Below are 54460 nucleotides of genomic sequence, written 5' to 3'. Positions count from 1 at the left end.
GCGCGGCAAACAACGCGTTGAGCGCGGCCGGCATCCCCGCATACACGGCCATCTGCATGAACACCTCGACGATCTCGTCGCGCGTGCAGCCGACGTTCAGCGCGGCCTCGATATGCACCTTCAATTGCGGCTGCGCATTGCCGAGCGCGGCCAGCGCGGCGATCGTCGCGATTTCGCGCGCCTTCAGGTCGAGCTGCGGCCGGCTGTAGATGTCGCCGAAGCTGAATTCGACCAGCAGCCGCCCGAAGTCCGGCGCGATCGGCGCAAGCGCCGCGATCACGCGTTCGCCCGCTTCGCCGTCGATTTCCTTGAGTTTGTTCCAGCCGCGCGTGTAGCGATCCTCAACGAGTCGTTCCATCGTGTCCGTCCTGTTCCGATAAAGAGTGAGAAGGATTCGCCCGTCGTTCCGTTTCCCGTTCCTGCGCCTCGTAGTACGCGATCTTGTCGCCGATCGCATCGAGGCTCGCCTGCAGCTCCGCGATATGCGCGCGCACCGCGTCGCGATGCGCGACCAGCAAGTCGCGCCGCGCGCCGAACGTCGACTCGCCCTGCTCGCGCAGCACCGCGAACGCCTGCATCTGCGCGATCGGCATGCCGGTCGCCTTCAGGCGCATCACGAAGGCCAGCCAGTCAAGGTCGGCCGGCGCATAGAGCCGGTGCCCGGCCGCCGTGCGCGAAATCGCGCGCAGCAGGCCGGCCTGCTCGTAATACCGCAACGTATGCGTCGACACGCCCGTCAGTTCGGCGACTTGCCCGATCGTCAGCGGGCCGGCGGCGGTGGATTGGGATACGGTTTTCGACATGGCAGGAACAAGGTTAGGAGTTAGAGTTCACTCTAAGTCAAGCGTTGTCGAACAGCCAGCGTCGCGTTTCCCCGCGATACCCCGGCAACACCGTAAAGAATGGTCAAAATCGGCGCCCGGCACCGGTTTCGGCCTTTACAGCACCGCAAGCCTTCAGCAAGATTCGGTCAGCCTGTCTCAAAAAGGGCACGCATTTGTCCTATGCTTAACGGCGACGCCCGGCCACCTCGCGCCCCGTCGTCCGTTGCAACAGCCATTCATCCGTCAGAACCAGGGAGCCTTTGCCATGCTGAAAAAGCTGCTGATGCTGTTCGTCGCGCTATCGCTGTCGCTCGCCGCCGGCCTTGCCGCGGCCGTCGAAGTCAACACGGCTGACCAGGCCGCGCTCGAATCCGTGAAGGGTCTCGGGCCCGTGAAGTCGAAGGCGATCATCGACGAACGCACCAAGAACGGCCCGTTCAAGGACGCCGACGATCTCGCGAACCGCGTGAAGGGCCTCGGCACCAAGTCGGTCGGGCATCTGGAAGAAAACGGCCTGACGATCGGCGGCGCGTCGACGCCGCCGAAGGGCGTGAAGCTGTCGAAGCCGGCCGCGACGACGTCGGCGACCCCGTCGACCACGACGTCGGCAGGCACCGCATCGACGTCCACGGCCGCGACGGCCGGCACGACAACCGCGGCGCCCGCGCCGGCGGCGAGCGCACCGGAAGCGGCCGCCAAGCCGGCCAAGACCAAGCGCGCATCGAAGAAGGAAAAGGCGGCAGCGGCTGCCGCGGCATCCGCCGACGCGGGTGCGAGCGCACTGGCGGCCGCGTCGTCCACGAAGGCGACGAAGGGTTCGAAGAAGAAGAGCAAGAAGGACAAGGCAGCCTCCGCCGCCGCGGCGTCGGGCGCCTGATGTGCGCCGCGCGCGCGACGGCGTGCGCGCGGCATTCGTTCAACGGGCGCCGTCGTCACGGCGCCCTTTTCAGTGAAGGTGAAGAACCATGGGTCTCCTCGACATCGTTGGCGGTCTGATCGGCGGCCAGGCCGGCGGCAACTCGCAAAGCGCGCTGATCACCACCGCGCTCGAATTCATCAACAACCAGCCGGGCGGCCTGAACGGGCTGATCGAGAAGTTCAAGGCCGGCGGCGCCGGCGAGGTGATCGGCTCGTGGGTCGGCACCGGCGAAAACCAGCCGATCTCGCCGGACACGCTGCAGAACGTGCTCGGCTCGGACATCGTCGGCTCGCTCGCGAGCAAGGTCGGCATCGATCCGTCGCAGGCCTCGTCGATCCTCGCGCAGGTGCTGCCGCACGTCGTCAACGGCGCGACGCCGAACGGCGAAGTGCCGGCCGGCGGCCAGATCGACACGTCGAACGTGCTCGGCACGCTCACGCAGCTCGCCGGCATGTTCGGCGGCAACAAGCAGGCCTGAGCCCGCACCGCTTCGACTGACTGCCGGGCAGCGGTTTCGGCCGCCCCATATGCAAACACCCCGCCTGAGCGGGGTGTTTGTTTTTGCGCGCCCGGCGTGAACCGGGCGCGAACCAGGCATACGCCGATCGACGGCGCTCAGTGCACGACGCGGTCGAACACGAACGTGCCGTCGTTGACGTCGACCGGAATCACGTCCTTCGGACCGAAGCGGCCGGCGAGGATCAGCTTCGCGACCGGGTTCTCGATCTCCTGCTGGATCGCGCGCTTCAGCGGCCGCGCGCCGAACACCGGATCGTAGCCGACCTTCGCGATCTGTTCGAGCGCCGCGGGCGACACGTCGAGCGCCATGTCGAGCTTCGCGAGCCGGTCGTGCAGGCGCGCGAGCTGGATCTTCGCGATCGACTCGATGTTGCTGCGGTCGAGCGCATGGAACACGACGACGTCGTCGATCCGGTTCAGGAACTCGGGGCGGAAATGCTGCTTCACCTCGAGCCATACCGCGTCCTTGATCTCGTCCTGCGGCGCACCCGTCATCGCCTGGATCACCTGCGAGCCGAGGTTCGACGTCATCACGATCACCGTGTTCTTGAAGTCGACCGTACGCCCCTGCCCGTCGGTCATGCGACCGTCGTCGAGCACCTGCAGCAGCACGTTGAACACGTCCGGATGCGCCTTCTCGATCTCGTCGAGCAGGATCACGCTGTACGGCTTGCGGCGCACGGCTTCCGTCAGGTAGCCGCCCTCCTCATAGCCGACATAGCCCGGCGGCGCGCCGATCAGCCGCGCGACGCTGTGCTTCTCCATGAACTCGCTCATGTCGATGCGGATCAGGTGCTCTTCCGAATCGAACAGGAACGACGCCAGCGCCTTGCACAGCTCGGTCTTGCCGACCCCCGTCGGGCCGAGGAACAGGAACGAGCCGTACGGACGGTTCGGATCGGCGAGACCCGCGCGCGAACGACGGATCGCATCGGCCACCGCGCTGATCGCCTCGTCCTGGCCGACCACGCGCTCGTGCAGCTTTTCCTCGATGTGCAGCAGCTTCTCGCGTTCGCCCTGCATCATCCGCGACACGGGAATGCCCGTCGAACGCGACACGACTTCCGCGATTTCCTCGGCGCCGACCTGCGTGCGCAGCAGGCGCGGGCGCGTCGGGTTGTGCTGCTCCTGCTCTTCCGCCTGCGTGACCTGCTTCAGCTGTGCCTCGAGCTGCGGCAGCTTGCCGTACTGCAGCTCGGCGACCTTCTCCAGCTTGCCTTCACGCTGCAGGCGCGCGATGTCCGCCCGCACCTTCTCGATCTCTTCCTTGAGCTGCGCGCTGCCCTGCACCGCCGCCTTCTCGGCGGTCCAGATCTCTTCGAGATCCGAATACTCGCGGCCGAGGCGGTCGATCTCTTCCTCGATCAGTTGCAGGCGCTTCTGCGACGCTTCGTCCTGCTCCTTCTTCACGGCTTCGCGCTCGATCTTCAGCTGGATCAGACGACGGTCGAGCTTGTCCATCTCTTCGGGCTTCGAATCGATTTCCATCTTGATCTTCGAAGCGGCTTCGTCGATCAGGTCGATGGCCTTGTCGGGCAGGAAGCGGTCGGTGATGTAGCGATGCGACAGCTCGGCCGCGGCGACGATCGCCGGGTCGGTGATGTCGACACCGTGGTGCAGTTCGTACTTCTCCTGCAGCCCGCGCAGGATCGCGATCGTCGCCTCGACGCTCGGCTCGTCGACGAGCACCTTCTGGAAGCGGCGTTCGAGCGCGGCGTCCTTCTCGATGTACTTGCGGTATTCGTCGAGCGTGGTCGCACCGATGCAGTGCAGCTCGCCGCGCGACAGCGCCGGCTTCAGCATGTTGCCCGCATCCATCGCGCCTTCGGCCTTGCCCGCGCCGACCATCGTGTGGATCTCGTCGATGAAGACGATCGTCCGGCCTTCGTCCTTCGCGATGTCGTTGAGCACGGCCTTCAGGCGTTCCTCGAACTCGCCGCGATACTTCGCACCGGCGAGCAGCGCGGCCATGTCGAGCGACAGCACGCGCTTGCCCTTCAGCGTCTCGGGCACTTCGCCGTTGACGATCCGCTGCGCGAGCCCTTCGACGATCGCGGTCTTGCCGACGCCCGGCTCGCCGATCAACACCGGGTTGTTCTTGGTGCGGCGCTGCAGGATCTGGATCGAGCGGCGGATTTCGTCGTCGCGGCCGATCACCGGATCGAGCTTGCCCGCGCGGGCGCGCTCGGTCAGGTCGACCGTGTATTTCTTCAGCGCCTCGCGTTGGCTTTCCGCATCCTGGCTGTGCACCTGCGAGCCGCCGCGCACCGCGGCGATCGCGGCTTCGAGCGACTTGCGCGTGAGACCGTGCTGGCGTGCGAGCTTGCCGGCCTCGCCCTTGTCGTCGGACACGGCGAGCAGGAACATCTCGCTCGCGATGAACGTGTCGTTGAGCTTCTGCGCTTCCTTGTCGGCCTGATTCAGCAGCCCGGCCAACTCACGGCCGATCTGGATGTCGCCGCCCGTGCCCGTCACTTGCGGCAGGCGCGAAATGGCTTCGTTCAGCGCGCCTTGCAGCGCCTGCACGTGAACGCCCGCACGCGACATCAGCGAGCGGGCCGAGCCGTCCTGCTGCGCGACCAGCGCCGCGAGTACGTGAACGGGTTCGATGTATTGATTGTCGCGGCCTGCCGCAAGGCTTTGCGCGTCCGCGAGTGCTTCCTGGAACTTGGTGGTGAGCTTGTCGATTCTCATTTAGTCGAGACCTCCAATTTTCGATTAACACCAAGATGAGGATGGTTATGCGGCTTTCAAGCGAAATTCGGGTTGATTCAGCGCAAAAATTGCCGGATCGCCTGAGAACGGCCCGGCGGCGTGCTGGGGTGGGCGCGAAGTGGGCGCGCGGCGCCTGCGTGTCAGTTGGCCTTGGACGACGGCTCGGCGGCTGCCGGCGCGTCGTCCGGCACCGGCGCGGCACGCACGAGCGCGACCGGACGGATGCCGAGCAGCGCCGCGAGCGGAGAGGCGGGCTCGGCCAGTTCGCCGAGCGTATGACGATCGAGTTCCGCGAAGAACGCATCGCGCGCGGCCGCCAGCACGCCCTTCAGCCGGCACTGCGGCTCGATCACGCAGCCGCGCGACTCGCCGCCGTCGGGCGAAAAGCAGCCGACCAGCGCGAAGTCGTTTTCGGTCGCCCGCACGACCTGGCCGACCGTCAGTTGCAGCGAATCGGCAAACAGCCGCAACCCGCCGTTGCGGCCGCGAACGGTGTCGACCCAGCCCAGCTCGCCGAGCTGCTGGACGACTTTCATCAGATGGTTCTTCGAGATGCCGTAGGCGTCCGAGATCTCCTGGATCGTCGCCAGCCCCTCGCCGCGCACGGCCAGGTACAGCATCACGCGCAGCGAATAGTCGGTGTAGTCGGTGAGTCTCATGAGCGAATACGGAAAAGATCGATCGTGCCCCGATGACGTGAGCCGGGCGGATCGCGATGCGTGCAGGGCCGATGGAGGGTGCCGTGGCACAGCCCCAGGTTGCCGGGATCGCGTGCGCACAATAAGATGCGTGATATTTACACGTTTTCCAGGGGTTATAGGACGCTATTTTGCGTCAAAATCCGGCCGGCGTCCTGCGCGTCGCCCGCGCCGCCGCCCCGATCCACCGGCCCCTTTTCGTCATGACTGCCCTGCCCGCCTCGCCCGAACCCGCACCGGCCCGCCCCCGCGACGCCGAGCCGACCGAAGACAACATCCGCGATCTCGTCTACGCGTTCTACGACCGCGTGCGCGCCGATCCGCTGCTCGGGCCCGTGTTCGACGCGAAGCTGGCCGGCCGCTGGGACGATCATCTGCCGAAGATGGTGACGTTCTGGTCGAGCCTCGTGCTCGGCACCAAGGGCTATCGCGGCAACGTGCAGCAGGCGCACCAGCCGCTCGACGGGATCGAACCGGCCCATTTCAGCCGCTGGCTGTCGCTGTTCCTGAGGACCGTCGAGGCGCGCTACGCGCCGCCCGCGGCGATCCGTTTCATGGAGCCCGCGCTGCGGATCGCGCAGAGCCTGCAGTTGAGCCGGTTCGGTTGGGACTACCGGATTCCGCCCGAGCAGCAGGCGCTGCTCGACGCGATCGCACCGCGCCGCCGCGACGCGGGCGACGATCCGCATGCGTTGCCGTCGCGCGCCCGCGGCGAGCCGTTTCCGACCAAGATCATCGGGCGCAGCGTCGACCCGGACGCGTAACGCCCGTCACGCGCGACGACGGCACGCATGCGGCACATCGCCGCATCGTCCCGCGCGCCGCGCTCAGCGCGGCGTGTTGCCCGACTCGACGCCCCAGCGCGCGAGCGCGGCGTCGTCGGTACTGCGCGCATCGACCCAGCGCTCGCCGTCCGGCGTCGTTTCCTTCTTCCAGAACGGCGCTTCGGTCTTCAGATAGTCCATCACGAACTCGCACGACGCGAACGCATCGCCGCGGTGCGACGCGACCGTCGCGACCATCACGATCTGGTCGAGCGGCAGCAGCCTGCCGACGCGATGCACGATCGCGACGTCGATGCCCGGCCAGCGCCGGCCGGCCTCGGCCGCGATCTTCTCGAGCGCCTTCTCGGTCATTCCCGGATAGTGCTCGAGCTCCATCGCGGCGACCGCATCGCCTTCGTTCAGGTCGCGCACCGTGCCGACGAAGCACGCGACCGCCCCGATCTTCGGGTTGCGCGCACGCAATGCCGCCACTTCGGCATTCAAATCGAAATCGTCCGTCTGGACTCGTATCGTTGCCATCACCGGTCCCTGTCGACCGGAGTTGGCGCTTCAGCGCTTACTCCGGTCCCATGCAAAGCTCAACCGCCCGTCACCGGCGGGAAAAACGCGACCTCGCAGCCTTCGGTGAGCCGCGTGTCGGGGTCGGTCATCTCGTGGTTGCAGGCCATCCGCAATGCGCGCCCTTCGGCGAGCGTGTCGGCCCACGCGCCGCCGCGCACGCGCAGCCACGCGCGCACGTCGCCGACGGTCGTCACGCTGTCCGGCACGTTGGCTTCTTCGTCGGCCACGCCCAGTGCTTCACGCACGCTTGCAAAAAATTTCAGCTGAATCTTCATGGTTCGGGAAGCCGTCGCGTTACGACAGCAATTCGGAAAACGGAATGAAACGCACGGTCTCGCCAGCGCTGATCGCGTGCTGCGGCGGATTGTCGATCAGGCCGTCGCCCCAGACCGTCGACGTGAGCACGGCCGAGCTCTGGTTCGGGAACAGGTCGAGGCCGCCGGCCGCATTGACGCGCGCACGCAGGAATTCGTTGCGCCGGTCGCCCTTGCTCTGCGAAAAATCGGCACGCAGCGACAACGCGCGCGGCGCGACGTCGCGCACGCCGGACAGGCGCAGCAGGAACGGCCGCACGAACAGCAGGAACGTGACGAAGCTCGAGACGGGGTTGCCGGGCAGCCCGATGAAATGCGCGTCGGCGCGCTCGTCGCCGCGGCGCACCGCGCCGTACGCGAGCGGCTTGCCGGGCTTCATCGCGATCTGCCACAGCGCGAGCCGCCCTTCGGCCTCGACGGCCGGCTTCACGTGATCCTCGTCGCCGACCGACACGCCGCCGCTCGTCAGGATCACGTCGTGATCGCGGGCGGCCTCGCGCAGCGTATCGCGCGTCGCGGCCAGCGAGTCGGGCACGATCCCGTAGTCGGTCACGTGGCAGCCGAGCCGCTCGAGCAGCCCGCGCAGCGTGAAGCGGTTCGAGTTGTAGATCGCGCCGGGCTTCAGCGGCTCGCCCGGCATCGTCAGTTCGTCGCCGGTGAAGAACACCGCCACGCGAATCCGCCGCGCGACCGACAACTGCGCGCAACCGACCGATGCGGCGAGACCCAGCGCCTGCGGCGTGAGCCGCGTGCCGGCCGGCAGGATCACCGAACCCTGGCGGATGTCCGCGCCCTGCGCGGTGATCCATTCACCGGCCTTCGGCGTGTGCAGGATTTCGACCGCGTCGCCGTCGGCCGATGCCTGCTCCTGCATTACGACGGCGTCGGCGCCGGGCGGCACCGTCGCGCCGGTGAAGATCCGCGCGGCCGTGCCGGCCGCGAGCGGGGCGGCCGGGTGCCCGGCCGGAATGCGCTGCGACACCGGCAAGCGCCGATCGCCGTGCAGCAGGTCGGCGACACGCACCGCATACCCGTCCATCGCGCTCGTATGCATCGGCGGCACGTCGAGCGGCGAGCTCACGTCGGCCGCCAGCACGCGGCCGAGCGCGTCGAGCGCGTCGAGCGTGGCGACGGTTTCGGCGCCGGGCAGCGGCTTCGCGGCATCGAGCAGCGCGGCGAGCGCCTCGGCGGTCGACAGCATCGGCGCGCGCGGCGCCGCGGGATTCGGGTTCGACATCGATGGAATCGGGGATCGTTGGAGTCAATACGTCATTGTAGCGACGCCGCCACGCGCACGCGCGATATGGCGAGCATGCGAAGACTGTGATCGGCGCGAACGCGCGGGTCTGGCACTTGTTTCGCGCGGCGTGCAATGCCGGGAAGACCAAACGAAACGGCCGGAACCCCGATCCGTTCGACGAATCGGCATTCCGGCCGTCCTGCGCCGCCGGGCTTGCAACCCGCGGCCCGGTGCTGCGTCATGCGCCCGTATGAGCGACGATGAAGTCCTTCACCTGCTGCGCGTCGGCCCTCACGACCTCGAAGCGCTGCGGCAGCGCCTCGAGCCCGTCGAATGCGGCCGGCCGCTCGGCTTCGCGATCGAGCGCTTCGCGGATCGTCTCGCCGAACTTGATCGGCTGCGCCGTCTCGAGCACGACCATCGGCACGCCGGCCTCCAGATGCTCGCGCGCGACCTTCACGCCGTCGGCCGTGTGCGTATCGATCATCGTGCTGTAGCGCGAGAACACGTCGCGGATCGTCGCGATGCGGTCGGTGTGGCTGCTGCGGCCCGACACGAAACCGAATTCGGCGACGCGCGCGAAATCGCCGCTCGCCGCGAGATCGAAGCCGCCCTTCTCCTCGACGTCGCGGAACAGCTGCATCACGCGGGCCGGATCGCGGCCGAGCAGGTCGAACACGAAGCGCTCGAAGTTCGATGCCTTCGAGATGTCCATGCTCGGGCTGCTCGTGTGATAGGTGTGCTCGGCGCTGCGCACGCGATACGCGCCGGTGCGGAAGAACTCGTCGAGCACGTCGTTCTCGTTGGTCGCGACCACCAGCTTCGCGATCGGCAGCCCCATCATCCGCGCGATGTGGCCCGCGCAGACGTTGCCGAAGTTGCCCGACGGCACCGTGAACGACACGCGCTCGTCGTTGGACTGTGTCGCCGCGAAGTAGCCCTTGAAGTAGTACACGACCTGCGCGACGACGCGCGCCCAGTTGATCGAGTTGACCGTGCCGATCTTCTGCTGCGCCTTGAACGCGTGATCGTTCGACACGGCCTTCACGATGTCCTGGCAATCGTCGAACACGCCTTCGACCGCGAGGTTGAAGATGTTCGGATCCTGCAGGCTGAACATCTGCGCCGTCTGGAACGCGCTCATCTTCTTGTGCGGCGACAGCATGAACACGCGCACGCCGGCCTTGCCGCGCATCGCGTATTCGGCCGCGCTGCCCGTATCGCCCGACGTCGCGCCGAGAATGTTCAGCGCTTCGCCATGCTTCGCGAGCGTGTACTCGAACAGGTTGCCGAGCAACTGCATCGCCATGTCCTTGAACGCGAGCGTCGGGCCGTTCGACAGTTCGAGCAGCGACAGCGCCGTGCCGTTCTCGGTGCCGAGCGTCTTCAGCGGCGTGATGTCGGATGCGTTCTCGCCGTGGCGCGTGTTGCTGTACACGTCGGCCGTGTACGTGCGGCGCGTGATCGCGCGCAGGTCGTCGGCCGGCACGTCGTCGCAGAACTTCGACAGGATCTCGAACGCGAGATCCGCGTACGACAGCGTGCGCCAGCGCGCGAGCTCGTCGGCGGACACCTTCGGATACTCGGCCGGCAGGTACAGCCCGCCGTCCTTCGCGAGACCGCCGAGCAGGATGTCGGAGAACGTATGGCGCTCGCCGATGCCGGCGCCGCGCGTGGAGATGTAGTTCATGTCGTCCTCAGCTCAGTTCAGCGCTTCCATGCGCAGCTTCGTTACCTTCGAGACCACCGTCGCCAGGCTCTCGATCTGCGCGATCGCCGCATTGACGTTCTTCTCGACCGTCTCGTGCGTGATCAGGATGATGTCGGTTTCGCCGTTCGCGCCGTCGATCTGCTCCGATTCCTTCTGCAGCAGCGCGTCGATCGAGATGCCCGATTCGGCGAGGATCCGCGTGATGGCGGCGAGCACGCCGGTCTGGTCGGCCACGCGCAGGCGCAGGTAGTAGCCGCTCGTGACCTCCTCGATCGGCAAAATCGGCGTGTTCGACAGGCTGTCCGGCTGGAACGCGAGGTGCGGCACGCGATGCTCGGGATCGGCCGTATGCAGGCGCGTGACGTCGACGAGATCCGCGACCACGGCCGATGCGGTCGGCTCCGCGCCCGCGCCCTTGCCGTAGTACAGCGTCGTGCCGACCGCATCGCCGTGCACGACGACCGCGTTCATCGCGCCCTCGACGTTCGCGAGCAGGCGCTTTTCCGGGATCAGCGTCGGGTGCACGCGCAGCTCGATGCCGTTTGCGGCGCGGCGCGCGATGCCGAGCAGCTTGATCCGGTAACCGAGCTCTTCCGCGTAGCGGATGTCGGTCGCGTCGAGCTTGCTGATGCCTTCGACGTACGCGCGGTCGAACTGCACCGGCACGCCGAACGCGATCGCGCTCATGATCGTCGCCTTGTGCGCGGCGTCGACGCCTTCGATGTCGAAGGTCGGATCGGCTTCCGCGTAGCCGAGTTCCTGCGCGGCCTTCAGCGCGGTCGCGAAGTCGAGCCCGCGGTCGCGCATTTCCGACAGGATGTAGTTCGTCGTGCCGTTGATGATGCCGGCGATGTACTGGATGCGGTTCGCGGTCAGGCCTTCGCGCAGCGCCTTGATGATCGGGATGCCGCCGGCAACGGCTGCCTCGAACGCGACCATCACGCCTTGCTCGCGCGCGGCTTCGAAGATCTCGGTGCCGTGCACCGCGAGCAGCGCCTTGTTCGCCGTGACGACATGCTTGCCGTTCGCGATCGCGCGCAGCACGAGCTCGCGCGCGATGCCCGTGCCGCCGATCATCTCGGCGATGATCGCGATCGACGGATCGTCGACGACTGCGTTGAAATCGTCAGTGATCTGCACGGTGCCGGCGTGCGCGCCGAGCGCAGCCTGCGCCTTGGCCGGGTTGCGCACGGCAATGCGCGCGACCTCGATGCCGCGCCCCGCGCGTCGTTTGATTTCTTCCTGGTTGCGGTGCAACACCGTGAAGGTGCCGCTGCCGACGGTGCCGAAGCCCAACAGGCCAACTTTGATCGGTTCCATGCTGCGTGTGATCGATGAGTAAGAAGTAGTGAGTGCCGTGTGGCCCTGCCCGCTCAGACCGAATGGCGCTTGCGGTAGCCGTCGAGGAAGCGTGCGATCCGGTTGATCGAATCGGTCAGGTCGTCGAGGTTCGGCAGGAAGACCACGCGGAAGTGGTCCGGCGTCGCCCAGTTGAAACCCGTGCCCTGTACGAGCAGCACGCGTTCCTCGAGCAACAGGTCGAGAATGAACTGCTGGTCGTTCTGGATCGGGTAGAGCTTCGGGTCGAGGCGCGGAAACATGTACAGCGCGGCCTGCGGTTTCACGCAGGTCACGCCCGGGATCGACGTCAGCATGTCATACGCGAGTTCGCGCTGCTTGTACAGACGCCCGCTCGGCACGATCAGCTCGTTGATGCTCTGGTAGCCGCCGAGCGCCGTCTGGATCGCGAACTGGCCGGGCACGTTCGCGCACAGGCGCATCGACGACAGGATGCCGAGCCCTTCGAGGTAATCCTTCGCGCGCCGGCGGTTGTCGCCGCCGAGGCCCGACACGGCCATCCAGCCCGCGCGATAGCCGCACGAGCGATAGCTCTTCGACAGGCTGTTGAACGTGACGGTGATCACGTCCTCCGACAGCGCACCCATCGCGGTGTGCTCGAGGCCGTCGTAGACGATCTTGTCGTAGACCTCGTCGGCGAACACGATCAGCCCGTGCTGGCGCGCGATCTCGAGCAGCTCGAGCAGCAATTCGTCGGAATAAAGCGCGCCGGTCGGATTGTTCGGGTTGATCACGACGATCGCCTTCGTGTTCGGCGTGATCTTGCTGCGGATGTCGTCGAGATCGGGCATCCACGCGTTCTGCTCGTCGCACACGTAGTGCACGGGCGTGCCGCCCGACAGGCTCACGGCCGCCGTCCACAGCGGGTAGTCGGGCGCGGGCAGCAGCACTTCGTCGCCGTCGTTCAGCAGCGCCTGGGTCGCCATCACGATCAGCTCGGACGCGCCGTTGCCGATGTAGATGTCGTCGAGGCCGACGCCGACGACGCCCTTTTCCTGCGTGTAGTGCATCACGGCCTTGCGCGCCGAGAACACGCCCTTCGAATCCGAATAGCCGGACGACGCCGGCAGGTTGCGGATCATGTCCTGGATGATCTCGTCCGGCGCGTCGAACCCGAACGGCGCGAGGTTGCCGATGTTCAGCTTGATGATGCGGTGGCCTTCTTCCTCGAGGCGCTTCGCGTGCTCGAGCACCGGGCCACGGATGTCGTAGCAGACGTTGAGCAGCTTGTTCGACTTCTGAATCGGTTTCACGACGACACGGTTCCTGGGTTGGCCTTGCGGCCGGGGGACGGGATCAAAACTGGAAAGCGGCCGGTCTGTGCGCGCTGTCTAGACTGGGAAAAAGCGGCGGTCGGACGCGGCTTGTGGCGGCGCACGACGCAAGTGGCGCCCGCAGGCGACCAAAAAGTTATAATTTAGCGGATTTTGGCCGACTTTCGCAATGCACCATAGCCGCGCCGGGCCCGCGCCGTCGGGCGTCCGCGCGTGCCCGAGGGCGCGAAACCGGCCAGCCGGGCCCGTACGGCCCTGCGAACCCATTCCCCTACGGAACCGCGGAATACCGATTTGAAACTGCACCAGGACACGAGCGGCGCGCTCAACACCGTCACCGGCTACGGCCCCGATTATGTCGACGTCAATCTCGAACGCCATGAAACGAGCGTCATCGTGCTGCCCGGCGCGCCGGTCCAGGCCTGGCCGGTGTCGTCGTTCGACGCGCTCGCGCCCGAGCATTTCGCGATGCTGCTCGACCCGACGCCCGAACTCGTGATCTTCGGCAGTGGCGCGCGGCTGCGCTTTCCGCACCCGCGGCTCGTCGCGGCGCTCACCGCGAAGCGGATCGGCGTCGAGACGATGGATTTCCAGGCCGCCTGCCGCACCTACAACATCCTGATGGCCGAGGGCCGCAAAGTCGCCGCCGCGCTCTTAATTGAACGTTAATCCCCGATACGGTAAAACTCGGGCCGGCGCAGCGGGTCGATCCCCGGATCGCCCCGGCCAGGCCGCCCGCCCCCGGCGCACCCCGCCGGCGGCCCGTCACAACAACCAACAGGCTGAAAACCCATGAACGATACGCCGTCGAGGCTACCGCTCAATCGCATCACGCTCGTCCTCCTGCTCGCCGCGCTCACGATCGTCTGGTTCGCGCCGCTCGGGCTGCGCCACCTGATCCCGAGCGACGAAGGCCGCTATGCGGAAATGGCGCGCGAGATGTTCGTCACCGGCGACTGGATCACGCCGCGCTACAACGGCTACAAGTACTTCGAGAAGCCGCCGCTGCAGACCTGGCTGAACGCGCTGACGTTCGCGTGGTTCGGCATCGGCGAATGGCAGGCGCGCCTCTATACCGCGGTGGCGAGCTTCGCCGGCGTGCTGCTCGTCGGCTACACCGGCGCGCGCCTGTTCAACCCGCTGTCGGGCTTCCTCGCGGCCGTCGTGCTCGCCAGCTCGCCGTACTGGAACCTGATGGGCCACTTCAACGCGCTCGACATGGGGCTCGCGTTCTGGATGGCGCTGTCGCTCTGCTCGCTGCTGCTCGCGCAGCGGCCCGGGCTGCGCCCGGCCGCGGTGCGCGGCTGGATGTGGGCGTGCTGGGCCGCGATGGCGTTCGCCGTGCTGTCCAAGGGCCTCGTCGGCCTGATCCTGCCCGGCGCCGTACTGGTGCTGTATACGCTGATCGCGCGCGACTGGGCGCTGTGGAAGCGGCTGTACCTGGTCAGCGGCCTCGTGATCTTCTTCGCGATCGTCACGCCGTGGTTCGTGCTCGTCCAGCAGCGCAACCCCGAGTTCTTCAACTTCTTCTTCGTCGTCCAGCAGTTCCGCCGGTACCTGACCCCGGAACAGAACCGCCCGGGCCCGCTGTACTACTTCGTGCCCGTGCTGCTGGTCGGCTTCCTGCCGTGGCTGTCGGTCGCGTGGCAGAGCATCCGCCATGCGCTGCGCATGCCGCGCCAGCCGAACGGCTTCGCGCCGATGCTCGTGCTGCTGATCTGGAGCGCGTTCATCTTCCTGTTCTTCAGTGCGTCGCATTCGAAGCTGATCTCGTACGTGCTGCCGGTCGCGCCGGCGCTCGCGCTGATCATCGGCGCGTACCTGCCGCTGATGACGGCCGACCGCTTCCGCCGCCACCTGCTCGGCTACCTCGTGTTCTTCGTCGCCGCGGCGTTCGGGATCATCTTCCTCGCGTACCAGGGCGACGCCCGCACGCCGAACGCGCTGTACCGCGCGTTCCAGATGTGGCTGTACGCCGGTCTCGCGGTCGCGGCCGCGCTGACGCTCACGGCCGCGTGGCTGAACCGGCGCGCGGGCGTGGCCGCCGCGCTCGCCGCATTCGGCGCCGCATGGCTCGCGTTCGGCACGATCGGCGGCACCGGGCACGACGAGTTCGGCCGCTACAGCTCGGGCGCGCTGCTCGCGCCGGCCGTGCGCGCCGAACTGGCGAAGCTGCCGCCCGATACGCCGTTCTACTCGGTCGAAATGCTCGATCACACATTCCCGTTCTACATGGGCCACACGACGATCATGGTGCAGCGCCAGGACGAGCTCGCGTTCGGGATCTCGGTCGAGCCGAACAAGTGGATCCCGACCGTCGGCGAATGGATCACGCGCTGGAAGCAGGACACCCATGCGCTCGCGATCATGGGGCCCGGCCAGTACGACACGCTGGTCAAGGAAGGCGTGCCGATGCGCGTGATCGCGCGCGACAACCGCCGCGTGATCGTCGAGAAACCGCAATCGTAAGGACGTCCCCCGCATGAATCCCGTTTCGTTCGTCTGCATCATCACCGGCGTGATGCTCAACGCCTGTGCGCAACTTCTGCTGAAAGCCGGCGTCAACGCCGTTGGACACTTCGAATTCAGCCGTGCGAACATCATCCCGGTCGGGTTCAAGATCGCGACCCAGCTGCCGATCATCGGCGGCCTCGGCTGCTACGTGCTGAGCGTCGTCGTGTGGATCGTCGGGCTGTCGCGGGTCGACGTGTCGATCGCGTACCCGATGCTGTCGCTCGGCTACGTCGTCAACGCGTTCGCGGCGTGGTACCTGTTCGGCGAGGTGCTGTCGATCCAGAAGTTCGTCGGCATCGGCATCATCCTGATCGGCGTGCTCGTGCTCGCGCGCAGCTGAGCGCGGCCCGCGGCGTTAAGCGTCCGCCTACAAAAAATCACGGTACGAATCCGCCAACCGGTGTTTAATGCCGGTTTCGGACGGATCGCCCGACCCTTTTATTACACGCCATTACAGGCCCAACGCGTTCATGAGCCAGACTACCGCTCCGTTTCTGCCGTTCACCCGCCCCGAGATCGATGAGGAAACCATCCAGGGCGTCGTCGACGTGCTGCGCTCGGGCTGGATCACCACCGGCCCGCAGTGCCAGAAATTCGAAGCCGCGCTGTCCGAGTACTGCGGCGGCCGTCCGGTCCGCGCATTCAACTCGGGCACCTGCACGCTCGAGATCGGCCTGCGCATCGCGGGCGTCGGCCCCGGCGACGAGGTGATCACGACGCCGGCGTCGTGGGTCTCGACCAGCAACGTGATCATCGAAACGAGCGCGACGCCCGTGTTCGCGGACATCGATCCCGTCACGCGCAACATCGACCTCGACAAGCTCGAGCAGGCGATCACGCCGCGCACGAAGGCCATCATCCCCGTGTTCCTGTCCGGCCTGCCGGTCGACATGGACCGCCTGTACGCAATCGCCCGCGCGCATAACCTGCGCGTGATCGAGGATGCCGCGCAGGCGTTCGGCTCGACGTGGCACGGCAAGCGCATCGGCGCGATCGGCGACATCGTGTCGTTCAGCTTCCACGCGAACAAGAACCTGACGACGATCGAAGGCGGCGCGCTCGTGCTGAACAACGAGGACGAAGCCGTACTCGCGCAGAAGTACCGGCTGCAGGGCATCACCCGCACCGGCTTCGACGGGATGGACTGCGACGTGCTCGGCGGCAAGTACAACCTGACCGACGTCGCCGCGCGCGTCGGCCTCGGCCAGCTGCCGCACATCGAGCGCTTCACCGCGCAGCGCCGTGCGCTCGCCCGCGCGTATTTCGCCGCGTTCGACGGCGGCGCGGCCGTGAAGCTCGGCGTCGGCCTGCCGGTCGCCGAATTCGAGAACGGCAACTGGCACATGTTCCTGGTCACGCTGCCGCTCGAGCGGCTGACGATCACGCGCGCCGAATTCATGGCGCAGATGAAGGAACGCGGCATCGGCACCGGTATCCACTACCCGGCGATCCATCTTTTCACGCTGTACCGTGCGCGCGGTTTCAAGGAAGGCATGTTCCCCCACGCCGAACGGTACGGCGCGTCGACCGTCACGCTGCCGCTGTTTACGCAGATGACGGAAGGCGACGTGCGTCGCGTGGTCGACGCCGTCAATCAGATTTGCGAACAATACGGAAAATAAGCGTACATGAGTCACCTTGAAGCACGCGTCGGGCATCCCGGCGCCGGGCACCCGGGCGCCGCGCACCTGGACGCCGGCCGGCCCGAAGTATCGGTCATCATCCCCGTGTACAACGAGGAAGACGGCCTTGCCGCGCTGTTCGCGCGGCTGTATCCGGCGCTCGACGCACTCGACACGTCGTACGAAGTGATCCTGATCAACGACGGCAGCCGCGACCGCTCGGCCGCGATGCTCGCCGATCAGTTCCACGTACGGCCCGACACGACGCGCGTGGTGCTGCTCAACGGCAACTACGGCCAGCACATGGCGATCCTCGCCGGCTTCGCGCAGTCGCGCGGCGAGATCGTCATCACGCTCGACGCCGACCTGCAGAACCCGCCGGAGGAAATCGGCAAGCTGATCACGAAGATGCGCGAGGGCTACGACTACGTCGGCTCGATCCGCAAGCAGCGCCAGGACAGCCTGTGGCGGCGCAAGGCGTCGCAGATGATGAACCGGCTGCGCGAGCGCATCACGCGTATCAAGATGACCGACCAGGGCTGCATGCTGCGCGCGTACAGCCGCCGCATCATCGACACGATCAACGTGTGCGGCGAAGTCAACACGTTCATCCCCGCGCTCGCGTACACGTTCGCGCAGAACCCGACCGAAATCGAGGTCGCGCACGAGGAACGCTTCGCGGGCGAATCGAAGTATTCGCTGTACAGCCTGATCCGGCTGAACTTCGACCTCGTGACGGGCTTCTCGGTCGTGCCGCTGCAGTGGCTGTCGTTCATCGGCGTGATCCTGTCGCTCGGCTCCGCCGCGCTGTTCCTGCTGCTGCTCGTGCGCCGCTTCATCGTCGGCGCGGAAGTGCAAGGCGTGTTCACGCTGTTCGCAATCACGTTCTTCCTGCTCGGCGTGATCATCTTCGCGCTCGGCCTGCTCGGCGAATACGTCGGCCGCATCTACCAGCAGGTGCGCGCGCGGCCGCGCTACCTGATCCAGGCCGTGCTCGAGCAGCACGACGGCGTGCCGCCGGTGCCGGCCGCCGCGCACCGCCCGGGAGCCGTGCAATGAAGCCGCGCGCGGTCGTCTTCGCGTATCACAACGTCGGCGTGCGCTGCCTGCAGGTGCTGCTCGCGCGCGGCGTCGACGTCGCGCTGGTCGTCACGCACGAGGACAATCCGAACGAGAACATCTGGTTCGGCAGCGTCGCGTCCGTCGCGGCCGAGCACGGCATTCCGGTCGTCACGCCGGCCGATCCCGTCGATCCGGCACTGCGCCGCGCGGTGTCCGACGCGCAGCCCGATTTCATCTTCTCGTTCTACTACCGGCACATGCTGCCGGTGGACCTGCTCGCGATCGCGCCGCGCGGCGCGTACAACATGCATGGTTCGCTGCTGCCGAAATACCGGGGTCGGGTACCGACCAACTGGGCCGTGCTGAACGGCGAGACCGAGACCGGCGCGACGCTGCACGAGATGGCCGCCAAGCCCGACGCGGGCGCGATCATCGCGCAGACCGCGGTGCCGATCCTGCCGGACGACACGGCCGCGCAGGTGTTCGACAAGGTCGCGGTGGCCGCCGAGCAGACGCTGTGGCGCGTGCTGCCCGCGCTGCTCGCGGGCGAGGCGCCGCACCTGCCGAACGATCTCGCGACCGGCAGCTACTACGGCGGGCGCAAGCCCGAGGACGGCCGCGTCGACTGGTCGAAGCCGGCCGCGCAGGTCTACAACCTGGTGCGCGCGGTCGCGCCCCCGTATCCGGGCGCATTCACGGACATCGGCGGCGCGCGCTTCGTGATCGCGCGCGCCCGCCTCGCGGCGCCCGGCAGCGCGGCAGCGGCCGCCGCGGCAGATTTGCCGCCCGGCCTGCACGTAAGCGATAATGCGCTATTCGGCGTCTGCGGCGACAGCCGCGCCCTATCCATTCTCGAGCTGTGGCAGCAGCGCGACGGCAGCGAAACCGTCGTGACGCCCGCGGAATTCGCGCAGTTCATTCATTCTTCCCGTCATTCATGAAAGCAAAAAAAGTCCTGATCCTGGGTGTGAACGGCTTCATCGGCCATCACCTGTCGAAGCGCATTCTTGAAACCACCGATTGGGAAGTGTTCGGCATGGACATGCAGACCGACCGGCTGGGCGACCTCGTCAACCACGAGCGGATGCATTTCTTCGAAGGCGACATCACGATCAACAAGGAGTGGGTCGAGTATCACGTGAAGAAGTGCGACGTGATCCTGCCGCTCGTCGCGATCGCCACGCCGGCCACCTACGTCCAGCAGCCGCTGCGCGTGTTCGAACTCGACTTCGAGGCGAACCTGCCGATCGTGCGCTCGGCCGTCAAGTACGGCAAGCACCTCGTGTTCCCGTCGACCTCCGAGGTCTACGGCATGTGCTCGGACGAGCAGTTCGACCCGGACGCGTCGGCGCTCACCTACGGCCCGATCAACAAGCCGCGCTGGATCTACGCGTGCTCGAAGCAGCTGATGGACCGCGTGATCTGGGGCTACGGGATGGAAGGCCTGAACTTCACGCTGTTCCGTCCGTTCAACTGGATCGGCCCGGGCCTCGACTCGATCTACACGCCGAAGGAAGGCAGCTCGCGCGTGGTCACGCAGTTCCTCGGCCACATCGTGCGCGGCGAGAACATCAGCCTCGTCGACGGCGGCTCGCAGAAGCGCGCGTTCACCGACATCGGCGACGGCATCAGCGCGCTGATGAAGATCATCGACAACAAGGACGGCGTCGCGTCGGGCAAGATCTACAACATCGGGAATCCGAAGAACAACTTCTCGGTTCGCGAGCTCGCGCACAAGATGCTCGAACTGGCGGCGGAATTCCCCGAGTACGCCGATTCGGCCAAGCAGGTGAAGCTCGTCGAAACGACGTCCGGCGCCTACTACGGCAACGGCTACCAGGACGTGCAGAACCGCGTGCCGAAGATCGACAACACGATGCAGGAGCTCGGCTGGGCGCCGCAGGCGACGTTCGACGACGCGCTGCGCAACATCTTCGAAGCGTATCGCGGCCACGTCGCCGACGCGCGCGCGCTCGTCGAACAGCAAGGTTGACCGGGACGTTCGCTTGGCTCGTATCGTCCTCAAGATCGACGTCGACACGCTGCGCGGCACGCGCGAAGGCGTGCCGAACCTCGCGCGCATCTTCGACCGCTTCAATGCGCGCGCGACCTTCCTCTTCAGCCTCGGGCCCGATCACACGGGCTGGGCGCTGCGGCGCGTGTTCCGCCCGGGCTTCCTGAAGAAGGTGTCGCGCACGTCGGTGGTCGAACACTACGGCGTGAAGCAGCTGATGTACGGCGTGCTGCTGCCGGGCCCCGACATCGGCCGCCGCGCGATCGCCGACATGCGCGCGATTCACGAGGCCGGCTTCGAATGCGGGATCCACACGTGGGATCACGTGTACTGGCAGGACAACGTGCGCGTACGCGATCGCGACTGGACCGCGCGTGAAATGCAGAAGAGTCACGCACGCTTCATCGAGATCTTCGGCGCGCCGCCCGTCACGCACGGCGCGGCCGGCTGGCAGATGAACGACGCCGCGTTCGAGCAGATCGACGCATGGGGGATGCGCTACGCATCCGACGGTCGCGGCCACTCGCCGTACCTGCCCGTCGTCGGCGGCCGCACGCTGTCGCACGTGCAGATGCCGACCACGCTGCCGACGCTCGACGAAGTGCTCGGCATCGACGGCGTCGACACGCACAACGTCGCCGCGCACCTCCTCAAGTTCACCGAAACCAATCCGCACGACCAGGTGTTCACGCTGCATGCGGAACTGGAAGGCCAGAAGCTCGCGCCCGTATTCGAGCAACTGCTCGCCGGCTGGCGGGCGCAAGGCCACACGTTTGCGACGATGGGCGACTACCACGCGACGCTGGACCGCGACTCGCTGCCATCGTACCCTGTCACGTGGGGCGAAATCCCCGGCCGCTCCGGTGAACTGATCGTCCAGCCCGACTGAGTTCGCGCGCGAGCCGGCGTCGCCGCCGCGCCCTTGCGGCGCGCTGCCGCGACGCCCCGCCGAACCGCGCCGCCGCAGCGGCGCCCTTCCATAACAACAGGAGAAACACGTGTCTGTCGAAGTTGACCGTCAAGTTCCCGATTTCACCGCACCGGCCACGGGCGGCGACATTTCGCTGTCCGACCTGAAGGGCAAGAAGCTCGTGCTGTACTTCTATCCGAAGGACAACACGCCGGGCTGCACGACCGAAGGGCTGCAGTTCCGCGATCTCTATCCGAAGTTCAAGAAAGCCGGTGCGGAAGTCATCGGCGTGTCGCGCGACAGCCTGCGCTCGCATGACAATTTCAAGGCCAAGCTCGAACTGCCGTTCCCGCTGATCTCCGATGCCGACGAAGCGCTGTGCGCGGTGTTCGATGTCATCAAGATGAAGAAAATGTATGGCAAGGAAGTGCGCGGAATCGAGCGCTCGACGTTCCTGATCGATGCCGACGGCGTGCTCCGCCAGGCATGGCGCGGCATCAAGGTACCGGGTCACGTGGACGACGTGCTAAAGGCTGTACAAGCGCTTTGAGGCGCGTTATATTGGGCCGCAATGAATGCCAGTTCGCCCCATATTTCTCGTAGCTGCGCCGGTGCCCGTTGCAATGCTTCCCGGCACCTGACGCGCATCACGACGGCATCAGCCGAGCCGCATGTCCCTGTCGACGGGGCAGCGGCTTTTTTTATGGATCGCGCGCCGGCCCTCCCCGGTCCGGCCCTTACCGTATCGAGGAGCTGATCGACACTTAGGCGAACCGGCTAGACGAAAATCCTGTGCGCCACCGCGCGCAAACTGCATGCGTCTACGTCACGCAGGATGCGATCAGCGGCGCACTTCATGCGACACGATTCCTCCCGAGGGACACCATGCCTTTGCCTACTCCCCCCAGCAAGCTCGGCAGCCTGCTGCCGCCCGACGAATACAAGGCGAAAGCGCGGCCCGCGAAAGCCGCGAAGAAATCCGCCGAAGGGGACGCATCCACAGCCGGTGACTATGGTCCGGCCAGCGTGGCCCAACCGATGATCGAAGCCGCGAACACGGCCGCGCCGCTGCGCGCCGTCGCGTCTTCGGCGCCCGAGGCCGCGAGCGCACCCGCGCGCGGCCGCAAGACCAGGCAGACGGCCGCGTTGCTGCAGCCGCTGCAGGCGCCCGCCGAACCCGCGGCGCCGGTCGTCGCGCGCAACGACAAGCCGGCCGCCGACAAACCGGCCGCCACGCCCGCGCGCGGCGCCGGCGCCGCGACGAAGTCGCGCGGCCGCAAGCCTGCCGAAGCCGAACTGCAGAAACTGTTCGTGCTCGACACCAACGTGCTGATGCACGACCCGAGCAGCCTCTTCCGCTTCGAGGAACACGACGTCTATCTGCCGATGATGACGCTCGAGGAACTCGACAACCACAAGAAGGGGATGTCCGAAGTCGCGCGCAATGCACGCCAGGTCAGCCGCACGCTCGACGCGCTCGTCGCCGACGGCGGCCCGATCTCGGCCGGCATTCCGCTGTCGCGCCTCGGCAGCCGCGACGCGCTCGGCCGCCTGTACTTCCAGACGAAGCTTGCCGACATCGCGCCGATCGAAGGCCTGCCCGAAGGCAAGGCCGACAACCAGATCCTCGGCGTCGTGCGCGCGCTGCAGCGCGACCGACCCGATCGCCAGGTCGTGCTGGTGTCGAAAGACATCAACATGCGGATCAAGGCGCACGCACTCGGCCTGCCCGCGGAAGACTACTTCAACGACCAGGTGCTCGAGGATTCGGACCTCCTGTACAACGGCGTGCGCGAACTGCCGCAGGACTTCTGGACCAGGCACGCGAAGGGCATGGAGAGCTGGCAGGACACCAAGACGGGCACCACGTACTACCGCGTGACCGGCCCGCTCGTCGCGTCGATGCTCGTCAACGAGTTCGTCTATCTGGAGCCGCAGAACGGCGAGCCGACGTTCCACGCGATCGTCCGCGAACTGAACGGCAAGACGGCGCTGCTGCAGACGCTGCGCGACTACAGCCACCACAAGAACAACGTGTGGGGCATCACCGCGCGCAACCGCGAGCAGAACTTCGCGCTGAACCTGCTGATGAACCCCGAGATCGACTTCGTCACGCTGCTCGGCCAGGCCGGCACCGGCAAGACGCTCGTCGCGCTCGCGGCCGGCCTCGCGCAGGTGCTCGACGACAAGCGCTACAACGAGATCATCGTGACGCGCGCGACCGTGCCCGTCGGCGAGGACATCGGTTTCCTGCCCGGTACCGAGGAAGAGAAGATGCAGCCGTGGATGGGTGCATTCGACGACAACCTCGAAGTGCTGCAGAAGACCGACGACGCTGCCGGCGAATGGGGCCGTGCCGCGACGCAGGAGCTGATCCGTTCGCGCCTGAAGGTGAAGAGCATGAACTTCATGCGCGGCCGCACGTTCGTCGACAAGTACCTGATCATCGACGAGGCGCAGAACCTGACGCCGAAGCAGATGAAGACGCTCGTCACGCGCGCGGGCCCCGGCACGAAGATCGTGTGCCTCGGCAACATCGCGCAGATCGACACGCCCTACCTGACCGAAGGCAGCTCGGGCCTGACCTACGTCGTCGACCGCTTCAAGGGCTGGGGCCACAGCGGCCACGTGACCCTCGCGCGCGGCGAACGCTCGCGGCTCGCCGACTACGCGTCGGACATCCTGTAACGCGCAGGCCGGCCGATCGGCCGGCTTTCGACGCCACGCGGCGCTCCGTTTCCGGAGCGCCGTTTTTATTTGGGGTCGAAGACAAAAGTAATGCTTCGTCACGCAACAACGCAGTTTACGCGCGAAACTTCAAGTAAATTCTCAAGAATGGTTGCTTAAGCCCCGTCGGAGCGTCTACCATCGGGCCTATCTGTTGTCATACGATTCGCGAGCGCGCCGCGCTCGCCCGCCTTGCCATGCTTCGAATCTGGGTTCCCGTCGCCGTCGTCTCCCTGCTTGCGGCCTGCTCCAGCGTGCCGCCGCAGTCGGCATCGCGTTCCGCTTCGGGCATGAAGATCACGACGCCGCGTGCCTTCCCGCCGCCCGCCAATTTCCCGAAATTCGTCGACCACAGCGTCGGTCAGGAAGAAATCTCGATCCAGGCGATGAGCCTCGTCGGCGTCCCGTATCGCTGGGGCGGCAACACGCCGACGAGCGGCTTCGACTGCAGCGGGCTCGTGCGCTACGTGATCGGCCGCGCGGCCGACGTGAACCTGCCGCGCACGACCGCCGACATGAGCGGCCGCGGCGTGTCGGTCGAACCCGACGAGATCGCGCCGGGCGACCTGATCTTCTTCAATACGACCGGGCGGCCGCATTCGCACGTCGGCATCTATGTCGGCAAGCTGCGCTTCGTCAACGCGCCGTCGACGGGCGGCACCGTACGGCTCGACTACCTGACGAACCCGTACTGGGCCAAGCGATTCGACGGCATTCGCCGCGTCGCGCCGCCGCGCTCGGCCCCGACGCCGTTCGATGCGCCGACCTACGAGGCCAAACGCGACGAGCCGCGCAATCCGCCGGCGGTCGCGGCCGCTCCGGTGGTCGTGACGGCCGCCGCCGCGCCGCGGCAGCCCGCGTATGCGCCGTCGCAAGCGAGAGCGACGCGGGCGCCGGCTCCGGCCACCCTGACCACGCCGGTCGTGACGGCCGCCGCAGTTGCACCGGCAGCACCGGCCGCCGATCCGTACGAACCGCCGCCACCGCGGATGCAGGCGGCCCAGCAGCAGGCGACATCCGTGGCTGACGCCATGCCCGCGACGACGGCCAATGCAGCACCGGCCGCGCCGGCGGAAGTCGGCACGCAGATTCCGACGACCGCGCTGACGGCCGCCCAGGCCGCCGCCTTCGATGCCGAACCGCCGCCCGCCACCGCGTCGACGCCTCCACGCAGTATCGAGCCCGCACCCGTGCAGGTGTGGCGTGCAGCGACGCAATCCGCGCCCGTCAGCCCGCGCACGAGTACGGCAGACGATCCGATCGCGCGGTTTGCAAACGGCAGCTACTGACCGCCGTTGCTCGAACCCGACCGTCGACGATGTTGGCGGCATCCGCCGCCCTCCACCGCGTCGTCGCCCCCTTCCGCCGCCCCCAAAAGAAAATGCGCCGCAGCCTTTCGGCTTGCGGCGCATTTCATATCGATCCGGCCGTGTCGGCGCTCAGAAGATCTGGCGTCCGAGCCACCACCCGCCGGCCGCGAACAGCGCGGCCGCCGGCAGCGTCAGCACCCACGCCCACACGATGTTGCCGGCGACGCCCCAGCGCACGGCCGACAGCTTCTGCGTCGCGCCGACACCGACGATCGCACCGGTAATCGTGTGCGTGGTCGACACGGGAATGCCGAGGAACGACGCGATGAACAGCGTGATCGCGCCACCGCTTTCCGCGCAGAAACCGCCGACCGGCTTGAGCTTCGTGATCTTCTGGCCCATCGTGCGCACGATGCGCCAGCCGCCGAACAGCGTGCCGAGGCCCATCGACAGGTAGCACGCGCCGATCACCCAGGCCGGCGGCGCATCGGCGGTCGCCGACGCGTAGCCGCTCGCGATCAGCAGCATCCAGATGATACCGATCGTCTTCTGGGCGTCGTTGCCGCCGTGACCCAGGCTGTACAGGCCAGCCGACAGCAGCTGCAGCCGGCGGAAGCGCCGGTCGACCTTGCTGGGCGCGGTACGGAAATACAGCCACGACACGCCGAGCATGAACAGCGAACCGAGGATGAAACCGAGCAGCGGCGAAATGAAGATGAACGCGATCGTCTTCAGCAGCCCGTCGATGTTCAGCGCGCTCCAGCCGGACTTCGCGAGCGCGGCGCCGACGAGGCCGCCGATCAGCGCGTGCGACGAGCTCGACGGGATCCCGTAGTACCACGTGATCACGTTCCAGCCGATCGCACCGACCAGCGCGCCGAACACGACGTAATGGTCGACGATCTCGGGATCGATCGTGCCTTTACCGACGGTCTGCGCGACTTTCAGGTGGAAAATGAAGTACGCGATCACGTTGAACGCGGCCGCGAACACCACGGCCTGCTGGGGCTTCAGCACCCCGGTCGACACGACGGTGGCGATCGAGTTCGCCGCGTCGTGAAAGCCGTTCATGAAGTCGAATACGAGCGCGACGAGTACCAGCGTCGCGACCATCCATAGGGCGAGTTGTATCGAATGCATCGTGGTCCGCTCAGGCGTTTTCCAGCACGATGCCTTCGATGATGTTCGCGACGTCCTCGCACTTGTCGGTGATCTCCTCGAGCAGCTCGTAGATCGCCTTCAGCTTGATGAGCGTCTTCACGTCGTCTTCCTCGCGGAACAGCTTCGACATCGCCGAGCGCAGCACGCGGTCGGCCTCGGACTCCCAGCGGTCGATTTCCTCGCATTGCTTGAGGATCTGTGCCGACTGCTTCATGTCGGACAGCAAGCCGACGGCCTGCTGCACGTGTTGTGCCGACTGCGTGACGATGTGCGCGAGCTGGCTCGCCTCGGACGTGACGGACCGCACGTCGTACAGCGACACGGCCGTCGCGACGTCTTCCATCAGGTCGAGGATGTCGTCCATCGTCGTGATCAGTTTGTGGATCTCGTCGCGATCAAGCGGCGTGATGAAGGTCTTGTGCAACAGATCGATCGCCTCGTGCGTGAGCTTGTCGGCGGCCTTCTCGGCGATTTGCACGTTTTGCTTGTGAATCTCGGCGTCGGCGAGATTGTCGATCAGCAGTTCGAGCTCGCGGCCACCGGAAACGATGTGCTTCGCGTGCGCGTTGAAGAGTTCAAAGAACTTGCCCTCGGTGGGCATGAATCGACCGAACATGGGATTCCTGAGAGATTGTCAAACTACTGTCACGAAAACGGGCGACATTGTACCGTTTTCGGTCGCGCCGCGACGCGCGCACATGCGCGCGCCGGGATTGGATACAACGTTTGGCGATTTAGGACTTTACAACCGGCGTTACTCGCCGTAGAAGGTCTGCGCTCCGGCAAAATTGTCGAACTTCGTGTATTGCCCAATGAACGTGAGGCGAACGGGGCCGATCGGACCGTTACGCTGCTTGCCGATGATGATTTCGGCCGTGCCCTTGTCGGGGCTGTCCGGGTTGTAGACTTCGTCGCGATAAATGAACAGGATCACGTCCGCGTCCTGCTCGATTGCGCCCGATTCGCGCAAATCGGACATCACCGGACGCTTGTTCGGACGCTGTTCGAGGCCGCGGTTCAACTGCGACAGCGCGATCACCGGTACGTCGAGTTCCTTCGCCAGGCTCTTCAGCGATCGCGAGATTTCCGAGATTTCGGTCGCACGGTTTTCGCCCTGCGACGAACCCGACATCAGCTGCAGGTAGTCGACGATGATCAGGCCGAGCTTGCCGCACTGGCGCGCCAGACGCCGCGCGCGCGAGCGCAATTCCATCGGGTTCAGGCCGCCCGTTTCGTCGATGAAGAGCTGCGCCTCGCTCATCTTCTGCACCGCGTGTGTCAGTTTCGGCCAGTCCTCGTCCGTCAGGCGGCCGGTACGCATCCGGTGCTGGTCGAGCCGGCCGATCGAGCCGAGCATACGCATCACGAGCTGGGTGCCCGGCATTTCCATCGAGAACACCGCGACGGGCAGCCCGTACTCGACCGCGACGTATTCGCCGATGTTCATCGAGAAGGCCGTTTTACCCATCGACGGTCTTCCGGCCACGATGATCAGTTCGCCGCCGTGCATCCCGGACGTCATCCGGTCGAGGTCGATGAAGCCCGTCGGCGTGCCGGTGACGTCGCTCGGGTTCGCGGTGTGGTACAGCGTGTCGATGCGCTCGACCACCTGCGTGAGCAGCGGACCGATCTCGAGGAAGCCCTGGTTGCCGCGCGCGCCCTCTTCGGCGATCGAGAACACCTTCGATTCGGCTTCGTCGAGCAGCTGGCGGACTTCCTTGCCCTGCGGATTGAATGCGTCGGCCGAGATCTCGTCGGCGACCGACACCAGCCGGCGCAGCACCGCGCGATCGCGCACGATTTCCGCGTAGCGGCGGATGTTCGCCGCGCTCGGCGTGTTCTGCGCCAGTGCATTCAGGTAGGCGAGCCCGCCGACGTCGTCGGCCTTGCCGGACGTGACCATCGCTTCATACACGGTCACGACGTCGGCCGGGCGCGTCGACGCGATCAGGCGGCCGATGTGCTCGTAGATGATCCGGTGGTCGTAGCGGTAGAAGTCGCCCTGCGACAGGAAGTCGGCAATCCGGTCCCATGCCGCGTTGTCGAGCAACAGGCCGCCGAGCACCGACTGTTCGGCTTCGACCGAATGCGGCGGGACTTTCAGCGATTCGATTTGGGGATCTTGCGGCGCGTTCATGGGTTGGGATTATCGCGAATAGATGGCGGCAGCGCTACCACCGCTTGCCGGCGAGCGGGCAATAAAAAAGGCAGGCCCCGGTTGCCCGGGCGCCTGCCCTTGTCCGGACGGCGGAAGCCGCCCGGAAAGCTTGCATACGCTTACGCGTGGTCGCCGATCACGTTGATCGTGACGTCGACGACGACGTCCGTGTGCAGCGCGACCTGGACGTTGTGCTCGCCGATCATCTTCAGCGGGCCTTCCGGCATGCGCACTTGCAGCTTCTCGACTTCGTAGCCTGCCTTCTTCAGCAGTTCCGCGACGTCGCCGTTCGTGACCGAGCCGAACAGACGGCCGTCGACGCCCGACTTCTGCGTGACTTCGAACGTCTGGCCGTTCAGCTTCTCGCCGACTGCCTGCGATGCTGCCAGCTTTTCAGCGGCGATCTTTTCGAGTTCAGCGCGGCGCACTTCGAATTCGGCGATCGCTTCCTTCGTTGCACGGCGAGCCTTGCGGTTCGGGATCAGGAAGTTGCGAGCGTAACCGTCCTTGACCTTGACGATGTCGCCGAGGTTGCCCAGATTGGCGACTTTTTCCAACAGAATGATTTGCATTCGAATTCTCCTTATTGCGTCGCCTGATTACGCCTTGTGCTGATCGGTGTACGGCAGCAGCGCGAGGAAACGCGCACGCTTGATTGCCGTATCCAGCTGACGCTGATAGTGCGACTTCGTACCCGTCAGGCGAGCCGGCGTGATCTTGCCGTTTTCGCCGATGAAGTCCTTCAGCGTATCCGTGTCCTTGTAGTCGATCTGCTCGACGCCTGCGGCCGTGAAACGGCAGAACTTCTTGCGCTTGAAGAGCGGGTTTTGTTGCTGACGACGCTTGTCGAATTTCTTACCAGTCGGGCGGGCCATGATTTCAGTCCTTTCCAATGTCCTGCAATGCAGTGATGTGAAACACCAAGGTTCTCGCGTTGCGGCTTTTCTTGGCCAGGAAGCCCGTGAACAGCGTCTCGACGCCCATTTCACGACTTTCCAGCTTGCCGCTCGCCTCACCGGCCGCCACCGCGTCGATCGTCATGTCGACCTGACGGGGAATGCCTGCTTCGACGACTTCCGTGCGGTGATGCAACGTGGCGCTGGCGATCGGAACACCCGCCGGCGTATATCGCACCGGTGCGCGTTCGACGACGCTTGCCTTCAATTGCAACCTGTTCACGGGAGTGACGCGCTCCTTGATGGCTTAATGAGTGACGAACTTAAGCCTGCGCTTCGGTCGGCTGAGCTGCAGCCGCCTTCTTGGCTTCTTCGCGCTGAACTTCCTTCATCATCGGCGACGGGCCGGTCTCGGCCTTCTTCATCTTGACGATGAGGTGGCGCAGCACGGCGTCGTTGAACTTGAACGCGTGTTCGAGTTCGTCGAGCGTCGTCTGGTCGCACTCGATGTTCATGCAGACGTAGTGAGCCTTCGCGAGTTTCTCGATCATGTAGGCCAGTTGGCGACGGCCCCAGTCTTCGACACGGTGGATCTGACCGCCGTGCGACGTGATCGTGGTCTTGTAACGCTCGATCATCGCGGGCACTTGCTCGCTCTGATCCGGGTGCACGATGAATACGATTTCGTAATGACGCATTACACACTCCTTGTGGATTAAAGCCACCCGGGCGTCTGAACCGGTGTGGCAAGTGAGAAGCCGAAGATTCTAACCCGGTTACGGGGCGCATGCAAGGCCAATCGACGATTCGCAAACGGATTCGGCCGTGTTTTCAAAGACTTGAACAGGTATGCCGGGGCAAGCGGCCCCGGTTCGGGCCTTCTGGCATCGGGGTCGGAGCAGTCACGCTGCCGGCCCCCGCCGCCGCCGCGGTCATTCGCCGTGCGTGCCCGCAAGCCGCGCGTCGAGCGCCGTCCGGAACGCCGCGAGCGCCGACGGCTCGGCGTCGGTCACGGCCCACCACGTCATCCCGGCCGCGTTCCAGCGGTCGAGCGCATAGCCCTGCGACACGGTCGTGTACGGGGCCGCCGGCCGTTCGCCGGCCGGCCGCACATAGACGTCGACCACGTGCTGCCGGTGGCGGTAGACGAGCACCGCGACGCGGCGACGCCCGACGTAGTCGAGCCGGCCGCCGACCAGCGCGAAGCCGTTCTTGGCGAGATCCTCGACCGGCGGCGCATAGTCGAGCCGGCCGTTGAACCACGGCTTGACCGTGTGCTGGTCGGTCGAGATCACGTCGATGTCGCGCGCCGACAGGTCGGCCCGCACGTGGCTCGCGACGAGCTCGTCGACCGTTCGGTCGGTGTCGGCGTGGCGGGCGGACCAGGCCATTCCGCCCGCCGCCGCGAGCGCCATCAGCAACGCGACGCCCCAGCCGAGGCCCGGCAACGCGGCCACGCGCGGCCCGGTGCCGGCCGGCGCCGGTCGTGCCGACCCGCCACGCCCGGTCAGCCAGGAGAACCAGTCGCGCCCGCGCGGCCGCCGCGGCGGCGGTGACTGGGGCTCGGGCCGCGGCTCGGCCCGCGACGGCTCATCGGCACGTGCGTCGGCCGCTGCCGGCAGGCGCGCGAGGATGCTCGCCCGCAGCGCATCCGGCGCGCGGTGATAATCGGCCTGCCGCACCGCCTGCACCAGCGTGACGATCCGCGCGCGTTCGCGGCGGCACAGGTCGCACCCTTCGACATGCTGCTGGACCCGCAACGCATCGGGCGCCGACAACTCGCGGTCGACGTCCGCGTCCAGCAACGCTCGCGCTTCGTTACAGTCCATCGATAGCCTCCGATGCGGTTCCGCCCGCCGGCGCACGGCCCGGCCGGCCTTCGGTCGCCGGCGCCGGCGCGTCGCCCAGCAGCGCGGCGAGCTTGCGCCGCCCGCGCGCGAGCCGCGACATCACCGTGCCGACCGGCACGTCCGCGATCGCCGCGATCTCGCGGTAGCTCAGGTCCTCCATCTCGCGCAGCACGAGCACCTCGCGGTATTCGGGCGGCAGCTTCGCAAGCGCCGCATTCACGAGCCGCACGTTCTCGCCGCGCAGCAGGTGCGCGAGCGGATCCTCCGTCGCCGGCTGCCAGTCGTCGGGTACGTCGGTGTCGTCGAGCGTGTCGGGCAGCGCGACCTCGTGCGCATGCGTGCGCCGCCGCCACTCGGTGTACCAGGTGTGGCGCACGATCGTCAGCAGCCATGGCCGCGCGTTGTCGCCGCGACACGAATCGACGAAGCGCAGCGCGCGCATGCACGCGTCCTGGACGACGTCGTCCGCATCGCCGGCGCTGCCGCTCAGCCAGCGCGCGAGGTTGTACGCGGCGTCGAGATGCGGCAGCACGAGCGCGCGAAACCGCTCGCCGCGCGCGACCGCATCGTCCGCCGCCCGTTCATCGACCGCCTGTCCGGCTTGCCCCACATGGCCTCCCTGGTCCCGGCGGCCGACGCCGCGCCCGTTCCGCGCACGGCGCCCGGACAGACCGGCAACGTGCGCGCTCGATGACCTTACCGCTGCTGCGTCGAGTTTATTCCCGCGCCGCGCGCATGAAGCGTAAAAATCGCCGGACGGCCGGGCGGCCAGCCGGTTAGGGCGTGGTGCTCCAGTAGCCGGGGCGCGCGTACGCGGCGCGCAGGTAGTCGATGAAATAGCGCACGCGCGCCGGCACGTAGCGCTGCTGCGGGTAGACCGCGAGGATGTCGTAGTCGGGCAGCGCGTATTCGTCGAGCACGGTCTCGAGTTCGCCCGTTTCGAGCTGCGCGGCGATTTCCCAGGTCGAGCGCCAGCCGAGCCCGAGCCCTTCGGCCACCCAGCGGTGCAGCAGCTCGCCGTCGTTGCAGTCGAGATTGCCGGTCACGCGCATCGTCGCGATCTTGCCGTGGCGCTGGAAATACCAGCCGCGGTTCTGCCCGCCCTGAAGATTGAAGGCCAGGCAGTTGTGCTTCAGCAGGTCGTCGAGCGATTTCGGCCGGCCGTGCTGGCGGAAATACTCGGGCGTGCCGCACACCACGCGCCGGTTCGACGCGAGCTTCACCGCGACGAAATTCGGATCGACCGCGCCGCCGATCCGGATCGACAGGTCATAGCCCTCGCGCACGAGATCGACGACGCGGTCGGTCAGGTTGAACGACAGCTGCATCTCCGGCTTGTCGGCCAGGAAGCCGGGCGCGTGCGGCGCGACGTGCTTGCGCCCGAACGCGGCCGGCGCCGACACGATCAGGTGGCCGCTCACCGCGCGCCGCCCGGCGGCCAGCTCGTTCTCGGCCTGATCCCATTCGGTGAGCAGCCCGCGGCAGCGCTCGAGGAATGCGGCGCCCTCCTCGCTGACGACCAGCCGCCGCGTCGAGCGGTACATCAGCTTCACGCCGAGGCGCTTCTCGAGCGCGTCGATGCGCCGCCCGAGCACCACCGGCGACACGCCCTCCTCGAGTGCCGCCGCCGCGAGGCTGCCGGCATCGGCCACCCGCACGAACGTCTCGATCTGCTTGAAACGATCCATCTCCTGTCTCCGTCCCGGCTCCGACACCGGCGGGAAGCCCCGTCCGGCCGTCATTCCATACTTTTAGTTTCGAAATAAGCGACTTCGGCGGATCTTATCAAACCTTTCCTGCATCCCTAAAGTGTCCTCAACAGACCGATTCGCAAGATTCCACCATCCAAGGAGACATTCATGGCCAAGATGAGAGCCGTCGACGCAGCCGTACTCGTGCTCGAGAAGGAAGGCATCCAGACCGCGTTCGGCGTGCCGGGCGCCGCGATCAACCCGTTCTACTCGGCCATGCGCAAGTCGGGCGGCATCAGCCACGTGCTGGCGCGCCACGTCGAAGGCGCGTCGCACATGGCCGAAGGCTTCACGCGTGCGGCACCGGGCAACATCGGCGTGTGCATCGGCACGTCGGGCCCCGCCGGCACCGACATGATCACCGGCCTGTACTCCGCGTCGGCCGATTCGATTCCGATCCTCGCGATCACGGGCCAGGCACCGCGCGCGCGCCTCTACAAGGAAGACTTCCAGGCCGTCGACATCGAATCGATCGCGAAGCCCGTCACCAAATGGGCCGTCACCGTGCGCGAACCGGCGCTCGTGCCGCGCGTGTTCCAGCAGGCGTTCCACCTGATGCGCTCGGGCCGTCCGGGCCCGGTGCTGGTCGACCTGCCGATCGACGTGCAGCTCGCCGAAATCGAATTCGACATCGACACGTATGAACCGCTGCCGGTCTACAAGCCCGCGGCCACCCGCGCGCAAATCGAGAAAGCGCTCGCGATGCTCAACGACGCGGACAAGCCGCTGATCGTGTCGGGCGGCGGCGTGCTCAACGCGGCGGCCGAAGACCTGCTCGTGCAGTTCGCCGAAACGGTCGGCGTGCCGGTGATCCCGACGCTGATGTCGTGGGGCGCGATCGCCGACGACCACCCGCTGATGGCCGGCATGGTCGGCCTGCAGACGTCGCACCGCTATGGCAACGCGACGATGCTCGCATCCGACTTCGTGCTCGGCATCGGCAACCGCTGGGCGAACCGCCACACGGGCAGCGTCGAGGTCTACACGAAGGGCCGCAAGTTCGTGCACGTCGACATCGAGCCGACGCAGATCGGCCGCGTGTTCGGCCCGGATCTCGGCATCGTGTCCGACGCGAAGGCCGCCCTCGCGCTGTTCGTCGCGGTTGCACGGGAATGGAAGGCCGCCGGCAAGCTGAAGGACCGCAGCGCGTGGGTCTCGGAATGCCAGGAACGCAAGCGCACGCTGCAGCGCAAGACCCACTTCGACAACGTGCCGGTCAAGCCGCAGCGCGTGTACGAAGAGATGAACAAGGTGTTCGGCCGCGATACCTGCTACGTCAGCACGATCGGCCTGTCGCAGATCGCCGCCGCGCAGTTCCTGCACGTGTTCAAGGCACGCAACTGGATCAACTGCGGCCAGGCCGGCCCGCTCGGCTGGACGATCCCCGCCGCGCTCGGCGTGCGTGCGGCCGACCCGAGCCGCCCGATCGTCGCGCTGTCCGGCGACTACGACTTCCAGTTCATGATCGAGGAACTGGCCGCCGGCGCGCAATTCAAGCTGCCGTACGTGCACGTCGTCGTGAACAACTCGTACCTCGGGCTGATCCGCCAGGCGCAGCGCGCGTTCGACATGGACTACTGCGTGCAGCTCGCGTTCGACAACGTCAACGCACCGGAACTGAACGGCTATGGCGTCGACCACGTGGCGGTCGCGGAAGGCCTCGGCTGCAAGGCGCTGCGCGTGTTCAAGCCGGAAGAGATCGAGCCGGCGCTGCGCCAGGCGCAAACGCTCGCGGAAGAGTTCAGCGTGCCGGTGGTCGTCGAAGTGATCCTCGAGCGCGTGACGAACATCTCGATGGGCACCGAAATCGACGCGATCAACGAATTCGAGGACCTCGCCGAAAAGGCCGAGCACGCACCGACCGCGATCTCGATGCTCGACTGAACCGCACGACTTTTTTGACTGACCGACCGAAGAGGCTTAGCTCATGCCGAAGTTTGCTGCAAACCTGACCATGCTGTTCAACGAAGTGCCGTTCCTCGACCGCTTCAAGGCGGCCGCGGACGCGGGCTTCGACGCCGTCGAGTTCCTGTTCCCGTATCCGTACGCGAAAGAGGAACTCGCCGAGCGGCTCGAGACGCACCGCCTGCGCCTCGTGCTGCACAACCTGCCCGCCGGCAACTGGGATCAGGGCGAGCGCGGCATCGCGTGCCTGCCCGATCGCGTCGGCGAATTCCAGGAAGGGGTCGGCCGTGCGATCGAGTACGCGAAGGCGCTGAAGGTGCCGCAGCTGAACTGTCTCGTCGGCATCCCGTCGGCGAGTACAGCGCGCGACAAGACCTTCGTGACGATCGTCGACAACCTGCGCTTCGCCGCCGATGCGCTCAAGCGCGAAGGCATCCGCCTGCTGGTCGAGCCGTGCAACCGCTTCGACATCCCGGGCTTCGCGCTGAACCGCTCGTCCGAAGGGCTCGACGTGATCCGCGCGGTCGGCTCGGACAACCTGTTCCTGCAGTACGACATCTATCACATGCAGCGCATGGAAGGCGAACTGGCCGCGACGATCGAACGCAACCTCGCATCGATCGGCCACGTCCAGCTCGCGGACAACCCGGGCCGCAACGAGCCGGGCACCGGCGAGATCAACTACGCATTCCTGTTCGCACTGCTCGACCGGCTCGGCTATGCCGGCTACGTCGGCTGCGAATACAAGCCCCGCACCACCACGACGGAAGGCCTCGGCTGGCTGCACAGCGTCGCCGGCTGCGCACCGGGCTCGGCGCGTCGCGCCGCCTGAGTCGCGCCCTTCCCGTTTTCAGCCCTATAGGAGACTTTCACATGGCAACCATCGGTTTCATCGGCCTCGGCATCATGGGCGCGCACATGGCGCGCAACCTGCTCAAGGGCGACCACCAGCTCGTCGTCAACGGTGCGTTCCCGGTCCCGGACGACCTGCGCGCGAGCGCGAAGGTCGTCGCGAACTCGACCGAAGTCGCGCAGCACGCCGACATCATCATCTCGATGGTGCCGGACACGCCCGACGTGCGTAACGTGCTGTTCGCCGACGACGGCGTCGCGAAGGGCCTGACCGCCGGCAAGCTCGTGATCGACATGAGCTCGATCTCGCCGCTCGACACGCAAGCATTCGCAAAGCAGATCAATGCACTCGGCTGCGACTACCTCGACGCGCCGGTGTCCGGCGGCGAAGTCGGCGCACGCGAAGCGACGCTGACGATCATGGTCGGCGGCCCGGAAAAGGCGTTCGAGCGCGCGAAGCCGCTGTTCGAGAAGATGGGCAAGAACATCACGCTCGTCGGCGACAACGGGGCGGGCCAGACCTGCAAGGTCGCGAACCAGATCATCGTCGCGCTGAACATCGAGGCGGTCGGCGAAGCGCTGCTGTTCGCCGCCCGCTCGGGCGCCGATCCGGAACGCGTGCGCCAGGCGCTGATGGGCGGCTTCGCCGCGTCGCGCATCCTCGAAGTGCACGGTGCGCGGATGACCAAGCGCACGTTCGATCCGGGCTTCCGCATCGAGCTGCACCAGAAGGACCTGAACCTCGCGCTCGACGGCGCACGCAAGCTCGGCCTCGCGCTGCCCCACACCGCGAGCGCGCAACAGCTGTTCAGCGTGTGCGCATCGCACGGCGGCAAGGCATGGGATCACTCGGCACTCGTGCGCGCGCTCGAGATCATGTCGAACTTCGAGATCGGCCAGACGCCGGCCGCGTAACGCGGATGTCACAACACGCGTTTTCGCTGCGATGGCGGAGGCGCGCGACGCATACACGCGACTCGGCCGCGGCCGGTCGCATCGATGCGCGAACCTGCGCGCATCACGGTGGGGCGCCCCGCCCGGCATCGCTGAAACGCGTGCGGGACGGGGCGAAAAACGCCGCTCTGGGCTGAGAGCGGCGTGGTGGGGTCCGCAGCGGCACCCGGCGGCGCCGGGGAAGCCTTGGTCGGTCAGACGTCGTCGTCGGGTGTCCGCCTGTCGGATTTCGCGTATTACATTTCTTTACGTTCGAGCGTGCGATTTTTCATGCAATCGTCGCGATGAACGCCTACACTTTCGCCACGCCTTTCGAGAAATCCGCCGCGCTTGCGCTCACTCCGGTGACCGTGTCCAGCGCGGTGTTTTTTTCGCCACTTCACGGCGCGTTTTCTTTTTCAACCACCTAGGGAGTACAGCGATGGGTCTTCTTTCGTTTATCAAAGAGGCGGGTGAAAAACTGCTGGGTCACGCCGACGCGCAAGCGGCGGAAGATCCGAATGCCGCGAACCAGACCGCGGCCGATGCGATCAAGAATTACATCAACTCGCAAGGTCTCGACACGTCGAACCTGACCGTCTCGTTCGACGGCGCATCGCGCACCGTCACGCTGTCGGGCAGCGTTGCCGATCTCGACACGAAGGCGAAGGTCAAGGTCGCGGCCGGCAACGTCCAGGGCGTCGCGGGCGTCAACGACGACGATCTGCAGCCGGACGATCCGGAAGTCCAGTACCACGACGTGAAGCCGGGCGACACGCTGTCGGCGATCGCCAAGGAAGTGTATGGCGACGCGAACAAGTACCCGGCGATCTTCGAGGCGAACAAGCCGATGCTGTCGAGCCCGGACCGTATTTATCCGGGCCAGAAGCTGGTGATTCCGCCGCAGTCCTGAGCGTTCGCGCAGCACTGACGCAAAAATGGCAGGCCACTGGCCTGCCATTTTTTATGCGCGCTGCGCGCCGCCCGAGCGGCGGCCATCCGTCACAGCGTATCGAACGCGCGCTGCAGTGCAGCTCGATCCTGAATGCCGTTCGCGAGCGCGAGCATCAGCAGCACGCGCGCCTTGAACGGGTGCAGCGAGCCCCCGCTCACGAAACCGAGCGCATCGTCGCTCGCGGCGCCGTTGCGCATCACGTGCCCCGAACCGACGCGCGACGCACGCACCACCGTCACGCCCGCGTTCACCGCATCGGCGAGCGCCGACTGCAGCGTCGCATGGATCGACCCGTTGCCGGTGCCCGCGACGACGAGCCCGCGCACGCCGGCCGCGACGAGCGCATCGACGGCCGTGCGTGTCACGCCCGCATAGCTCGCGACGACCTCGACCGGCGGCCAGGTCGCGGCGATCGCCAGTTGCGTGTCGCGCGTGCGCGTGACGCGCCGTGCGAATTCGACGCGACCGTCCTGCACCCAGCCGAGTGCACCGAGCTCCGGCGACTGGAACGCGTCGACCGCATAGGTGCTCGTCTTCACGACGTCGCGCGCGCCGTGGATCCGGTTGTTGAACGCGACCAGCACGCCCTGCCCGCGCGCGGCCGGATGCGCGGCCACCGTCACCGCGTTCAGCAGGTTCAGCGGGCCGTCGGACGACAGCGCGGTGGCCGGCCGCATCGCGGCCGTCAGCACGACCGGCTTGTCGCCCCGGACGACCAGATGCAGCGCATACGCGGTTTCCTCGAGCGTATCGGTGCCGTGGGTGATCACGATGCCGTCGATGGCCGGGTCGGCCATCAGCGCGTCGATCCGCGCGGCGAGCGTGTTCCACAGCGGCAGCGCGAGATCCTTGCTGTCGATGCTGGCGACCTGCTCCGCGTCGATACGAGCGACCGACGCGAGCGCCGGCACGGCGTCGACCAGGAAATTGACGCCGAGCGCGCCGGCCTGGTAGCCGGCCGTGCTGGCTGCGTCGGGCGCGGCGCCGGCGATCGTGCCGCCGGTGGCGAGTACGGCGATGCGCGGCAGAGGCGTCGCCGACGGAGGGGATGCGGGATTCTGAGTATTCATGGCCGCGATTGTAATGGCTCGCGGCCGGCATCCGTCAGGTCACGCGCGTTCAACGGGGAGCAAACGCCCCGTGTCGTGGTTTGTCCCGATCGCCGGCGCGCGCACGCCGTCAACGGCCACGCCGGCCGCCGCGTTATAGAAATGCCGTTCTGGTGTTTTCACATTGATTTGCCATAATCGGAGCGCGCGGCGCGATGCGGCCCTGTTCCCGTTGCGTCGTGCTTCGTGACGGCGTCGATATAAAACGCAATTCACCCCATGGGAGTGTCGAAATGAAAATCCAATCGCTCGTAGCCGCAGTGCTGCTCGGCGGCATGCTGGCTTCCCCCGCTTTCGCGGCCAACAGCCAGCAGGACAAGATGAAGGCCTGTAACACCCAGGCAGCCGGCAAGACGGGCGATGAACGCAAGGCGTTCATGAAGGACTGCCTGTCGACGAAGCCCGCGAAGGCGATGACGCAGCAGGAAAAGATGAAGGCGTGCAACACGCAGGCCACCGGCAAGAAGGGCGACGATCGCAAGACGTTCATGAAGAGCTGCCTGAGCAGCCAGCCGGCCGCCTGAGTTTCGGCGCTCCCGTCTCGAATGCCGCGCCCCGCTTCGGCGGGCGCGGCATTTTTGTTTTCGTTGCACGCGCATCGACGCGCGCATGCCAGTCTTTCCCGCCCCGTTTTTCCGCCTGCCGGCCCGGCGCCGCCATATGGTGCGGCAATTCGCCGCGTTTTCTTCTATGATGGCTGCAACGCGGCCCACCCAAGACCAAGAAGCGCCATCGGGCCGCCCTCGAGACGGACGCGCACGCGCGTCAAACGGAGGCTTGGATGGCATGGAGACAACACCGCTGGTTCCGCCGCTGGCTGATCGTGATCGTGTTCTGGGCGGTGCCCGTCGCGATCATCGCCGTGCGCGAGATCCGCGAGGAAATGGCCTACAACAAGGCGGACCTGCAGCTCGCGCTGACCACCTGGCAGCTCACCGACGCGCAGCAGGCCGCCGGCGCCACCGCGAAGTGCCACGGGGATCCTGACGAAGCGCGCGCGGCCGGCTGCCCGGCCGATGTGCTCGCCGCCAACGCGCCGCGCCAGCAGGCGGCTCGCGACGAATACGTGGTGCGCCGCAATACGCTCGCCGGCTATCTGTGGCACGCGTTCGTCGGCTACTGGGTCGTCCCGGCCGCGTTCCTGTTCGCGTGCGGCGTCGTGATCGCGCTGATCCGCCGCGCGCTGCGCCGCCCGCCGATCAAGCCGCCCGTTCCGCCCGTCACGCACTGACCCTGGCGCGCGCCCCAGGCGCCGCCGCCCTCTGCCCGACCGCCGCACTCCCCGCTCGCCGACCACGCGCGGGGCGCGCGTCGGCGCCGCTTCGTCCGTTGGCGCGCCGCGACACCCCCGCGCGATTTGACGCTTTTTCACGCGGCAACGAAAAAAGGCCTTAATCCACTGTGATATAACTGCCGACGTGAACCGCTCCTTGAGCGAGACTCACTCCGAACATCATCCGATGGAGAACAACGATGCAAAAACGGAATCTTGTCCTGAAAGCCGCCGCCGCACTCATCGTCGGTAGCCTTGCGCTCACCGGTTGCACCACCACCCCGGACAAGCCGGACAACGCCGCGACCAACGCGTCCAAGCGCCAGTCGATCGACGCGAGCGTCGACGCCACGCTGTCGCGCATGTACTCCACGGTCAAGGGTTCACGCGAGCTCGTCGCGAAATCGCGCGGCGTGCTGGTCTTCCCGGAAGTGCTCCAGGCCGGCTTCATCGTCGGCGGCCAGTCCGGCAACGGCGCGCTGCGCGTCGGCGGCAGCACGGTCGGCTACTACAACACGTCGTCGCTGTCGGTCGGCCTGCAGGCCGGCGCGCAGTCGAAGGCGATCGTGTTCCTGTTCATGACGCAGCAGGCGCTCGACGAATTCCGCGGCTCGGACGGCTGGGCAGCCGGCGCCGGCGCATCGGTCGCACTCGTGAAGATGGGCGCGAACGGTGCGGTCGACTCCAACACGGCCACGGCACCGATCCAGGTCGTCGTGCTGACCAACGCCGGCCTGATGGGCGACGTGTCGATCAACGGCACCAAGGTCACGAAGCTCAAGATCTGACGTTGACGCACTGCCCGCGCGCTGCGCGCGGGTCTTGCGCAAACGGCGATGTCCTTGCGGGCATCGCCGTTTTTTTTATCCGCCGGCGCCGCGCGCCAAGGCGGTCAGGTTGCTCGGGCCGCTCAGGTCGTCGAATCGATCACCTTGAAGCGCGAGCGCTTCTGCGCGCGGATCACCGACTGGTACACGTCCACGTACTCCTGCGCCATCCGGCGCGACGTGAAGCGTTCCTCGAAGCGCTGCCGCACGCGCGCACGCGGCAGCAAGTGCAGCCGGTTCACGGCGGCCACCGCGCTGATTTCGTCCTCGACGATGAAACCCGACACGCCCTCGTCCACCACTTCTGGCACCGCGCCGCGGTTGAACGCGATCACCGGCGTGCCGCACGACATCGCCTCGATCATCACCAGGCCGAACGGCTCCGGCCAGTCGATCGGAAACAGCAGCGCATGCGCGCCCGACAGGAATTCGGCCTTCTCGTGATCGGCGATCTCTCCGATGTATTCGACGTGCGGCAACGCGAAGAGCGGCTTGATCTCGCAGTCGAAGTATTCCTGGTCGGCCGCGTCGATCTTCGCGGCGATCCGGATCGGCAACCCGCACTGGCGGGCAATGCGGATCGCGGTGTCGACGCGTTTTTCCGGCGAGATGCGGCCGAGGAACGCGAGATAGCGCGGCTGGACGGGCTGCGGCATGTACAGCGTATCGGGCAGCCCGTGATAGACGGTCGTCAGCCATTTCGCCTGCGGCAACGGCTGGCGCTGCGCATTGGAAATCGAGATCACCGGCGCCGTGCTGAACGTGTCGAACACCGGTTGCTGCTCGGGCAGGTCGAGCCGGCCGTGCAGCGTCGTCACGTAAGGCGTTTCCTGCCGGTTGAAGACCGAGAACGAGTAGTAGTCCATGTGGAAATGGAGCACGTCGAAATCCTTCGCGCGGCGCGCGACCGTCTCCATCAGCAGCATGTGCGGCGCGACCCGGTCGCGGATCGACGTATCGAGCCGCAGCGCGCGCGGCCACACGGGCTCGAGCTTCGCCCGCGTCGTCGAATCGCCGCTCGCGAACAGCGTCACATCGTGGCCGAGCTCGACGAGCGCCTCGGTGATGTAGGACACGACGCGCTCCGTGCCGCCGTACAGCTTCGGCGGCACGGATTCGGTCAGCGGGGCGATCTGGGCAATTCTCATGGTCCACGTCTCCTGTGTCCTGTCCGTTGCGGTACGGCCGGCGGCGGCCCGCGCTTGCGCGCGCCCGCCCCGCGTCCATGCAGCGCCGGCCGGCGTGGCGCCAGCCGGATATCTCATTATTATTCGCGATCCCGATGAGCGGAACCGCCGGTCTTTCATTTTTTGGGGGTTGTTACAGACCGGATACATTCCGCTGAGCGGACCCGACCGCCTCGCATCGGGCCCGGCCGGGCCGATCCGGCGCCGCCGGCCGCCGATCGCGACCCCAAGCGCGCCATCGGGCCTGTCAACGCGACGGCCACTTCCAGGCCGGCAGGTCGCGCGAATCGGCGTCGACGAGCGCGGTCGCGCCGAGCTGCTTGTCGAGCACCAGCGATTCGCAGCCGGCCTCGCGCTCGAGCGTCGCGATGAGCCGCGCCGCGTGCGACACGACCAGCACCTGCGAACGCCGGGCGGCCTGCGCGATCAGGCGGCCGAGCGCCGGCAGCAGATCGGGATGCAGACTCGTCTCCGGTTCGTTCAGCACCATCAGCGCCGGCGGCCGCGGCGTCAGCAGCGCGGCCGCGAGCAGCAGGTAGCGCAGCGTGCCGTCGGACAGCTCGGCCGCCGCCAGCGGCCGCAGCAGCCCCGGCTGGCGCATCAGCACGTCGAAGCGGCCGCGGCCGCCCGGATTGTCGATCTCGACCGACGCGCCGGGAAACGCGTCGTCGATCGCCGCGTCGAGCGCCGCCGCGTCGCCGATTTCGCGGATCGTCTGCAGCGCGGCGGCCAGGTCGGCCCCGTCGTCCGCGAGCACCGGCGTATGGGTGCCGATGTGCGACTGGCGCGCCGGCGCCTGCGCATCGGTCCGGAAATGGTCGTAGAAGCGCCACGAGCGGATCCGCTCGCGCACCGCGATCATCTCGGGCGCGCCGGTCGGATCGGCGAACTCGGTCATCATGCTGTCGAAGCTCGCGACCGGCTGCGGAATCGTCTGCCAGTCGCCCGACGCGGTACGCGCGCGGATCTGCGCGCCCTGCCGGTCGACCAGCAGCGTGGACGGACGCAGCAACGCGCCGCCCCAGATGCATTCGCGCTTGACCACCGGATCGAGCGCGAACTGCGAGCGGCTCGGCAGCGGCAGGCCGAGATCGATCGAATAGCCGAAATCGTCGCACGCAAAGCCGAGCTTCAGGCTCACCGGGCCCTTGCGCACCGTGCCCGTCACCGGCTCCTCGCCGGCCAGCATCGCGCGCGAGAAGCGCTCGGGGCCGGCCCACAGCGTCGACGGCAAGCCGCCCTCGCGCGCGAGCGACGGGATCACGCGGCCCTGCGCGGTATCGGCGAGCAGCCGCAGCGCGCGGTACACGCTCGACTTGCCGCTGCCGTTCGGCCCCGTGACGACGTTGAGCGCCGCGAGCGGCACGATCAGCTCGCGCAGCGAGCGGTAATTGGCGATGGCGAGCGTCTTCAGCGCGGTCATGGGAATGAGGAATGGGCGACGGGGAATGGCAGGCAGGCGCCGGGCCGCGTTCAGCGGCCATCGACGGCCTGCGGGTCGGCTGCGGTGTTGGCCGCCGTGCTGGCGGCGGGCGACCGCGCGTGCGGCCGTTCGGGATTCGGCGCGTGGGGCGCGGATTCGTGCGGATACAACTCCATCCGGCTGCGCGGCAGGCATTGCGGATAGCGGTTCTGCAGATAGGCGATCAGCCCTTCGCGCACGCGGCAGCGCAGATCCCAGCACGACGACGAATCGGCCGCGCTGACGAGCGCACGCAGTTGCATCGTGCGCTCCGTCGCGTCGGTCACCTGCAGCACCTGCACGCGGCCGTCCCATTCCGGCGCGGCGTGGACGAGCCGTGCGAGTTCCTCGCGCAGCGGCGCGAGCGGCGTGCGGTAATCGACCGACAGGTAAACGCTGCCGATGATTTCCGCGCTGCTGCGCGTCCAGTTCGTGAACGGATTCTCGATGATCCACTGCAGCGGCACGACGAGACGCCGCTGGTCCCACAGCCGCACCGACACGAACGAGCCGGTGATTTCCTCGATGCGCCCCCACTCGCCCTGGATCACGACCACGTCGTCGAGCCGGATCGGCTGCGTGAGCGCGATCTGCAACCCGGCAATCAGGTTGCCGAGCACCGGCCGCGCGGCGATACCGGCGACCAGCCCTGCCACACCGGCCGATGCCAGCAGGCTCGCGCCGATCTGGCGCACGTTCGGGAACGTCATCAGCGCGGCGCCGGCGCCGATGATCACGATCAGCACCATCACGGTCCGCACGAGCACCTTGGCCTGCGTATGGATGCGCCGCGCCTGGAGATTGTCGGCCGTATCGATCGGATGGGCCTGGATGATCGCGTCGCCGACGCCGGCCGCGAGCCGCACCAGCAGCCACGTGAGCGACACGATGGAGCCGACCGCGGCCGCGGTGCGCATGCCGCGCACGAACGACATGCCGTCGTCCGCCTGGACCCACAGGAATTCGAGCGCCAGCAGCGCCAGCACGACGAGCGACGGTTTGTCGACGTAGCGCAGGATCGCGCTCATCAGCGGATACGGCTGCGCGATGCGCTTGACGATGCGTGCGCCGAGGCGGTGCACGACCGTGACGACCAATATGACGATGACCGACACGCCCAGCGTGCCGAGCCACGAATGCAACGGCGCATCGGCGATGCGCTGCAGTTCCTCGATTGAAATCATCGGCGCCCTCGAGTGATGAAGCGCACAGGCTTCGTCCTGGATGCGTCGGCGACGTCCGGGCCACGCACGCACCCGGACACGGCGTCAGATCAGTTGCCGCTCCTGCAGGGAAACGCCTTGCCGAGGCCGAGCGACACCGCGGTGCTCGCGTTGTAGTCGGCCAGCTTCGGATTTTCCGCGATGTACTTGCGCACCGCGTCCGTCATCTGTTGCGCCCGGATGTCGGGCGGCAGGCAGAAGTACTGACCGACGCGCGGCCCCGTGGTGCCGCCGATCGCATCGATCGTGTTGTAGACGCCGTCGGCGGCGCCTTCGATATAGGCCGCGCACGACGCCCGCGACTTGACGTCCGTCTTCGCGCACAGCCGGTCGAGATCCGCGCCCGTGAAAGCCGCCGCCGACAACGGCACGGCAAACGCCGCGGCACAAAACATTGCGCGCAACATGGTGTTCCTTATGTCAATGCGGCCGGAGACCGCCTGCTGCTTGGCCGGTGCGGCGCCGGATGCCCCACGCCGGCCTGAAGCCGGCCGGGCGGACAGGCGCCGCCGCACCAAAAGCCGTTATTTTGCACTCTTTTGAGCATCTGCCGGCGTCGCCGCACCGATACGCGTCGTCCGCTTGCTCAGGATCCCGATCGCGTCCGGCGCGTTGTAGTGCTTCGCGAACTCGAGCGCGGTGATGCCGAGCTGGTTCTTCACCTGCGGATCGGCGCCCTGGTCGAGCAGCAGCGTGACCGTCGACGCATGGTTGCCGCGCGCGGCCATCATCAGCGGCGTCGTGCCGTTCGGCGATGCGGTGTCGATGTACGCGTCGTGGTCGAGCAGCACCTTGACGACCGCGTCCTGGCCGTTGGTCGCCGCGTAGTGCAGCGGCGCCCAGCCCTTCTTGCCGACTTCCGCGCCCTTGTCGATCAGCAGCTTGACGAGGTCGAGGTCGCCGTTCAGCGATGCGAGCATCAGCGCGTTTTCGCCGGCCTTGTCTTCCTTCTCGAGATCGACGTTCGGCGTCGTGGCGATCGCCGCCGCGACCTTGTCGGACTTCTCGCGTGCGGCGATCACGAGGATCGGGTCGCCGTTCGGCGCGAGCGTGTTCGGATCGAGCTTGCCGCTCTTGAGCTGCTTGCCGATATCGGCGATGTCGTCGAACTTGACGGCCTTGACGATCGCGTCGAGCGACTCGGCCTGCGCGCCGGCGGCGGCGAACAGCCCGCTCGCGACGAATGCGGCCGCGACGAGTGCGCGTTTGGGCAGATGATTGGTCGGCTTCGTCATTGTTGTGGGCTCCTTCCCTGGGTTGTCGGCTGCGCGCACGTCGTTAGCGGGCGATCTTGAACAGCCGGAAAAAGTTCTGCGTTGTCGCATCGGCGAGCGCCTCGACGGCGATCCCGCGCTCGGATGCGATAAAGCGTCCGACATGGCTGACGTACGCAGGTTCATTCGGCTTGCCGCGATACGGCACCGGCGCGAGGTACGGCGAGTCGGTTTCGATCAGCAGCCGGTCGAGCGGCACGCGCCGCGCGACGTCCTGCACGTCGGTCGCGTTCTTGAACGTGACGATGCCCGACAGCGAGATATGGAAGTTCTGCGCGAGCGCCTGCTCAGCGACGGCCCACGGCTCGGTGAAGCAGTGCATCACGCCGCCCGGCACGTCCGCGCGCTCCTCGGCCATGATCCGCAGCGTGTCCTCCGACGACGAACGCGTGTGGATGATCAGCGGCTTCATCGTCGCGGTCGCCGCGCGGATGTGCGTGCGAAAGCGTTCGCGCTGCCATTCCATGTCGGCGATCGAGCGGCCTTCTAGGCGGTAGTAGTCGAGGCCGGTTTCGCCGATCGCGACGACCTTCGGGTGCGCGGCCAGCTCGACGAGCTCCGCGAGCGTCGGCTCGTGCACGTCCTCGTGATCCGGATGCACGCCGACCGACGCGTACACGTTCTCGTACGCTTCGGCGATCGCGAGCACGTCGGGCAGTGTCTCGAAATCGACCGACACGCACAGCGCGTGCGTGACGTCGTGCTCGCGCATGTTCTCGAGAACGGCCGGCAGGCGGTCGGCCAGGCCCTTGAAATTGATGTGGCAGTGAGAGTCGACGAACATCGTGTTTCCTGAATACGTGAGACGGGCGCTCATGCGCCCGCCGGCATGCGGCACTGGGCAGCGTGGGCGGGCCGGCCGGCCACGGTCGCGCCCCCGCGTGATCCATTCATCGTTTCGCAACCCATCGGAAACAATGCCGGATCAGGAAAATATTTCCCGATATCCGAGAAACAATTCCTCGAATACGAGCCGCGCGTTGAGCGGATGGTTCTCGACCGTCCGCTGCCGCGTCACGGCTTTCATGAAGCGCGCGAATGCGTTCGCGTCGACCGCTTCCGCGCAGCGCGCAAGGGCCGCCGCGTGCATCGGGAAGTAGCGCGGCGCACCGGCCATCCGCTGTGCGAGCAGATCGTACAGCCAGCGCTGCAGCCAGCCGAGCACCAGCGGCACCGGCAGCTTCTGCAGCGTCTCGCCGCATGCGAACGGATCACAAGCCCCACCGGCGGCCAGTTGCCCGAGCGTGTAGTCGCGCAGCGGGCGGTTCTCGTCGCTCGCGAGCGCCAGCGCGGCGAGCGGCGCGCCGCCGGCTTCGGCGAGCAGCGCGCTTGCGTGGTCGACGCCCTGCGCCGCGAGCCACGCGGCGGCCGCCTCCGGCGCCGGCACGGTCATCGGCCACTGGCGGCAGCGGCTGATGATCGTCGGCAACAGGCGGTCGATGCGCGCCGACACGAGCAGGAACACGACGCCGGCCGGCGGCTCCTCCAGCGTTTTCAGCAGCGCGTTCGACGCGGCGACATTGAGCGCCTCGGCCGGATACAGCACGACGACGCGCGCGCCGCCGCGGTGCGAACCCACCCCGCAGAAGTCGAGCAGCGCGCGCACCTGCTCGATCTTGATTTCCTTGCTCGGCGCCCGCGTCTTCTTGCCGCCTTCGTCCGCGTCGGCCGGCTTCGCGTCGTCCGCCGCGCCCGGCGCCTCGCCCGCCAGCACCTCGGGCAACACGATCCGGTAGTCCGGATGGTTGCCCTGCGAGAACCAGTTGCAGGCCGCGCAGGCGCCGCACGGCTCGCCGTTCGGCTGCGGCGATTCGCACAGGAAGCCCTGCGCGAGATGCTGCGCGAACTGCAGCTTGCCGATCCCGGCCTGACCGTGCAGCAGCAGCGCATGCGGCCATTGCGTGCGCAGTTGCTGCAGGCGGTTCCAGTCGTCGGTTTGCCACGGATAGATCATGGGGTGCGTTCCTTGCGGGTTACAGCGCGGCGAGCACGCGCTCGAGCTGCTGGCGAATCTCCGGAATCGAGCGCGTCGCGTCGACGATCGCGAAGCGATGCGGCGCCTCTTCCGCGCGCCGCAGGTATTCGGCGCGCGTGCGGGTGAAGAACGCGTCGGACTCGCTTTCGAACTTGTCGGGCATGCGCGCGGCGCCGCGGCGCTCGCTCGCGACCTGCGGCGCGACGTCGAACAGCACCGTGAGGTCGGGCTGGAAACCGCCCTGCACCCAGCGCTCGAGCGTCTCGAGCTTGTCGCGCGGCAGCCCGCGGCCGCCACCCTGGTACGCGAAGGTCGCGTCGGTGAAGCGATCCGACACGACCCAGTCGCCGCGCGCGAGCGCCGGCTCGATCACGAGCGCGAGGTGTTCGCGCCGCGCGGCGAACATCAGCAGCGCTTCCGTCTCGAGATCCATCGGCTGGTTCAGCAGGATCTCGCGCAGTTTCTCGCCGAGCTGCGTGCCGCCCGGCTCGCGGGTGACGACGACCTGCCGGCCGGTCGCGGCCAGCCGGCCCTGGAGGCGTTCGCAGAACCATGACAGGTGGGTGGTCTTCCCCGCCCCGTCGATACCTTCGAACGTGATGAATTTACCGCTCGCCATTATTGACCTCGTATGTACTTGTCCACGGCCTTGTTGTGGTCGCCGAGCGTGTCCGAGAACACGCTCGTGCCGTCGCCCTTCGCGACGAAATAGAGCGCGCTCGTCGGGGCCGGATTGATCGCCGCCTGCAGCGCGGCGACACCCGGCAACGCGATCGGCGTGGGCGGCAGCCCGCGTCGGGTGTAGGTATTGTAAGGAGTGTCGGCCTGCAGGTCGCGCTTGCGCAGACGGCCGTCGTACGCGTCGCCGAGCCCGTAGATCACCGACGGATCGGTCTGCAGCGGCATGCCGATGCGCAGCCGGTTCGCGAACACGGCCGCGACGAACGCGCGGTCGGCCGCGTGGCCGGTTTCCTTCTCGACGATCGACGCGATCGTCAGCATTTCGTAAGGCGTCTTGTACGGCAGCCCCGGCGTGCGCGCGGCCCATGCCTCGTCGATGCGCGTCTGCATCAGGCGGTAGGCGCGCCGGTAGATGTTCAGGTCGCTCGTGCCCTTGTCGAACAGGTAGGTATCGGGGAAGAACAGCCCCTCGCCGCTGCCGCGCTGCACCGCGCCGTCCGATGCGCCGATCGCGCGCAGCAGCTCGGCGTCGCTCATGCCGGCCGTCGCGTGCGCCAGATCGGGGTTCGCGTCGAGCTCCGCGCGCATCCGCTTGAAGGTCCAGCCCTCGATGACCGTCGCGACGTACTCGTTCACGTCGCCGCGCGCGATCTTCTGCAGCACGTCGTAAGGCGTGATGCCGGTCTTGAATTCGTAGTTGCCCGATTTGAGCCGGCTCGACAGCCCGAGCATGCGCGTCATCGCGACGAATGCGAGCGGCTCGACCGGCACGCCGCCGCGCTTGAGCTGCAACGCGACGCTCTTCACGCTGCTGCGCGGCTTGATCGTGACGTCGAGCGATGCCGAGCCCAGCAACAGCGGCCGGGTCGCCCAGTAATACCCGCCGCCCGCGCCGGCAGCGGCCACAACGACGGCCAGCGCCACGATCGTCGCGGCGCATTTCTTCAGTAGGGACATGGAAACGTGACTCAGGTAAGACCCATATAATACTTGCTCGCCTCCGTCAAAGTCAGGGTTGACTGTTCCCTCATTCCATGAGCACACCGTTCGCTTCACCGGCTGCCCAGGCCTCATCTGCCTCGCTCCCCGTTTTCCCCCGCCCGTCCGCCGCCGATTTCGAAGCGCCGGGCGCCTGCATGCCGCTGCCGCAGTTCGGCGTGATCGACGTGGCCGGCGACGACGCCGCGACGTTCCTGCACAGCCAGCTCACCAACGACATCGAGCATCTCGATGCCGGCAGCGCGCGGCTGTCCGGGTACTGCTCGGCGAAGGGCCGCCTGCTCGCGTCGTTCCTCACGTGGCGCGCCGGCCACGGCGTGCGCCTGCTCGTGTCGAAGGACGTGCAGCCGGCCGTGCAGAAGCGGCTGTCGATGTTCGTGCTGCGCGCGAAGGCGAAGCTGACGGACGCGAGCGACACGCTCGCGGTGGCCGGCTTCGTCGGCGACGTGCGCGAGGCGCTGTCGGGCATCTTCGATGCGCTGCCCGACGGCGTGCACGTGAAGGTCGACGGCCCGGCCGGTGCGCTGATCCGCGTGCCCGATGCGGCCGGCCGCAAGCGCTATCTGTGGATCGGCCCGCGCGCCGAAGTCGATGCGCGCCTCGCCGCGCTGGCCGGCACGCTGCCGGTCGTGTCGCCCGCCGTGTGGGACTGGCTCGACGTTCGCGCGGGCGAGCCGCGCATCACGCAGCCGGCCGTCGAACAGTTCGTGCCGCAGATGGTCAACTTCGACGTGATCGGTGCCGTTAACTTCAGGAAAGGGTGCTACCCGGGCCAGGAAGTGGTGGCGCGCAGCCAGTACCGCGGCACGATCAAGCGCCGCACCGCGCTCGCGCACGTCGCCGGCGAGACCGATACCGTGCATGCCGGCGTCGAGCTGTTCCACAGCGACGACCCGGGCCAGCCGTGCGGGATGATCGTCAACGCGGCGGCCGCGCCGGCAGGCGGCGTCGACGCGCTCGTCGAGATCAAGCTCGCCGCGCTCGACGGCGGCACGGTGCACGTCGGTTCGGCCGACGGCCCGGCGCTCGCATTCGACGCGCTGCCGTACGCGTGGCCGACCGAAGCGTGATGCACTGACAACCCGTTCGGGCGCCGGCTCGCGAGTCGCAGCCGGCGCCCGATGTTTCCTGCGAGAGATTCGCCCGATGTGTCTGATTGCCTTCGACTGGCAGCCCGATGCCGCCGCCGGTCCCGTCTTTACCCTCGCCGCCAATCGCGACGAGTTCTTTCGCCGGACCAGCGCGCCGCTCTCGTGGTGGGAGGACGTGCCGGGCGTACTGGCCGGCCGCGATCTCGAAGCGGGCGGCACGTGGCTCGGCGTATCGCGCGACGGCCGCTTCGCCGCGCTGACCAACTACCGCGCGCCGTTCGACATCCGCGCGGGCGCGCCGACCCGCGGCAAGCTGGTATCCGACTTTCTCGGCGGCACGTCCGTCGCGCCGCTCGACTACCTCGTGCAGCTTGCCGAGCATGCGGCCGTGTACAACGGCTTCAACCTGCTCGTCGGCGACTGGCACCGGCGCGAACTCGCGTGGTTCTGCAACCGCGCGCCCGAGGGCGAAAGCCGTGTCGCCGCGCCCGTCGCGATCGCGCCGGGCGTGCATGCGCTGTCGAATGCGCGGCTCGACACGCCCTGGCCGAAAGTGGTGCGCAAGCGCGCGGAGCTCGGCACGCTGCTCACCGACAATCCGACCCCGTCGCTCGACGAACTGATCGCGCTGATGCGCGACCCGCACGTCGCGGACGACGACGCACTGCCGCACACGGGCATTCCGATCGAGCGCGAGCGTGCGCTGTCGGCCGCGTTCATCGAAACGCCCGAATACGGCACGCGCGGCACCACCGCGCTGCGCGTCACGATGAAGGAAGGCGTGCGGCTGACGGTCGAGGTCAAGGAGCGCAGCGACGACGACGGCTCGCACCGAACCGTCCGTCCGGGCGCGTTCGAGCGCGCGTTCACGTTCGATATCGACGCAGCGCGGCCGCGCTGAACGCACGCGTGGCGCGCTACGGCGCGCGCGCCATCTCGACGTGCGGCACGCCGGCTTCGACGAACGGTTCGCCGACCGCCGCGAAGCCGTGCCGCAGATAGAACGACACCGCCGAATCCTGCGCGTACAGCCGCACGACGGCTTCGCCGCGCCGCCGCGCGGCGTCCAGCAGCGCATTCAGCACGGCCGACCCGACACCCTGGCCGCGCATGTCGGCCAGCACCGCGACGCGGCCGATCGTGCCGGACGGCAGCAGCCGCCCCGTCGCGACCGCGCGGCGCAGCCCGGTCGCCGCGTCGATCCGGTACGCGACCGCATGCAGCGACAGCGGATCGTCGTCATCCAGTTCCCATTCCGGCGGAATCTGCTGCTCGCGCACGAACACCGCGTCGCGGATCCGCGCAGCGTCGCCGCCCAGTACCGTCCAGTCGCCCGTTTCCACCCCGCCCGCGCCATTCGTCATCGCAGCTCTCCTGCGGCATGCGCGCCGTCGGGCGCTCGCCGTCAAACCTCGTCGAATGCAGCCTTCAGCGCCGCGACCGCATCGGCATGCGCGGCCCGCACCTCCGGCACGTAGCCGCCCATCTTGAAGAATTCGTGGATCATCCCCGGATAACGGACCAGCGTGACCGCGTTGCCGGCCGCGCGCAACTTGTCCGCGTACGCGGCGCCCTCGTCGCTCAGCGGATCGAATTCGGCCGTCGCGATCCATGCCGGCGCGACACCCGCGAACGACGGAGCATCGCGCGTGCCGTCGAGCGGCGCGAAACGCCAGTCGTCGCGATCCGCCCGATCGCGCACGTATTGCGTGAAGAACCACTGGATCGTGTCCTGCGTCAGCAGGTAGCCGTTGGCGTGCCGCGCGTGCGATTCGGTGTCCTGGTAACCCGTCACGCCCGGGTAGATCAGCAGTTGCAGCGCAACGCAAATGCCGGCGTCGCGCGCGAGCACCGCGCAGACCGTCGCGAGCGTCCCGCCCGCACTGTCGCCGCCGACCGCCAGCCGCGCGGCGTCGATGCCGAACGCGGCGGCCTCGCGATGCAGCCACTGCAACGCGTCGTCCGCGTCGTTCACCGCGGTCGGAAACCTGTGTTCGGGCGCGAGCCGGTAACCGACCGACAGCACCGCGCATTGCGCATCGTGCGCGAACATCCGGCACAGCGCATCGTGCGTGTCGACGCTGCCGACCGTGAAGCCGCCGCCGTGGTAGTACACGAGCGCGGGCAGCGGCTCCGCCAGGCTCGGCGCGACCGGCAGATACAGTCGCGCACCGATCGTGCGGCCGTCGCGCGTCGGCACGACGCATTCCTCCACCGAATGCATCGGCGCCGGCGCGACGTCGAGGATCGGCGCGCTCTTCTCGTACGCGGCCCGCGCCTGCTGCGGCGTCTGGTGGTGATACGACGGACGTTTCGCGCGCTCGATCATGTCGAGCACCTGGGCGATCTTCGGATTCAGCGGCATCGGTGTGGACGGCGCCGGCGCGGCGCCGTGAACGGACAAGCGTGACATGATGCCACGCGGGGGGGGGGGGGGGGGGGGCGGACAGGCGCGGCGCGCAGTGTGCCGGCATCCCGTCCTCCAAAAACAAACGGCCCTGCCTCATCGAAGAGACAGGGCCGTGCGTGCAGGCGCTTACGCGTCGCTCGGGCCGGGCTGGGCGTCCGGTGCCGTGCGCGAGCGTTGCCGCTTGATGTCGCGGCCGACCGCGAGCCGCCGCATGTACTTGAACGTACCGAGCGCCTTCGCGACGAAATTGCCGTCGCTGTCGCGCACTTCGCCTTCGCAGTAGGCCATCGTCGTCGAGCGGTGCATCACGCGCCCGTAAGCGCGCAGCTCGCCGCGGCCCGGCTGCATGAAGTTCACCTTCATCTCGACCGTGACGACGCCGACGCCGTCGTCGGTCAGGCTGCGCGCCGCCATCGCGAGCGCGATATCGGCGAGCGTCATCGTCACGCCGCCGTGCGCGATGCTCCACGTGTTCATGTGGCGCTCCTCGAGCGGCAGCACGATCTCGCTCGCGCCATCCTTCGCGGACACGAGCTGCACGCCGAGCAGATCGACGAACGGGCTTTCGATCGACGGGCCTTCCGCCGGAGTTGCCGCGTCGCTCATCGTGCGTTGTCGACGATGTAGTCGACGCACTCGCGCGATTCGGCCACCGCGACGACGAACTTCTTCACTTCCTGGTGAACCGGATGCACCTGGTACGCGTCGAGCGCGGCCTTGTCGGCGAAATCGGAGACGAGCACGATGTCGGCGGTCGCGTCGAGGCCCGGCGTCGCCACGCCAACGTCGATCTGCAGGGTGCCCGGCACGAGGTCACGGCAGCCTTCGAGCTTCTCCTTCAGCTTCAGCGCGTTCTGCGCACGCGTCGCGCCTTCCGCCGATTCCTTCAACTTCCACATGACGATATGTCTGATCACTTCGTTCGCTCCTGTTCGTGTTGGTTCGGCGCTTCGCCTGCAACCGTTGCCAGTCGGGCGCTTTCCGCCCTTCCACCGTTCGCTCGCATTCGCTCGAAATCGCGCTCGGTCGAGAAAAAACGGGTATCGCCTGCCATTTTCAAGGGCGGCGCCCGCGTCTCGTCGTGCCACTTGCCGACGTCAAGATCCGACGAGCAAACACAGACGACAAGCCTACCAAACTTACCGGCGCCAATGGACCGTATCTTGGGGTTCGTCCATCAGGCGCCAAGCTCTGGCGCTACCGATACAGGATTGCCGGGAAGGAGAATTTATTCGCGATCGACGAATATCCGCCGTTGATCTCCAGGACGGCGGGCCGATGCAGATCCCGCATCCGTCTCGCGCCATTCGGAACCGGCCGACAACCTGAAAACGACGATATTACCGCGCAACGGTAGACGCCCCCTCCGTCAAGCGAGGGGGTGACCGTCGACGGTGATCACGCCAAGGA

Annotated in this window: 60 protein-coding genes and 1 pseudogene (2 of these 61 cut by a window edge); 25 read left to right on the top strand and 36 right to left on the bottom strand. The window is 67.1% G+C overall.

Features of this window, described 5'->3' with window-relative positions:
* Together HWX03_RS09655 and HWX03_RS09650 are read right to left on the bottom strand one after the other, a co-directional pair.
* Positions 1 to 358 carry the 5' portion of a carboxymuconolactone decarboxylase family protein gene (locus tag HWX03_RS09655; RefSeq protein ID WP_175871081.1) on the bottom strand. 77 nt of this gene lie to the left of the window's left edge, so 358 of the gene's 435 nt are visible here — the first part of the coding sequence; its start codon is at positions 356 to 358; its stop codon lies beyond the left edge, outside the window.
* A complete protein-coding gene (locus HWX03_RS09650) occupies positions 342 to 803 on the bottom strand; it encodes a MerR family transcriptional regulator (RefSeq protein ID WP_175871080.1) in 462 nt (153 codons plus the stop codon). Before HWX03_RS09650 ends, HWX03_RS09655 begins: the two co-directional genes overlap by 17 nt.
* Positions 804 to 1089: 286 nt before the next feature.
* Between HWX03_RS09650 and HWX03_RS09645 the strand changes: the two genes are divergently transcribed.
* A complete protein-coding gene (locus HWX03_RS09645) occupies positions 1090 to 1701 on the top strand; it encodes a helix-hairpin-helix domain-containing protein (RefSeq protein WP_175871079.1) in 612 nt (203 codons plus the stop codon).
* A gap of 88 nt (positions 1702 to 1789) precedes the next feature.
* A complete protein-coding gene (locus tag HWX03_RS09640; RefSeq protein ID WP_175819689.1) occupies positions 1790 to 2221 on the top strand; it encodes a YidB family protein in 432 nt (143 codons plus the stop codon).
* A gap of 137 nt (positions 2222 to 2358) precedes the next feature.
* Here the strand turns inward: HWX03_RS09640 and clpB are convergent, their stop codons facing one another.
* The gene (gene clpB, locus HWX03_RS09635) at positions 2359 to 4956 is read right to left on the bottom strand and encodes an ATP-dependent chaperone ClpB (RefSeq protein WP_175871078.1); all 2598 of its coding nucleotides are present in this window, start codon (positions 4954 to 4956) and stop codon (positions 2359 to 2361) included.
* A gap of 161 nt (positions 4957 to 5117) precedes the next feature.
* Positions 5118 to 5636 (bottom strand): Rrf2 family transcriptional regulator, encoded by a 519-nt coding sequence (locus tag HWX03_RS09630; RefSeq protein WP_175871077.1) that lies wholly within the window; start codon positions 5634 to 5636, stop codon positions 5118 to 5120.
* A gap of 242 nt (positions 5637 to 5878) precedes the next feature.
* On the opposite strand from HWX03_RS09630, the gene HWX03_RS09625 reads away from it, so the two are divergent.
* Positions 5879 to 6439: a group III truncated hemoglobin gene (locus HWX03_RS09625; RefSeq protein WP_175871076.1), complete on the top strand. Its 561-nt coding sequence runs from the start codon at positions 5879 to 5881 to the stop codon at positions 6437 to 6439.
* A gap of 63 nt (positions 6440 to 6502) precedes the next feature.
* On the opposite strand, the gene HWX03_RS09620 is transcribed toward HWX03_RS09625, so the two are convergent.
* The 6 genes from HWX03_RS09620 to HWX03_RS09595 form a co-directional block, all read right to left on the bottom strand.
* Positions 6503 to 6979, bottom strand: a complete 477-nt coding sequence (locus tag HWX03_RS09620; protein ID WP_174431674.1) for a molybdenum cofactor biosynthesis protein MoaE — start codon at positions 6977 to 6979, stop codon at positions 6503 to 6505.
* 59 nt (positions 6980 to 7038) lie between these two features.
* On the bottom strand, positions 7039 to 7296 hold the full coding sequence (moaD, locus tag HWX03_RS09615; RefSeq protein ID WP_006478642.1) for a molybdopterin converting factor subunit 1: 258 nt from the start codon (positions 7294 to 7296) through the stop codon (positions 7039 to 7041).
* Between the two features lie 19 nt (positions 7297 to 7315).
* Complete coding sequence (gene glp, locus HWX03_RS09610; protein WP_175871075.1) at positions 7316 to 8572, bottom strand: gephyrin-like molybdotransferase Glp; 1257 nt, start codon at positions 8570 to 8572, stop codon at positions 7316 to 7318.
* Between the two features lie 241 nt (positions 8573 to 8813).
* Positions 8814 to 10265, bottom strand: coding sequence for a threonine synthase (gene thrC, locus HWX03_RS09605; RefSeq protein ID WP_175871074.1), 1452 nt, complete (start codon positions 10263 to 10265; stop codon positions 8814 to 8816).
* A gap of 12 nt (positions 10266 to 10277) precedes the next feature.
* Positions 10278 to 11606, bottom strand: coding sequence for a homoserine dehydrogenase (locus HWX03_RS09600; RefSeq protein WP_174388110.1), 1329 nt, complete (start codon positions 11604 to 11606; stop codon positions 10278 to 10280).
* Between the two features lie 53 nt (positions 11607 to 11659).
* The gene (locus HWX03_RS09595; protein WP_059233980.1) at positions 11660 to 12898 is read right to left on the bottom strand and encodes a pyridoxal phosphate-dependent aminotransferase; all 1239 of its coding nucleotides are present in this window, start codon (positions 12896 to 12898) and stop codon (positions 11660 to 11662) included.
* Between the two features lie 315 nt (positions 12899 to 13213).
* On the opposite strand from HWX03_RS09595, the gene HWX03_RS09590 reads away from it, so the two are divergent.
* The 9 genes from HWX03_RS09590 (at position 13214) to HWX03_RS09550 (ending at position 21591) form a co-directional block, all read left to right on the top strand.
* Positions 13214 to 13588, top strand: a complete 375-nt coding sequence (locus HWX03_RS09590; RefSeq protein WP_012328660.1) for an Mth938-like domain-containing protein — start codon at positions 13214 to 13216, stop codon at positions 13586 to 13588.
* A gap of 123 nt (positions 13589 to 13711) precedes the next feature.
* Positions 13712 to 15388 carry a glycosyltransferase family 39 protein gene (locus HWX03_RS09585; protein ID WP_175871073.1) on the top strand — a complete coding sequence of 559 codons (1677 nt, stop codon included), beginning with the start codon at positions 13712 to 13714 and terminating at the stop codon, positions 15386 to 15388.
* Between the two features lie 13 nt (positions 15389 to 15401).
* A complete protein-coding gene (locus HWX03_RS09580; protein ID WP_050013231.1) occupies positions 15402 to 15773 on the top strand; it encodes an EamA family transporter in 372 nt (123 codons plus the stop codon).
* A gap of 130 nt (positions 15774 to 15903) precedes the next feature.
* Positions 15904 to 17055 carry a DegT/DnrJ/EryC1/StrS aminotransferase family protein gene (locus HWX03_RS09575; protein WP_175871072.1) on the top strand — a complete coding sequence of 384 codons (1152 nt, stop codon included), beginning with the start codon at positions 15904 to 15906 and terminating at the stop codon, positions 17053 to 17055.
* A 6-nt stretch (positions 17056 to 17061) separates the two neighbouring features.
* Positions 17062 to 18114 (top strand): glycosyltransferase, encoded by a 1053-nt coding sequence (locus tag HWX03_RS09570; protein ID WP_175819682.1) that lies wholly within the window; start codon positions 17062 to 17064, stop codon positions 18112 to 18114.
* Positions 18111 to 19058: a formyltransferase gene (locus HWX03_RS09565; protein WP_175871071.1), complete on the top strand. Its 948-nt coding sequence runs from the start codon at positions 18111 to 18113 to the stop codon at positions 19056 to 19058. Before HWX03_RS09570 ends, HWX03_RS09565 begins: the two co-directional genes overlap by 4 nt.
* Complete coding sequence (locus HWX03_RS09560; RefSeq protein ID WP_011352307.1) at positions 19055 to 20110, top strand: bifunctional UDP-4-keto-pentose/UDP-xylose synthase; 1056 nt, start codon at positions 19055 to 19057, stop codon at positions 20108 to 20110. Before HWX03_RS09565 ends, HWX03_RS09560 begins: the two co-directional genes overlap by 4 nt.
* 13 nt (positions 20111 to 20123) lie before the next feature.
* Positions 20124 to 21020 carry a polysaccharide deacetylase family protein gene (locus HWX03_RS09555; RefSeq protein ID WP_175871070.1) on the top strand — a complete coding sequence of 299 codons (897 nt, stop codon included), beginning with the start codon at positions 20124 to 20126 and terminating at the stop codon, positions 21018 to 21020.
* A gap of 109 nt (positions 21021 to 21129) precedes the next feature.
* The gene (locus tag HWX03_RS09550) at positions 21130 to 21591 is read left to right on the top strand and encodes a peroxiredoxin (protein ID WP_174388118.1); all 462 of its coding nucleotides are present in this window, start codon (positions 21130 to 21132) and stop codon (positions 21589 to 21591) included.
* A 213-nt stretch (positions 21592 to 21804) separates the two neighbouring features.
* Here HWX03_RS09550 and HWX03_RS37325 read toward each other — a convergent pair.
* Positions 21805 to 22031 (bottom strand): annotated as a pseudogene (locus tag HWX03_RS37325) (hypothetical protein); the annotation flags it as partial.
* Between HWX03_RS37325 and HWX03_RS09545 the strand changes: the two are divergent.
* Both HWX03_RS09545 and HWX03_RS09540 read left to right on the top strand, forming a co-directional pair.
* On the top strand, positions 21927 to 23729 hold the full coding sequence (locus tag HWX03_RS09545) for a PhoH family protein (RefSeq protein ID WP_174431666.1): 1803 nt from the start codon (positions 21927 to 21929) through the stop codon (positions 23727 to 23729). The pseudogene HWX03_RS37325 and the gene HWX03_RS09545 overlap by 105 nt on opposite strands.
* A gap of 236 nt (positions 23730 to 23965) precedes the next feature.
* Complete coding sequence (locus tag HWX03_RS09540; protein WP_175871069.1) at positions 23966 to 25057, top strand: C40 family peptidase; 1092 nt, start codon at positions 23966 to 23968, stop codon at positions 25055 to 25057.
* Positions 25058 to 25207: 150 nt separating this feature from the next.
* Here HWX03_RS09540 and HWX03_RS09535 read toward each other — a convergent pair whose 3' ends face one another.
* The 10 genes from HWX03_RS09535 to HWX03_RS09490 form a co-directional block, all read right to left on the bottom strand.
* Positions 25208 to 26218 (bottom strand): inorganic phosphate transporter, encoded by a 1011-nt coding sequence (locus HWX03_RS09535; protein WP_034207486.1) that lies wholly within the window; start codon positions 26216 to 26218, stop codon positions 25208 to 25210.
* A gap of 10 nt (positions 26219 to 26228) precedes the next feature.
* The gene (locus HWX03_RS09530) at positions 26229 to 26855 is read right to left on the bottom strand and encodes a DUF47 domain-containing protein (protein WP_174431664.1); all 627 of its coding nucleotides are present in this window, start codon (positions 26853 to 26855) and stop codon (positions 26229 to 26231) included.
* Positions 26856 to 26993: 138 nt separating this feature from the next.
* Complete coding sequence (locus HWX03_RS09525; protein ID WP_174388122.1) at positions 26994 to 28376, bottom strand: replicative DNA helicase; 1383 nt, start codon at positions 28374 to 28376, stop codon at positions 26994 to 26996.
* Between the two features lie 140 nt (positions 28377 to 28516).
* Positions 28517 to 28969: a 50S ribosomal protein L9 gene (gene rplI / locus HWX03_RS09520; protein WP_174431662.1), complete on the bottom strand. Its 453-nt coding sequence runs from the start codon at positions 28967 to 28969 to the stop codon at positions 28517 to 28519.
* 27 nt (positions 28970 to 28996) lie between these two features.
* On the bottom strand, positions 28997 to 29272 hold the full coding sequence (rpsR, locus tag HWX03_RS09515; protein ID WP_096503057.1) for a 30S ribosomal protein S18: 276 nt from the start codon (positions 29270 to 29272) through the stop codon (positions 28997 to 28999).
* 4 nt (positions 29273 to 29276) lie between these two features.
* Positions 29277 to 29576 (bottom strand): primosomal replication protein N, encoded by a 300-nt coding sequence (gene priB, locus HWX03_RS09510; protein WP_174431661.1) that lies wholly within the window; start codon positions 29574 to 29576, stop codon positions 29277 to 29279.
* Between the two features lie 40 nt (positions 29577 to 29616).
* Positions 29617 to 29991, bottom strand: a complete 375-nt coding sequence (gene rpsF, locus HWX03_RS09505) for a 30S ribosomal protein S6 (protein ID WP_006402295.1) — start codon at positions 29989 to 29991, stop codon at positions 29617 to 29619.
* A gap of 234 nt (positions 29992 to 30225) precedes the next feature.
* Positions 30226 to 31122: a zf-HC2 domain-containing protein gene (locus HWX03_RS09500; protein WP_175871068.1), complete on the bottom strand. Its 897-nt coding sequence runs from the start codon at positions 31120 to 31122 to the stop codon at positions 30226 to 30228.
* The gene (locus HWX03_RS09495) at positions 31112 to 31753 is read right to left on the bottom strand and encodes an RNA polymerase sigma factor (protein WP_175871067.1); all 642 of its coding nucleotides are present in this window, start codon (positions 31751 to 31753) and stop codon (positions 31112 to 31114) included. Before HWX03_RS09495 ends, HWX03_RS09500 begins: the two co-directional genes overlap by 11 nt.
* 166 nt (positions 31754 to 31919) lie before the next feature.
* The gene (locus tag HWX03_RS09490; protein WP_174431658.1) at positions 31920 to 32831 is read right to left on the bottom strand and encodes a LysR family transcriptional regulator; all 912 of its coding nucleotides are present in this window, start codon (positions 32829 to 32831) and stop codon (positions 31920 to 31922) included.
* A gap of 171 nt (positions 32832 to 33002) precedes the next feature.
* On the opposite strand from HWX03_RS09490, the gene gcl reads away from it, so the two are divergent.
* From gcl to lysM, 5 genes are all read left to right on the top strand, one after another.
* Positions 33003 to 34778, top strand: coding sequence for a glyoxylate carboligase (gene gcl, locus HWX03_RS09485; protein WP_175871066.1), 1776 nt, complete (start codon positions 33003 to 33005; stop codon positions 34776 to 34778).
* A 43-nt stretch (positions 34779 to 34821) separates the two neighbouring features.
* A complete protein-coding gene (gene hyi / locus HWX03_RS09480; protein ID WP_175871065.1) occupies positions 34822 to 35631 on the top strand; it encodes a hydroxypyruvate isomerase in 810 nt (269 codons plus the stop codon).
* A 41-nt stretch (positions 35632 to 35672) separates the two neighbouring features.
* Entirely contained in the window at positions 35673 to 36566 is an 894-nt protein-coding gene (locus HWX03_RS09475; RefSeq protein WP_027813618.1) for a 2-hydroxy-3-oxopropionate reductase, read from the top strand.
* 323 nt (positions 36567 to 36889) lie between these two features.
* A complete protein-coding gene (locus HWX03_RS37215; RefSeq protein WP_279608004.1) occupies positions 36890 to 37015 on the top strand; it encodes a hypothetical protein in 126 nt (41 codons plus the stop codon).
* Between the two features lie 11 nt (positions 37016 to 37026).
* Complete coding sequence (gene lysM / locus HWX03_RS09470; RefSeq protein WP_174431654.1) at positions 37027 to 37497, top strand: peptidoglycan-binding protein LysM; 471 nt, start codon at positions 37027 to 37029, stop codon at positions 37495 to 37497.
* Positions 37498 to 37586: 89 nt separating this feature from the next.
* Here lysM and HWX03_RS09465 read toward each other — a convergent pair whose 3' ends face one another.
* A complete protein-coding gene (locus tag HWX03_RS09465; protein ID WP_175871064.1) occupies positions 37587 to 38609 on the bottom strand; it encodes an asparaginase in 1023 nt (340 codons plus the stop codon).
* A gap of 272 nt (positions 38610 to 38881) precedes the next feature.
* Between HWX03_RS09465 and HWX03_RS09460 the strand changes: the two genes are divergently transcribed.
* The 3 genes from HWX03_RS09460 (at position 38882) to HWX03_RS09450 (ending at position 40709) form a co-directional block, all read left to right on the top strand.
* A complete protein-coding gene (locus HWX03_RS09460) occupies positions 38882 to 39172 on the top strand; it encodes a PsiF family protein (RefSeq protein WP_174388134.1) in 291 nt (96 codons plus the stop codon).
* Positions 39173 to 39429: 257 nt separating this feature from the next.
* The gene (locus tag HWX03_RS09455) at positions 39430 to 39879 is read left to right on the top strand and encodes a hypothetical protein (RefSeq protein ID WP_174431652.1); all 450 of its coding nucleotides are present in this window, start codon (positions 39430 to 39432) and stop codon (positions 39877 to 39879) included.
* 242 nt (positions 39880 to 40121) lie between these two features.
* On the top strand, positions 40122 to 40709 hold the full coding sequence (locus HWX03_RS09450; RefSeq protein ID WP_006478613.1) for a YSC84-related protein: 588 nt from the start codon (positions 40122 to 40124) through the stop codon (positions 40707 to 40709).
* Positions 40710 to 40831: 122 nt separating this feature from the next.
* Here the strand turns inward: HWX03_RS09450 and HWX03_RS09445 are convergent, their stop codons facing one another.
* The 9 genes from HWX03_RS09445 to mltG form a co-directional block, all read right to left on the bottom strand.
* Positions 40832 to 41896 carry a glycosyltransferase family 4 protein gene (locus HWX03_RS09445; RefSeq protein WP_175871063.1) on the bottom strand — a complete coding sequence of 355 codons (1065 nt, stop codon included), beginning with the start codon at positions 41894 to 41896 and terminating at the stop codon, positions 40832 to 40834.
* A gap of 286 nt (positions 41897 to 42182) precedes the next feature.
* Positions 42183 to 43358 carry an AAA family ATPase gene (locus tag HWX03_RS09440; RefSeq protein WP_175871062.1) on the bottom strand — a complete coding sequence of 392 codons (1176 nt, stop codon included), beginning with the start codon at positions 43356 to 43358 and terminating at the stop codon, positions 42183 to 42185.
* Positions 43359 to 43408: 50 nt separating this feature from the next.
* Positions 43409 to 44581, bottom strand: coding sequence for a mechanosensitive ion channel domain-containing protein (locus tag HWX03_RS09435; protein ID WP_175871061.1), 1173 nt, complete (start codon positions 44579 to 44581; stop codon positions 43409 to 43411).
* A gap of 89 nt (positions 44582 to 44670) precedes the next feature.
* A complete protein-coding gene (locus HWX03_RS09430) occupies positions 44671 to 45027 on the bottom strand; it encodes a Rap1a/Tai family immunity protein (protein WP_006485939.1) in 357 nt (118 codons plus the stop codon).
* Positions 45028 to 45144: 117 nt separating this feature from the next.
* Positions 45145 to 45855 (bottom strand): ankyrin repeat domain-containing protein, encoded by a 711-nt coding sequence (locus HWX03_RS09425; protein ID WP_175871060.1) that lies wholly within the window; start codon positions 45853 to 45855, stop codon positions 45145 to 45147.
* 43 nt (positions 45856 to 45898) lie between these two features.
* Positions 45899 to 46678, bottom strand: coding sequence for a TatD family hydrolase (locus HWX03_RS09420; protein ID WP_175871059.1), 780 nt, complete (start codon positions 46676 to 46678; stop codon positions 45899 to 45901).
* A 141-nt stretch (positions 46679 to 46819) separates the two neighbouring features.
* The gene (locus tag HWX03_RS09415) at positions 46820 to 47848 is read right to left on the bottom strand and encodes a DNA polymerase III subunit delta' (RefSeq protein ID WP_175871058.1); all 1029 of its coding nucleotides are present in this window, start codon (positions 47846 to 47848) and stop codon (positions 46820 to 46822) included.
* Between the two features lie 19 nt (positions 47849 to 47867).
* Positions 47868 to 48488 carry a dTMP kinase gene (tmk, locus tag HWX03_RS09410; RefSeq protein ID WP_175871057.1) on the bottom strand — a complete coding sequence of 207 codons (621 nt, stop codon included), beginning with the start codon at positions 48486 to 48488 and terminating at the stop codon, positions 47868 to 47870.
* Positions 48488 to 49507 carry an endolytic transglycosylase MltG gene (gene mltG, locus HWX03_RS09405; protein WP_175871056.1) on the bottom strand — a complete coding sequence of 340 codons (1020 nt, stop codon included), beginning with the start codon at positions 49505 to 49507 and terminating at the stop codon, positions 48488 to 48490. The genes tmk and mltG overlap by 1 nt, the downstream gene beginning before the upstream one ends.
* A 77-nt stretch (positions 49508 to 49584) precedes the next feature.
* On the opposite strand from mltG, the gene HWX03_RS09400 reads away from it, so the two are divergent.
* Positions 49585 to 50619 carry a folate-binding protein YgfZ gene (locus HWX03_RS09400; RefSeq protein ID WP_175819665.1) on the top strand — a complete coding sequence of 345 codons (1035 nt, stop codon included), beginning with the start codon at positions 49585 to 49587 and terminating at the stop codon, positions 50617 to 50619.
* 76 nt (positions 50620 to 50695) lie between these two features.
* The gene (locus HWX03_RS09395; protein WP_174431642.1) at positions 50696 to 51541 is read left to right on the top strand and encodes an NRDE family protein; all 846 of its coding nucleotides are present in this window, start codon (positions 50696 to 50698) and stop codon (positions 51539 to 51541) included.
* A gap of 16 nt (positions 51542 to 51557) precedes the next feature.
* Here the strand turns inward: HWX03_RS09395 and HWX03_RS09390 are convergent, their stop codons facing one another.
* The 4 genes from HWX03_RS09390 to HWX03_RS09375 form a co-directional block, all read right to left on the bottom strand.
* A complete protein-coding gene (locus HWX03_RS09390) occupies positions 51558 to 52004 on the bottom strand; it encodes a GNAT family N-acetyltransferase (RefSeq protein ID WP_174431641.1) in 447 nt (148 codons plus the stop codon).
* Positions 52005 to 52045: 41 nt separating this feature from the next.
* A complete protein-coding gene (locus tag HWX03_RS09385; RefSeq protein ID WP_175871149.1) occupies positions 52046 to 53005 on the bottom strand; it encodes an alpha/beta hydrolase in 960 nt (319 codons plus the stop codon).
* A gap of 171 nt (positions 53006 to 53176) precedes the next feature.
* Positions 53177 to 53656, bottom strand: coding sequence for a PaaI family thioesterase (locus HWX03_RS09380; RefSeq protein ID WP_175871055.1), 480 nt, complete (start codon positions 53654 to 53656; stop codon positions 53177 to 53179).
* Positions 53653 to 53967, bottom strand: coding sequence for a Dabb family protein (locus HWX03_RS09375; protein WP_006483902.1), 315 nt, complete (start codon positions 53965 to 53967; stop codon positions 53653 to 53655). Before HWX03_RS09375 ends, HWX03_RS09380 begins: the two co-directional genes overlap by 4 nt.
* A gap of 17 nt (positions 53968 to 53984) precedes the next feature.
* On the opposite strand from HWX03_RS09375, the gene HWX03_RS37320 reads away from it, so the two are divergent.
* Complete coding sequence (locus HWX03_RS37320; protein ID WP_347879526.1) at positions 53985 to 54407, top strand: Arm DNA-binding domain-containing protein; 423 nt, start codon at positions 53985 to 53987, stop codon at positions 54405 to 54407.
* A 12-nt stretch (positions 54408 to 54419) separates the two neighbouring features.
* Here HWX03_RS37320 and HWX03_RS09370 read toward each other — a convergent pair whose 3' ends face one another.
* Positions 54420 to 54460 carry the 3' portion of a hypothetical protein gene (locus HWX03_RS09370; RefSeq protein WP_175871054.1) on the bottom strand. 217 nt of this gene lie beyond the right edge of the window, so only the last 41 of its 258 coding nucleotides appear in the window; the start codon falls outside the window, past its right edge; its stop codon occupies positions 54420 to 54422.

Source organism: Burkholderia sp. BCC0397, assembly GCF_902832865.1.
Taxonomy (GTDB): Bacteria; Pseudomonadota; Gammaproteobacteria; order Burkholderiales; family Burkholderiaceae; genus Burkholderia.
The sequence above is the reverse complement of the archived record's forward strand: the minus strand, read 5'-3'. Positions and strand labels throughout refer to the sequence as shown.

Bases quoted from the DNA above. Each gene is read 5' to 3' on its own strand.
- HWX03_RS09650 (WP_175871080.1), bottom strand. From the start codon at position 803: ATGTCGAAAACCGTATCCCAATCCACCGCCGCCGGCCCGCTGACGATC.
- HWX03_RS09645 (WP_175871079.1), top strand. From the start codon at position 1,090: ATGCTGAAAAAGCTGCTGATGCTGTTCGTCGCGCTATCGCTGTCGCTC.
- HWX03_RS09640 (WP_175819689.1), top strand. From the start codon at position 1,790: ATGGGTCTCCTCGACATCGTTGGCGGTCTGATCGGCGGCCAGGCCGGC.
- clpB (WP_175871078.1), bottom strand. From the start codon at position 4,956: ATGAGAATCGACAAGCTCACCACCAAGTTCCAGGAAGCACTCGCGGAC.
- HWX03_RS09630 (WP_175871077.1), bottom strand. From the start codon at position 5,636: ATGAGACTCACCGACTACACCGACTATTCGCTGCGCGTGATGCTGTAC.
- HWX03_RS09625 (WP_175871076.1), top strand. From the start codon at position 5,879: ATGACTGCCCTGCCCGCCTCGCCCGAACCCGCACCGGCCCGCCCCCGC.
- HWX03_RS09620 (WP_174431674.1), bottom strand. From the start codon at position 6,979: ATGGCAACGATACGAGTCCAGACGGACGATTTCGATTTGAATGCCGAA.
- moaD (WP_006478642.1), bottom strand. From the start codon at position 7,296: ATGAAGATTCAGCTGAAATTTTTTGCAAGCGTGCGTGAAGCACTGGGC.
- glp (WP_175871075.1), bottom strand. From the start codon at position 8,572: ATGTCGAACCCGAATCCCGCGGCGCCGCGCGCGCCGATGCTGTCGACC.
- thrC (WP_175871074.1), bottom strand. From the start codon at position 10,265: ATGAACTACATCTCCACGCGCGGCGCCGGCATCGGCGAGCGCCATACG.
- HWX03_RS09600 (WP_174388110.1), bottom strand. From the start codon at position 11,606: ATGGAACCGATCAAAGTTGGCCTGTTGGGCTTCGGCACCGTCGGCAGC.
- HWX03_RS09585 (WP_175871073.1), top strand. From the start codon at position 13,712: ATGAACGATACGCCGTCGAGGCTACCGCTCAATCGCATCACGCTCGTC.
- HWX03_RS09580 (WP_050013231.1), top strand. From the start codon at position 15,402: ATGAATCCCGTTTCGTTCGTCTGCATCATCACCGGCGTGATGCTCAAC.
- HWX03_RS09575 (WP_175871072.1), top strand. From the start codon at position 15,904: ATGAGCCAGACTACCGCTCCGTTTCTGCCGTTCACCCGCCCCGAGATC.
- HWX03_RS09570 (WP_175819682.1), top strand. From the start codon at position 17,062: ATGAGTCACCTTGAAGCACGCGTCGGGCATCCCGGCGCCGGGCACCCG.
- HWX03_RS09565 (WP_175871071.1), top strand. From the start codon at position 18,111: ATGAAGCCGCGCGCGGTCGTCTTCGCGTATCACAACGTCGGCGTGCGC.
- HWX03_RS09560 (WP_011352307.1), top strand. From the start codon at position 19,055: ATGAAAGCAAAAAAAGTCCTGATCCTGGGTGTGAACGGCTTCATCGGC.
- HWX03_RS09545 (WP_174431666.1), top strand. From the start codon at position 21,927: ATGCCTTTGCCTACTCCCCCCAGCAAGCTCGGCAGCCTGCTGCCGCCC.
- HWX03_RS09540 (WP_175871069.1), top strand. From the start codon at position 23,966: ATGCTTCGAATCTGGGTTCCCGTCGCCGTCGTCTCCCTGCTTGCGGCC.
- HWX03_RS09535 (WP_034207486.1), bottom strand. From the start codon at position 26,218: ATGCATTCGATACAACTCGCCCTATGGATGGTCGCGACGCTGGTACTC.
- HWX03_RS09530 (WP_174431664.1), bottom strand. From the start codon at position 26,855: ATGTTCGGTCGATTCATGCCCACCGAGGGCAAGTTCTTTGAACTCTTC.
- HWX03_RS09525 (WP_174388122.1), bottom strand. From the start codon at position 28,376: ATGAACGCGCCGCAAGATCCCCAAATCGAATCGCTGAAAGTCCCGCCG.
- rplI (WP_174431662.1), bottom strand. From the start codon at position 28,969: ATGCAAATCATTCTGTTGGAAAAAGTCGCCAATCTGGGCAACCTCGGC.
- rpsR (WP_096503057.1), bottom strand. From the start codon at position 29,272: ATGGCCCGCCCGACTGGTAAGAAATTCGACAAGCGTCGTCAGCAACAA.
- rpsF (WP_006402295.1), bottom strand. From the start codon at position 29,991: ATGCGTCATTACGAAATCGTATTCATCGTGCACCCGGATCAGAGCGAG.
- HWX03_RS09500 (WP_175871068.1), bottom strand. From the start codon at position 31,122: ATGGACTGTAACGAAGCGCGAGCGTTGCTGGACGCGGACGTCGACCGC.
- HWX03_RS09490 (WP_174431658.1), bottom strand. From the start codon at position 32,831: ATGGATCGTTTCAAGCAGATCGAGACGTTCGTGCGGGTGGCCGATGCC.
- gcl (WP_175871066.1), top strand. From the start codon at position 33,003: ATGGCCAAGATGAGAGCCGTCGACGCAGCCGTACTCGTGCTCGAGAAG.
- hyi (WP_175871065.1), top strand. From the start codon at position 34,822: ATGCCGAAGTTTGCTGCAAACCTGACCATGCTGTTCAACGAAGTGCCG.
- HWX03_RS09475 (WP_027813618.1), top strand. From the start codon at position 35,673: ATGGCAACCATCGGTTTCATCGGCCTCGGCATCATGGGCGCGCACATG.
- HWX03_RS37215 (WP_279608004.1), top strand. From the start codon at position 36,890: ATGAACGCCTACACTTTCGCCACGCCTTTCGAGAAATCCGCCGCGCTT.
- lysM (WP_174431654.1), top strand. From the start codon at position 37,027: ATGGGTCTTCTTTCGTTTATCAAAGAGGCGGGTGAAAAACTGCTGGGT.
- HWX03_RS09465 (WP_175871064.1), bottom strand. From the start codon at position 38,609: ATGAATACTCAGAATCCCGCATCCCCTCCGTCGGCGACGCCTCTGCCG.
- HWX03_RS09460 (WP_174388134.1), top strand. From the start codon at position 38,882: ATGAAAATCCAATCGCTCGTAGCCGCAGTGCTGCTCGGCGGCATGCTG.
- HWX03_RS09455 (WP_174431652.1), top strand. From the start codon at position 39,430: ATGGCATGGAGACAACACCGCTGGTTCCGCCGCTGGCTGATCGTGATC.
- HWX03_RS09450 (WP_006478613.1), top strand. From the start codon at position 40,122: ATGCAAAAACGGAATCTTGTCCTGAAAGCCGCCGCCGCACTCATCGTC.
- HWX03_RS09445 (WP_175871063.1), bottom strand. From the start codon at position 41,896: ATGAGAATTGCCCAGATCGCCCCGCTGACCGAATCCGTGCCGCCGAAG.
- HWX03_RS09440 (WP_175871062.1), bottom strand. From the start codon at position 43,358: ATGACCGCGCTGAAGACGCTCGCCATCGCCAATTACCGCTCGCTGCGC.
- HWX03_RS09435 (WP_175871061.1), bottom strand. From the start codon at position 44,581: ATGATTTCAATCGAGGAACTGCAGCGCATCGCCGATGCGCCGTTGCAT.
- HWX03_RS09430 (WP_006485939.1), bottom strand. From the start codon at position 45,027: ATGTTGCGCGCAATGTTTTGTGCCGCGGCGTTTGCCGTGCCGTTGTCG.
- HWX03_RS09425 (WP_175871060.1), bottom strand. From the start codon at position 45,855: ATGACGAAGCCGACCAATCATCTGCCCAAACGCGCACTCGTCGCGGCC.
- HWX03_RS09420 (WP_175871059.1), bottom strand. From the start codon at position 46,678: ATGTTCGTCGACTCTCACTGCCACATCAATTTCAAGGGCCTGGCCGAC.
- HWX03_RS09415 (WP_175871058.1), bottom strand. From the start codon at position 47,848: ATGATCTATCCGTGGCAAACCGACGACTGGAACCGCCTGCAGCAACTG.
- tmk (WP_175871057.1), bottom strand. From the start codon at position 48,488: ATGGCGAGCGGTAAATTCATCACGTTCGAAGGTATCGACGGGGCGGGG.
- mltG (WP_175871056.1), bottom strand. From the start codon at position 49,507: ATGTCCCTACTGAAGAAATGCGCCGCGACGATCGTGGCGCTGGCCGTC.
- HWX03_RS09400 (WP_175819665.1), top strand. From the start codon at position 49,585: ATGAGCACACCGTTCGCTTCACCGGCTGCCCAGGCCTCATCTGCCTCG.
- HWX03_RS09395 (WP_174431642.1), top strand. From the start codon at position 50,696: ATGTGTCTGATTGCCTTCGACTGGCAGCCCGATGCCGCCGCCGGTCCC.
- HWX03_RS09390 (WP_174431641.1), bottom strand. From the start codon at position 52,004: ATGACGAATGGCGCGGGCGGGGTGGAAACGGGCGACTGGACGGTACTG.
- HWX03_RS09385 (WP_175871149.1), bottom strand. From the start codon at position 53,005: ATGCCGCTGAATCCGAAGATCGCCCAGGTGCTCGACATGATCGAGCGC.
- HWX03_RS09380 (WP_175871055.1), bottom strand. From the start codon at position 53,656: ATGAGCGACGCGGCAACTCCGGCGGAAGGCCCGTCGATCGAAAGCCCG.